The sequence below is a fragment of the Thermomonas fusca genome (assembly GCF_005862345.1).
Taxonomy (GTDB): domain Bacteria; phylum Pseudomonadota; class Gammaproteobacteria; order Xanthomonadales; family Xanthomonadaceae; genus Thermomonas; species Thermomonas fusca.
Map to the genome: position 1 here is coordinate 1 of NZ_SROY01000004.1, position 54,634 is coordinate 54,634.

The window sequence follows — 54,634 nt, forward strand, 5'->3', positions numbered from 1 at the left end:
ACTGCTTGTTGCTGCTCATAAACACCTCAGTCGTTGCCATGGATTATGGCGCCCGGATGTCTACGAAAGGCTGGTCGGTCCAGTCTTCTGCTCCATGTCGCAATGGCAGCAGTCTAGCCCAACGTGGACTCCGGCCCCACTTGTTCGGCGTAGGATTTTTTCCTGCCGGAGCATCGGAGAACATCCTGATCGCTGGTCCAGACTGGGGACTATGGCCTGCGGCCACCGTGTGCACAGGCCGGGGACAAGCCGCTGGACGGCTGGCGCCGCCCACACCTTGCCCGCCGCCTGCACACTTCGCCCCCAGAAAGGCCGACAGCACCACCGCCGGCAGGCGAGCTATCGAAGGCGCGTGCCCCTGAAGCCCGGTACTTAGCGTTTCATCGTGGTCTGTACAACTGGCGCGGACCTATCTGCGATCCGCCGGGATGAAGTTCAAAAGGGCAGCCAGACGCTCCTGCACATCCTCCAGCTCGGTGCGCATCGGATCGTCGTAGGGCGACAGCTGGTCCTCGGCCATGACAGCATCTGGCCGCGTCGATCTTGCTTGGATTTGGGGAAGCCGGCGCCGGTGAGCGCTCCCGCCAGCACGTCCAGTGCTGACCACAGCCTGTCACGTCGCGTGGCCGGATACCGGCTTCGAGGGCCCGGCAGGCATTTGCAAGGGAGATGACAGCATCGTGGAGGTAGGCGGCGGCCATGACGTACTGGCGCTGCTCGGCCTCGTTGGCGCGATTCTCGTCACGTTCGCTCCACCATGCTTGAACTCCGCACTGAACTTCCTTCGCTTCGCCATGAACACTCCGCATGGCCTCGATTGGCCTTGTCCTAAGTGTCCGTGAAAACGGGGGTGAACCCATGCGGAGTCCGGAACAGGAAAAGGCCCTGAAGGCACGCATTTCTGCGGCTTTCAGAGCCTTTCGCTGTTCTATCAATTGGTCGGGGAGACAGGATTCGAACCTGCGACCTCTACGTCCCGAACGTAGCGCTCTACCAGACTGAGCTACACCCCGACAGCTGAGCCGCGCATTTTAGGGACATGTCCTCGCCTCGGCAAGTCCCTTTGACGCATTCCGTGCCGTTATGCCGTTTCCGACCTTCGGCGCGGCGGCCGCGCCCGCTAAACTAGCGGTTTTCCGCGCCATCGGAGCCCCACCGTGATCAAGCCACGCACCCCCACCGGGGTCATGGAACTGCTGCCGCGCGACCAGATCGCGTTCCAGCGGATGCTCGACACCATCCGCCAGACCTTCGAGCGCTTCGGCTTCCTGCCGGTGGAAACGCCGGTGATGGAGCTGTCCGAGGTGCTGCTGACCAAGTCCGGCGGCGAAACCGAGCGGCAGGTGTATTTCGTGCAGTCCACAGGCGCGCTGGAGAAGCAGGCGGACGGGCTGCCGGAACTGGCGCTGCGCTTCGACCTCACCGTGCCGCTGGCGCGCTACGTGGCCGAGCACGAGCACGACCTCGCGTTCCCGTTCCGGCGCTACCAGATGCAGCGGGTGTACCGCGGCGAGCGCGCCCAGCGCGGTCGCTTCCGCGAGTTCTACCAGTGCGACATCGACGTGATCGGCAAGGATGCGCTGTCGCCGCGCTTCGACGCCGAGATCCCGGCGGTGATCGCAGCGGTGTTCGAGCGCCTGGCGATCGGCGAGTTCACCATCCAGTTCAACCACCGCAAGCTTCTGCGCGGTTACTTCGAAGGCCTCGGCATCGAGGGCGAGGCGCAGCTGCTGGTGCTGCGCGAGCTGGACAAGCTGGACAAGCGCGGCGCGGACGCCGTGCGCGAAACGCTGGCGGGCGAGGGCTTCGGCCTCGGCGCGGAGGTCATCGACAGGTTGATGGCGTTCTCGCAGGTGCGCTCGCACGGCCACGCCGACGCGCTGGCCAAGCTCGACGCGCTCGGCGCGGGCACGCCGCTGTTCGACGAAGGCCGCGAGGAGCTGCGCACCATCCTCGACCAGCTCAAGGCGCTGGGCGTGGCGGAGTCGCGCTACGCGCTGAACCTGTCGATCGCGCGCGGGCTGGATTACTACACCGGCATCGTCTACGAGACCACGCTCGATGCCTATCCGCAGATCGGTTCGATCTGCTCCGGTGGCCGCTACGAAAACCTGGCTGGCCACTACACCAAGTCGAAGCTGCCGGGGGTGGGCATCTCCATCGGCCTGACCCGGCTGTTCTACCAGCTGCAGGACGCCGGCCTGGTCGGCACGGCCGACAGTTCGGTGGACGTGCTGCTGGCGCTGCTGGATGACGCCGGGCTCGCGCACGCGCTGGCGCTGTCGCAGCGGCTGCGCGCGGCCGGCCTCAACGTGGAGACCCAGCTGGAGCCGCGCAAGCTGGCCAAGCAATTCCAGTACGCCGACAAGGCCGGGATCCGCTTCGTGGTGATGCGCGGCGAGGACGAGGCGGCGCGCGGCGTGGTCACGGTCAAGGACCTGCGCCGCGGCGAACAATTCGAGGTGGCGGAGGCCGAGCTGGCCGCGGCCCTGCTGGTGGAACGCGAGCAGCTGCGCAGCGCGGCGGGGAACGCGTGATGGATGATGTGGCGAAGGCTGCGGTGAAGTTGGATGGCGTGTCGCTGACCCGCGCGCAGCTGGTGCAGGTGGCCCGCGGCGCGCAGGTAGCGCTGGATGCGCAGGCCTTGGAGCGGGTGGCGCACGCCGCCGAGTTCCTGCTGCAGCAGGTGGCGAAGCAGGAGCCGATCTACGGCATTTCCACCGGCTTCGGCAGCAACGCCGACAAGCTGCTCGGCAGCCACCGCCTGCGCGATGAACTGCCGGGCGCGGCCCGGTCCGGCCAGCCGCCGCATATCGAACTGCAACGCAACCTGATCGTCACCCACGCGGTCTGCGTGGGCGAACCGTTTGCGCCGGAAGTGGTGCGGGCGATGCTGTGCATCCGCATCAATACCCTGCTGCGCGGCCATTCGGGCATCCGCGTGCAGACGCTGCAGGCGCTGGCGGCCATGCTCAATGCCGGTATCGTGCCGGTGGTGCCGCAGCTGGGTTCGGTGGGCGCATCGGGTGATCTTGCGCCGCTGTCGCACCTGGCCATCGTGCTGCTGGGCGGCGGCGAAGCCTTCGTCGACGGCCAGCGCATGCCCGGCGCCGATGCGCTGGCGCGCAAGGGCCTGCAGCCGGTCGAGCTGTCCTACAAGGAAGGCCTGGCGCTGAACAACGGCACCGCGCAGATGCTGGCCACCGGCGTGCTGGCGGTCCAGCTGCTGGAAGACCTGCTGGACACCGCCGATCTGGCCGCGGCGATGACCATCGACGCCTTCGCCGGCCGCCTCGGTGCGTTCGCGCCGGAAGTGCACGCGCTGCGCCCGCATCCGGGCCAGGTGCAGACCGCCGCCAACCTGCTGCGCCTGCTCGACGGTTCCACCCTGTCCGACATCGCCTATCACCTGGTGCCGAAGTTCCGCCAATGGCAGCCGGGCAGCTGGGACAGCCCGTCGCTGCAGGCGCTCGGCTTCGACATCGGCTGGGACTGGGTGGATTTCGCCCAGCGCCACGGCCGCGAGAAGTTCTACCAGCGCTTCCTGCCGTTCCGTGGAGGCAAGAAGCACCAGCCGCAGGACAGCTATTCGCTGCGCTGCATCCCGCAGGTGCACGGCGCGGTGCGCGATGCGCTCGAACAGGCCAAGCGGGTGCTGGAAGTCGAACTCAATTCGGTGACCGACAACCCGCTGGTGTTCCCGGACAAGACCGGCGCGGCGTTCGTGGAAGAGCAGGTGATCTCCGCCGGCCACTTCCACGGCATGCCGCTGGCGCTGGCGATGAGCTACCTGAAGGCGGCGATCCCGGTGCTGGCCTCGATCAGCGAGCGCCGCCTCAACAAACTGGTCGATCCCGCCACCAATGACGGTTTGCCGCCGTTCCTGATCGGCAACGAAGACGGCACCGAGTCCGGCCACATGATCGTGCAGTACACCGCCGCGGCCATCGTCAACGACCTCGCCAGCCGCGCGATGCCGGCCTCGGTGTATTCCATCCCGACCTCTGCCAACGCGGAAGACCACGTATCGATGGGTGCCAACGAAGCCCGCCACGTGCTGGCGATGGCGCAGGACCTCGGCAAGGTGCTGGGGCTGGAGCTGTTCACCGCCGCTCAGGCGCTGGACCTGCGCCGCGACATGATCAACGCCGCCCGCGAACTGGCCCGCCGCGCCGATGCTGCCGGTTTCGCCGCCAAGGTCGGCGGCGGCCCGCTGCCCGATGCTCCTGAGCGTACGGGCTTCCTCGATGAAGTCGATGCGCTGCGCGAACAACTCGCGCGTTCCGGCGAATACCAGCCGGGCAGGGCGGTCGCCATCGCCCACGCCGCGATCCGCGCTCGTATTCCCTACTTGGACCGCGACCGCGCGCTGGATGGCGAAGTGGCCACTGCCGTGGCGATGGTGGCGGACGGGAGCATCCTGGCGGCGGTGCGCGAGGGCTGAGGTTGCGCGCCGCATGTGCACGACATGGGCACCTTCGGGTGCCCATTTTTGTTGCGTGCCGGCTGAGCTGCTGTCCTGAGCCGGTGCATTCATTGACATTGCCAGATTATCGAATTAATGTATTAGCACGCTAATACATTGATGCGTTGCTTGCTGTGCATTCAGTCCGCTACGCACCCCCGAGGTCCGATGAAACAACGCCCAGAACCCCTGCCCAAATACGACGCCGCGGTCGCCATCGATGCGTTGGCTGCGGTGCTAGCCAAGCTGGACAGCGCGGAGGAAGTCCGTGCCTTTCTGGATGACCTGTGCACGCCGGCGGAGCTGGAGGCGATGGGCGATCGCTGGCGGGTGGTGCCGCAGCTGCTGCAGGGCGTGCCTTACCGCGAAATCCATGAGCGCACCAAGGTCAGCGTGACCACCATCGGCCGCGTGGCGCGCTGTCTCGAGCGCGGTGCCGGCGGCTACCAGGTCGCAGCCAAACGGCTGGGCCTGGCCAACACTTCTTCCTGAGTCCACACGATGACTACTGCAACGACAACCACCGGGCGCGACCGCCTGCGCATCGCCATCCAGAAAAACGGCCGTCTCAGCGAACCTGCGCGCGCACTGCTGGCGTCCGCCGGCCTGAGTTGGCGCGAAAGCCGCGACAAGCTGTTCTGCTACGGCGAGTCACTGCCGGTAGACCTGCTGCTGGTGCGTGACGACGACATTCCCGGCCTGATTGCCGACGGTGTTTGCGACTTGGGCGTCGTCGGCCGCAACGTGCTGCTGGAGCAGGCCGGTGAACGCGCCGAGGCCGGCAAGCCGGCGGTGTTCCGCGAGTGGCGTGCGTTGGGTTTCGGCGGCTGCCGCCTGTCGATTGCGGTGCCGGAAGGCTGGGACTGGCAGGGCCCGGCGCAGCTTGCCGGCAAGCGCATCGCCACGACCTATCCCAACCAGCTGCGCGCGTGGCTGCGCGCGCAACAGGTCGACGCCGACATCGTAGTGCTCAACGGCTCGGTGGAAATCGCGCCGCGCCTGGGCCAGGCCGACCTGATCTGCGATCTGGTCTCCAGCGGCGCCACCCTGGCCGCCAACCAGCTCAAGCCGGTGCTCGACATCCTGCGCAGCGAGGCGGTGCTGGCCGGTCCAGTGGCGCCGTTCGGTGATGTGCGCGCGGAGCTGGCCGACCTGCTGTTGCGGCGCATGGACGGCGTGCTGCGCATCCGCGACAGCAAGCTGCTGCTGTTCCAGACCCCGCGCGAAGCGCTGCCGCAGGTATTGCAGCTGCTGCCCGATGCCGAGCCGCCGACCATGTGCGCTGTGGATGGCAGCGAGACGCTGGCGCTGCAGGCGCTCTGCCACGGTGCGATGACCTGGCAGCGGCTGGAAGACCTCAAGCGTGCCGGCGCGCGCGGGCTGATGGTGCTGCCGGTGGAGCGGATGCTGGCATGAGGCGGATCGACTGGAACGCGCTGGGCGCGGACGAGCGCGCCGCGGTGCTGCGGCGCCCGGCGCAGGCGGTATCGGACACGCTGCGCGCGGGCGTGCGGGCGATCTTCGAAGCGGTGGTCGCGCGCGGCGATGAGGCGCTGCGCGACTACACCGCGCAGTTCGACGGCGTCTCTCTCGATGATTTCGAAGTCGGCGCGGAGGAGTTGGAAGCCGCCGCCGCGCAGGTGCCGGCCAACGTGCAGGCCGCGATCCTGGAGGCGGCAGCGCGGATCGAAGCTTTCCACCGCGCCGGCATCACGCAGCCTTATGAAGTGGAAACCGCGCCCGGCCTGCTATGCCAGCGCGTGCAGCGCCCGATCAATCGCGTCGGCCTGTACGTGCCCGCGGGCAGCGCGCCGCTGCCATCGACCGCGCTGATGCTGTGCATCCCGGCGCGGTTGGCGGGCTGTGCCGAGATCATCCTGTGCACGCCGCCGCGTGCGGACGGCAGCGCCGATCCCGCCGTGCTGCTGGCGGCGCGGCAGGCGCCCGGCGTGCGCGTGTTCAAGCTCGGCGGCGCGCAGGCGATCGCGGCAATGGCCCTGGGCACGGCCAGCGTGCCGCGCTGCGACAAGCTGTTCGGTCCCGGCAATGCATGGGTGGACGAGGCCAAGCGGCAGGCCGCGCAGCGCCCCGGCGGTATCGCCATCGACATGCCGGCCGGGCCGTCCGAAGTGCTGGTGATCGCAGATGCGGGCGCGAACGCCGCTTTTGTTGCCGCCGACCTGCTGTCGCAGGCCGAGCATGGCCCGGATTCGCAGGTGCTGCTGCTGACCGACAGCGCGGCGCTGCTGGACAAGGTGGCGGCGGAGGTCGATGTGCAACTGGCGCGGCTGCCGCGCGCCGACATCGCCCGGCGCGCGCTGGAGGCTTCGCGCCTGGTGCTGGTGCGCGATATCGGGCAGGCCATCGCCATCAGCGATGCCTACGCGCCGGAACACCTAATCCTTGCGCTGCGCGAACCGCGTGCATGGCTTGCGCGCATCCACAACGCCGGCAGCATCTTCCTTGGCGACTGGACGCCCGAAGCGTTGGGCGATTACTGCAGCGGCAGCAATCACGTGCTGCCCACCGGCGGCGCGGCGCGGGCGTGGAGCGGGCTGTCGGTGGCCGGTTTCCAGAAGGCCATCACCGTGCAGGAAGCCAGCCGCATCGGGATTGCCAGTGCCGGTCCCTGCGCGGCCACGCTGGCGCATGCGGAAGGCCTGCAGGCGCATGCGCGGGCGGTGGAGTTGCGGCTGGAGCAGGCCGCATGAGCGCGACCGTGAATGCACTGCTGCGCGAGGACCTGCGCGATTTCGCCGGCTACAAGTCCGCGCGCAGCGAAGCGCTGGCCGGCTCGGTCTGGCTCAATGCCAACGAATCCGCCTGGGCCAACGGCAGCGATGCCGACGGCCGCCTGCGCCGTTATCCGCAGCCACAGCCGGAAGCGCTGTGCGCGCGGCTGGCGACGTTGTACGACGTGGCGCCGGCGCAGCTGCTGGTCGGGCGCGGCAGCGACGAGGGCATCGACCTGCTGCTGCGTGCTTTCTGCATGCCGGGCCGCGGTGCAATTGTCACCGCGCCGCCGGTGTTCGGGATGTACGCGGTATGCGCGCGCCTGCACGGGGCGAAGATCGTCGAAGTGCCGCTGCGCGAGGCTGAAGCCGGCCTGTGCGCGGACCTGCCGGCGATAGGCGATGCCGCGCTGGCCAGCGCCGCCTCGCTGTTGTTCCTGTGCTCGCCGGGCAACCCTTCCGGCGAGCTGCTGGAACTGGACGCCATCGCGGCGCTTGCGCAGCGCCTGCGCGGACGCTGCCTGGTGATCGTGGACGAGGCCTACATCGAGTATGCCGATTCACCCTCTGCGACGCGCCTGCTGGAGCAGCACGACAATATCGCCGTGCTGCGCACGCTGTCGAAAGCGCATGCACTGGCCGCCGCGCGGGTGGGCTGCGTGCTCGGCAACCCGCAGCTGATCGCGGCGCTGCGTCGCGTGCAGGCGCCGTATCCGCTGCCGCAGCCCGTCGTCGATGCGGCGCTGGCGGCGTTGGCGCCGTCGGCGCTGGCGCTGACCCGCAGCCGCATGGCAGCGGTGCGCGAGGCGCGCATGCGGCTTGCCGACGGCCTGCGCATGCTGCCGCAGGTGCGCCGCGTCTATCCTTCCGCCGGCAATTTCCTGCTGGTGCGCTTCGCCGACGCGGACGCCGCGTTCGCCGCGCTGCTTTCGGCCGGCGTGGTGGTGCGCGACATGCGTGCGATGGCGCAGCTGGGCGACGCTTTGCGCATCACCGTCGGCAGCATGGAGGAATGCCGACGCGTGCTGGCCGCGCTGGAAACTTTGCGCATGGAGGCGGCGGCATGAGCCTGCAGCCGATCCTGTTCGTGGACCGCGACGGCACCCTGATCGAGGAGCCCACCGACTTCCAGATCGATGCGTTCGAGAAGCTGCGCTTCGTCAGGGGCGTGATCCCCGCGCTGTTGAAGCTGCGCGATGCCGGCTACCAGTTCGTCATCGTCAGCAACCAGGACGGGCTGGGCAGCGAGGCGTATCCGCGCGCTTCGTTCGACGGCCCGCACGCGCTGATGCGCCAGGTGTTCGAAAGCCAGGGCATCGTGTTCCGCGATGAACTGATCGACTGCAGCCTGCCCGCCGACAACAGCCCGAACCGCAAGCCCGGCCTCGGCATGATGACGGCCCTGCTGCAGGACCGGAGCATCGACTGGGCGCGCAGCGCGATGGTCGGCGACCGCCAGACGGACCTCCAGTTCGCTGACAACCTGAAGATCCGCGGCTTCCAGCTCGCCACCGCACAGTTCGGTGGCGACTGGGACTGGGCCGGGATTGCGCATGCGCTTGCCGATGCGCCGCGCCAGTCGACGGTCGTGCGCAACACCAAGGAGACCAAGGTCCGCGTCGAAGTGGATCTGGACCGCGTGGCCGAGCCACGGATCGCCACCGGGCTGGCGTTCTTCGACCACATGCTGGAACAGATCGGCAAGCACGGCGGCTTCGACCTGCGCATCCGTTGCGAAGGCGACCTGCACATCGACGAGCATCACACGGTCGAGGACACCGCGCTGGCGCTGGGGCAGGCGCTGCGCGAAGCGCTGGGCGACAAGCGCGGGATCGGCCGTTACGGCTTCACGCTGCCGATGGACGAATGCCTGGCCAGCGCCGCGCTGGACTTTTCCGGGCGGCCATACCTGGTGTTCGAGGGTGCGCTGCGCCGCGAGCGCGTGGGCGACCTGCCCACCGAACTGGTGCCGCATTTCTTCCGTTCGCTCTGCGATGCCGCGGGCTTGAACCTGCACCTGAAGGTGCAAGGCGAGAATGATCACCACCAGATCGAGGCCTGCTTCAAGGCGCTGGCGCGGGCACTGCGACAAGCCATCAGGCGTGAAGGCGCCGAGCTGCCCTCGACCAAGGGCATGCTGTGATGGACATCGCGGTGATCGACGCCGGCGGGGCCAATTTCGGCTCGGTCTGCTACGCGCTGGAACGGCTCGGCGCGCGCCCGCGCATCGTGCGCGATGCCGATGGTCTTGCGGATGCGCCGCGGGTGCTGCTGCCCGGCGTGGGTGCGGCCGGGCCGGCGATGGCGCTGCTGCACGAGCGCGGTTTCGCCGAGGTGCTGCCGGCGTTGCAGGTGCCGCTGCTGGGCATCTGCCTGGGCATGCAGCTGCTGTTCGAGTCTTCCGAGGAAGGCGGCGCGGACTGCCTTGGCCTGCTGCCCGGGCGGGTGCGAAAACTCGCCGGTGGGCCGGGCCTGCGGGTGCCGCACATGGGCTGGAACACGCTCGAACAGGTCGCCGCATCGCCGCTCCTCGACGGCATCGGCAGCGATGCGCGCGCCTATTTCGTGCACGGCTATGCCGCGCCCGTCACCGGCGATTGCATCGCCGCCTGCCGCCACGGCGAACGTTTCGCGGCGGTGGTTGTGCGTGGACGCGTGGCCGGCGCGCAGTTCCACCCCGAGCGATCTTCCGCCACCGGCGCGCGGCTGCTGGCCAATTTCCTGCAATGGAACCCGACATGAGCTTCACCGTCTATCCCGCCATCGACGTGCGTGACGGCCGCGTGGTGCGGCTGCGCCAGGGCGACTACGCCGACGAGACGCGCTACGGCGACGACCCGCTGGCGTTCGCCGCGCGTTACGCGGAGGCCGGCGCAACGTGGCTGCACTTGGTCGATCTGGATGCGGCGAAAGCCGGTGGCTACACCCTGCTGCCGCTGCTGCGCGACATCGTTGCTCGCACCGGCTTGCGGGTGCAGACCGGAGGCGGCGTGCGCTCGCGTGAAGACGTGGCGACCCTGCTCGATGCGGGCGCCGCGCGGGTGGTGATCGGCTCGCTGGCGGTGCGCGAGCCCGGCACCGTGGCGGAATGGTTGGCGGATTTCGGTGGCGACCGCATCACCGTCGCGCTGGATGCGCGGCAGGACGAGGCGGGGGCGTGGCGTCTGCCGGTGCACGGCTGGACCCAGGTCGCGGAGGAGACGCTCGACGAGGTGCTGGCGCGCCATCTCGACGCCGGCCTGGTGCATCTGCTCTGCACCGACATCGCCCGCGACGGCATGCTGGCCGGGCCGAATATCGACCTCTATCGCCGCCTGTGCGAACGCCACCCGGACCTGCACGTGCAGGCCAGTGGTGGTATCCGCGACGTGGCTGATGTTCGCGCCGCGCGCGCGGCCGGATGCAGCGGCGCGGTGCTGGGCAAGGCACTGCTGGAAGGCCGCCTCGACCTGCGCGGGGCGCTGGCATGCTGAGCCGCCGCATCATCCCGTGCCTGGACGTGCGCGATGGCCGTGTGGTCAAGGGCGTGCGCTTCCGCGACCATGTCGACATGGGCGACATCGTCGATCTGGCGCTGCGCTACCGCGATGCCGGCGCCGACGAGCTGGTGTTCTACGACATCGCCGCCAGCCCCGAAGGGCGCAGCGTGGCGCGCGACTGGGTGGAGCGGGTGGCCCGCCTCATCGACATCCCGTTCTGCGTGGCCGGCGGGATCCGCAGCGTCGAGGATGCGCGCGCGGTGCTGCGCGCCGGCGCCGACAAGATTTCCATCAACACGCCGGCGCTGGAGCGGCCTGCGCTGATTGCCGAGCTGGCCGATGCCTTCGGCGTGCAGTGCGTGGTGGTGGGCATCGATTCGGTGCGCGAGGACGACGGGCAGTGGCGGGTGCGCAGCCATACCGGCAGCCCGGATGCGATGCGCGCCCCCGGCCGCCTGACGCTGGACTGGATCATCGATGCGCAGCGGCTGGGCGCCGGCGAGATCGTCCTGAACTGCATGGGCAGCGACGGCGTGCGCGCCGGCTACGACATCGAGCAACTGCGGGCAGCACGCGCCGTGTGCCACGTGCCGCTGGTGGCGTCGGGCGGCGCCGGCGCGATGCCGCACTTCGCCGAGGCCTTCGTCGAGGCGGACGTGGACGCCGCGCTGGCGGCCAGCGTGTTCCATTCCGGCGCGATTGCGATCCCGGAACTCAAGCAATTCCTGCGCGGGCAGGGCATCGAGGTGCGGCTGTGAACCTTGCAATGATCGACATCGATACGCTGGCCTGGGACAAGCAGGGCGGCCTGCTGCCGGCCATCGTGCAGGACGCCGCCACGCTGCGCGTGCTGATGCTGGGCTACATGAACCGGGAGGCGCTCGGCGTCACGCTGGCGAGCGGCAGAGTGACTTTCTACAGCCGCAGCAAGGGCCGGCTGTGGACCAAGGGCGAGTCGTCCGGCCATGTGCTGGAACTTGTATCCATCGAGGCCGACTGCGATGCCGACACCCTGCTGGTGCAGGCGCATCCGCACGGCCCGACCTGCCACCTGCAGCGCCCCAGCTGCTTCCCGGCCGCACCCGCGGACGGATTGGCCGAACTCGATGCGCTGATCGCCCAGCGCGAGCGCGAGCGCCCGCAGGGCAGCTACACCACCAAGCTGTTCGAGGATGGCGTCCGCCGCATTGCCCAGAAGGTGGGCGAGGAAGGCGTGGAAACCGCGCTGGCGGCGGTGGCGCAGGACGAGGCCGCGCTGCTGGGTGAAGCCGCCGACTTGCTGTACCACCTCACGGTGCTGCTGCGCGCGCGCGGGCTGTCACTGCAGGATGCCCGGCAGGTGCTGCAGGCAAGACGCGGCTGACCGGCGCGCCGCGCCGTTGGCTCAGGCGGTGGTGAGCGAATGCCGCACGCAGTTGCGGCCGTCGTCCTTGGCGCGGTACAGCGCCTCGTCGGCGATGCGGATGATCTCTTCCGCGCTGCTGCCGCGCTCGGTGTCCACGGTATGGATGCCGATGCTCACGCTCAGGCGGATGGCCAGCGCTTCATGGCGCACGGGATCCTGCTGGATGCGCAGGCGGATCGCCTCGGCCACCTGCAGCGCGTCCTGGGCATCGCGGCAGCTAAGCGCCACCACGAATTCCTCGCCGCCGAAGCGGGCCACCAGCCCGCCGCGCTGGGCCGCGACCTCCTCGATACGGCGCGCCGCCTCGACCAGGCAGCTGTCGCCCGCCGGATGGCCGTGGCTGTCGTTGATCCGCTTGAAGAGGTCCAGATCCAGCAACAGCAGGGCAATCTGGCGGCCGCTGCCCTTGCGCGATTCCAGCATCTGCGCGAATTCTTCGCGGAAATGGCGGCGGTTATAGGTACCGGTCAGCGGATCGCGGCGGCTGTATTCCTGCAGCTTGACGTTGGCCTCGCCGAGCTTGGCCATGGTCGTGCGCAGCTCGCGGGTGCGGTCGATCAGGCCGCGCTCCAGCTTTTCGTTGGTTTCCTGCACGATGCGGATGTTCTCCTCGCGCAGGCTGGCGTAGCGCTTGCCCAGCGCCAGCGACAGCAGCAGCAGTTCCAGCGCGGAACCGATCTGGACGCCGTTCTGGGTCCAGAAGTTCTGCGGCAGCACGCCGAAGGCGAGCAGGGTGAACGCCGCCGTGCCGCTGAGGAACAGCGACCAGGCCAGCAGGAACAGCCGCGCCGGCTGGTAGCCGCGGCGCAGCATTACCACGGTGGCGATGATGATCCAGGCCACGCCCAGCAGGACCGCACGCGAGGCGATCGGGGTGGCGATGCTGTACGGCAGCCAGGTCGCCGCCACCCCCAGCATGGCGAAGAACGCCACCACGCCCAGGCAGACCTTGTCGCCGACCGGCCAGCGCGTGCGCAGATCCAGGAAGCTGCGCGCGAACAGCTGCATGCCGATCAGGGCCAGGCAGATCGACAGCGGGATCGAGGCGTCGGCCAGCCAGGCGGAAGTGGGCCACAGGTATTCGAAGCCGTAGCCGTTGAGGGTGAACAGGACCAACCCGAACGCGCCGGTATGCAACAGGTACCAGAAATAACTGGCATCGCGCAGCATCAGCCACAGCACCAGGTTGTAGCAGAGCAGCGCCAGCACGATGCCGTAGTACAGGCCGTTGGAGAACTGCGCGTCGCGCAGCACCTCGGCGAATGCTTTCGGCGTGTACAGCGCCAGCGGCACCTGCATCGAACTTTCGCTCTGCACCCGTAGCAGCAATTCCATCCGCTGGCCGGCCGGCAGGTCGAGGCGGAAATTGGGGTGGCGATAGCGGATGAAGCGGTCGGCAAACGGTACGTGGTCGCCGCCGGCGCTGTGCTCGACGTGGCCGTCGGGGTTGCGCAGGTACAGGTCGAGCTTGTCGCTCAGCGCGTATTCCTGCACCAGGATCCACAGCGGCTCGTCGCGCTGCAGGTTTTCCACCGGCAGGTGGAACCAGTAGGCGCCGGTCTGGAAGCCGAAGGCCGGGTTGCCGCCGGGCAGTGGCGCAAACCCGTCCGCATGCGCGCGGGCGAACGCCTGTTCCGGCGTGGCAGTGGCGGAGGTGTCGTGCCAGTAACGCACCGTGCCAGCCAGCGGAAAGCTGGATTCGCCGGCGCCCAGGCGCAGGGTCGGTTCGGTTGCCGCCGCCGGCAGCACGCACAGGCAGGCAGCCAGCATCAACAGCCAGCTGGCCAGCCGACGTGCTCCATGCATGCGCAGCGCATATCCCGTCCCCATGGCGGGGATTCTAGTGCAGGCCGGGCTCGCCGCGCATAATCCGCGGATGCACAAGCGTCTTCTCCTCATCCTGCTGTTTCCGCTGCTGTTTCCCTATGCCGCGCTGGCGTCCACCGACCCGGCGGCCTGCGTGCCGGTCAGCGTGGAGGCACCGCTGCCGCTGCCCCGTGCCGACCGCGCCGGTGTGCCCGGCTGCGTCGCCTATCGGCGCGCGCCGCGCAGCCTGACCGGCGAATCCGCGCAGGTGCTGGTATTCGGCGATCCGCAGGTGAAGTTCGATGACGACGTGGACTACTTCCGGCGCGACATCGTGCAGCCGCTGCAGGGCCGCCACGTGGCGCGGCTGGGCGTGACCCTGGGCGATCTGGTCGACGATGTGCCGGCACTGCTGCCGGCGGTGAGGCAGGTCACCGAATCGCTGGGCGTGCCGTGGCTGTATGCCCCCGGCAACCATGACGTGGATCCGGGCGCGACCAGCGACGAGACGTCGCTGCGCCTGTTCCACCAGCGGATCGGCCCCGACACCTTTGCCCGCCAGACCGCGCTGGCCAATCTCGTCGTGTTGGACGACGTGATCTATCGGCCCGGCCAGAAGCCGGCCTATATCGGCGGCTTCCGCGAAGACCAGTTCGCCTTCCTCGAACGCTGGCTGCCGACCCTGCCGCGCGACCGCCTGCTGGTGCTGGCGATGCACATCCCGCTGTTCGAGGACGCGGCCAAGGACAGCTTCCGCGACGCCGACCGCCATCGCCTGTTCGCGCTGCTGGCGCCGTTCCCGCATGTGCTGGTGTTGAGCGCACACAACCACAGCCAGCGTCATTACTACCACGCCGCCGCGGACGGCTGGACGGGGGTGAAGCCGCTGCACGAATTCAACCTCGGCGCGGCCTGCGGTTCGTACTGGGCCGGGGCCAGGGATGCCGACGGCATTCCCGACGCCACCATGTCCGACGGCACGCCCAATGGCTATGCGCTGCTGACGGTGAACGCGGGCGGCGACTACGCGCTGGCCTGGCACGCGGCCCGCGATGCCGCGGACAGCCAGATCGGCCTGCACGCGCCCAAGGCGCTGCGGCGCGGCGCCTATCCGGCCTGGGGCGTGTTCGCCAACGTCTACATGGGCGATGACGACACCCGCGTCGAGTTCCGCGTCGATGGCGGCGAGTGGCTGCCGATGAAGAAAGTGCTGCAGCCGGATCCGCGGTTGATGGCTGAGAACCGGCGCGACGACGAAGCAATTGCGCTGCGAGGCTACGACCGCTCGCCGGAAGCCGAGGTATCCGCGCACCTGTGGCGCGCCGCGCTGCCGACCAGGCTCGCTGTGGGCGAACATCGCATCGACGTGCGCGCCTTCGACCGCTGGCGCGGCGAAGTGACCGCCAGCACCACCTATTCGCTGCTGGAGTACCAGCCCCCGCAGCCGCATCAGGTGCTTCAATCCCGACCCTGACTTGTCCTGCGCGCGGTCGCCGGTTCGCTGGCAGCAGGGTGTTGCGCTGGTCGCGCGGTTCGACCCGCGCAGCAGTCGCGGCTCGCGACGGCTTGCGTGCGTTGTCAGTGCGCGGGTTTGCGTACGCTCAGCCACGCGCCAAGCAGCAGCAGCGCGATGGCGATGGCCTGCGAGGCGTGCGGCTGCGCCTGCCCGGCGATGACCAGCAACAGGGTGGACAGCAGCGGCGCGAGGTAGGAGAGGCTGCCGAGCAGGGCGATGTCGCCGCGCTTGGTGCCGATGTCCCACAGCAGGAACGCCGCGCCCACCGGGCCGACGCCCATGCCCAACAGCGCCAGCCACTGGCCCGGCTCGGGCTGGACGGTGGTCTCGAATGCCGCGTGCGCCGCCGCGCCGAGCACGGCCACCAGCACGCAGGGCAGGGCGATGGCCGCGCTGGGGACATCGGCATGGCGGCGGTTGAGGACCGAATACGCCGCCCAGATGACCGCCGCACCCAGTGCCGCGGCGTAGCCGGGCAGGTAATCGGCGCGGATGCTGACGGCGCTGCCGCGGGTGACCAGCACCACCGCCGCCGCCAGCCCCAGCAGGGTGCCGAGCCACTGCCCGCCGCGCACGCGCACGCCGGGCAGGAAGCCGGCGAACAGCACGATCAGCAGCGGCCACAGGTAGTTCAGCAGGTTGGCTTCCAGCGCGGGCGCGCGCTTGAGCGCGATGAAATACAGCGCGTGGTAGCCGAACAGTGCGGTGGTGGTCAGCGCCAGCGCCGCCGGCGGCTGCCGCAGCGCGCGCCAGCCGGCCCTGCCGCGCGTGGCAGCGTGGGCAAGTCCCAGCAGGCCGGCAACGCCGAAGCCGGTGGCCAGCACCTGGAACGGCGGCAGCCCGGCGGTCAGCGTGGTCAGCAGCGCCAGCGATGCCCACAGCAGGATCGCCAGCAGGCCGCAGCCGGTGGCGCGGCGATCGGGCGCCTGCGGGTTCAAGCAGCGGCGTCGATGTCGGCGAACGATTCCGCGCGGGCGTGCCCGTTGGCGGCAGCGCCGGTGCGCGGCTGCGGGTAGTCTTCGCGGCGATCCAGCAGCAGGGTGCGCAGTCCGGCTTCGTGCGCGGCATCGAGCTCGGCGACCACGTCGGACAGGAACAGGATGTCGCCCGGCGCGTTTCCGAGCCGCCCGGCGATGACGCGGTAGCTTGCGGCTTCGCGCTTGCCGCCCACTTCGGTATCGAAGAAGCCGCAGAACAGCGTGGTCAGGTCGCCGGCATCGGTATGCGCGAACAGCAGCTTCTGCGCCGCCACCGAGCCGGACGAATACACCGCCAGGGAGTGCCCGGCCGCATGCCAGGCGCGCAGCGCCGGCGCGACGTCGGGGTACACCGGTGCGGTGAAATCGCCGTCCTTGTAGCCGGCCTCCCAGACCATGCCCTGCAGCGCCTTCAGCGCGGTGTGCTTGCGGTCCTCGTCGATCCAGCCCTGCAGGGTTTCCACGATCACCGCGTCCTGGCAGGCGCTGGCGGAAATTTCCACCGCCACCGCGTCCAGCCAGCATCGCACCTCCGGTTGCTGCCCGTGTTCGCGGACGAAGGCGGGCAGCCTGGCCCGTGCATAGGGGAACAGCACGTCCTTGACGAAGGAAATCGAGGACGTGGTGCCTTCGATGTCGGTGAGGATGGTGGTCAAAGCGCCGATCCCGCTTCAAGGCGCGGGAACCGCTGCGCGATGTCGCTGCCGGTGAAATGGCCCACCCAGCCGTCCGGCTCGGTGAAGAAGCGGATGGCGACGAAGCTGGGCTCCGGCCCCATGTCGAACCAGTGGGTGGCGCCGTCCGGCACCGAGATCAGGTCGCCGGCCTCGCACAGTACTTCGTACACCTTCTCGCCGACATGCAGCGAGAACAGCCCGCTGCCGGCGACGAAGAAACGCACTTCGTCCTCCTTGTGCGCGTGCTCGTCGAGGAACTTGGCACGCATCGCCTCGCGGTTGGGGTTGTCCGGCGCGATGCTGACCACGTCGACGCTGCGGAAGCCGCGCTCGGCCACCAGGCGGTCGATGTCGGCCCGGTACGCGGCCATGATCGTTTCCGGCGCGTCGCCCGGCTGCACCGGCTGCGTGGCCTGCCACTGTTCGAAGGCAACGCCGATCTTCGCCAATTCGGCGGCGATGTCGGCATGTCCATGGGTGGCCAGCAGCGGCGCCTGCGGGGCGTCGTGGTCGAAGATGCGCAAACGGCTCATGTCAGGCTCCCGCGCCGCGCAGGCGGCGCATTTCCAGCTCGCAGCCGAGCAGGAATTCGAATGCGTCCAGGTGGCGGCGTGCCTCGTTGATGTCGCGGCCCCAGGCGTACAGGCCGTGGCCGGCGATCAGGTAGCCCCAGGTGTTGGGCTGGGTCAGCACCGCATCGACGCTGGCGATCAGCTGGTCCATGTCCTGCGAGTTCGGCACCACCGGCAGGTCGAGCTCGGCTTCGTGGGTGGTGTGGCCGCGCAGGGCCTTGAACAGTTCGTAGCCGCGCAGGCGCACGCGGCCTTCGTCGGCGTGCAGCAGGCCGGCGATGGTCTGGGTGGGCGAGTGGGTGTGCAGCACCGCGCCTACGTCCGGGAAGCGGCGGTACAGGTGGGTGTGCAGGGCGGCTTCCGCGGACGGCCGGTGGTGGGTGGCCACCGGGTCGTTGGCCATGTTGACCACCATGATGTCGGCTTCGGTCAGGCGGCCCTTGTCCTTGCCGGAAATGGTGATGGCCGCGTGCTCGGCGTCCATGCGGATGGAGAAATTGCCGGCGGTGGCCGGGGTCCAGCCCTTGGCGGCCAGCTCGCGGGTATGGCTGATGATCTGGGCGGCGCAGCCGGCGTACAGGTTGTGGTCGAAGGCGGGGGCGTTCATCCGCGAAGTGTATTGCCTGGCGGCTGCCAGCGTCATCACGTTGCGCGCCGGATTTCAGGCGTGCATCACGCGGGCACCGCAGCCCGCAAGTCGCTCCCCGATACTCGCTTGGTTGCGGGCTGCGGTGCCCGCGTGATGCTGCGGATATTGCGCGCAGGTGGAAAACCGTGCGCCATATCGATGGTAATGGCGAATCCGCAGATCCTTATCGCTGCTGCCCATAGGTGCTGAACTTCTCCAGCACCCGCGCCATTTCCTCGGCCGGCAGGTCGCGGGTGTGGCCCAGCATGCGCGCCAGCAGGTATTGGCGGGCCAGGTTCTCCACTTCTTCCGCCAGGGCGTAGGCCTCCGACAGCGTCTTGCCGGTGGTGACCTGGCCGTGGTTAGCCATCAGGCAGGCGCGCAGGCCGCCTTCCAGCGCACGCAGGACGTTGGCGGACAGCTCGCCGGTGCCGAAGGTGGCGTATTCGGCGCATGGGATGCGGTCGCCGCCGGCAACCGCGACCATGTAATGGAACGCCGGAATCCCTTCGCCCAGACAGGCCAGCGCGGTGGCATGGGTGGAGTGCACGTGCACCACCGCGTTCATCTCCGGGAACGCATGCAGGATGTCGCAGTGGAAGCGCCATTCGCTGGACGGGAGCAGCTGCCCGGGCGGGCAGGTGCCGTCGGCTTGCAGATAGACGATGTCCTCCGGCAGCAGGCGGTCATAGGCGCGGCCGGTGGGGGTGATCAGCAGCCCTTCGCGCCAGCGGATGCTGGCATTGCCGGACTTGTTCAGCGACAGCCCGCTGGCGTTCATCGCGCGGCAGTGGTCGATCAGCGACTGCCGGGCGGCGCGCTCGTGGTCGTGCAGGATGTGCGAATTCGACATCCGCAAAGGATAACGGCAAGCCATAACGAAAAACCCGGCCGGAGCCGGGTTTTTCGCGGTGCATGGGCCTGCGATCAGGCCTGCGGACCCTCGTGGAACTTGGGCTCGGCGTCCATCGTGTTGCCACCTTCCGGGCCGGTGATGCCGCGGGCCAGGTCGCTATGACGGTAGCCGTACAGGGCGTACACGATCAGCCCGATCACCGCCCAGCCAAAGAACAGGCCGATGGTGTAGATCGACAGGTTCAGGAACAGCAGCAGGCAGCCGGCGATGGCCAGCGGGCAGACCACCCAGGCCATCGGGGTGCGGAACGGACGGTGCCGGTTCGGCTCGCGCTTGCGCAGGATCAGCACGCCCAGCGACACCGCCATGAAGGCGAACAGGGTGCCAGAGTTGGAGATGTCGGCCAGGATGCCAACCGGGAACATCGCCGCGAACAGCGCCACGAACACGCCGGTGACCATGGTCACCACGTGCGGGGTGCGGAACTTCGGATGCACCCGCGACAGCACTTCCGGCAGCAGGCCGTCGCGCGACATGGTGAAGAAGATGCGGGTCTGGCCGTAGATCATCATCAGCACCACCGACGGCAGCGCCAGCGCGGCGGCCAGGCCGATCGCGTTGCCCCAGCCGGCGAAGCCCATCACCTTCAGCACGTGGGCCAGCGGTTCCTTGCTGCACACCAGCGCGTCGGAGCCGGCGCAGGCGGCGGCCATCTGCGGGGTGCCCGGGTGGAAGGCCACGCCGGCGGCGTCCAGCATCGGCTGCGAACCGATCGCGCCGACCGCGCCGTAGCCCACCAGCATGTAGAAGACGGTGCAGACCAGCAGCGAGCCGATCAGGCCGATCGGGATGTTGCGGTTCGGGTTCTTGGTTTCCTCGGCCGCGGTCGAGACCGCATCGAAGCCGACGTAGGCGAAGAAGATCGACGCCGCCGCGCCCAGCACGCCGATGCCGCCCAGCGGGCTGCCCCAACCGGTGGGGAAGAACGGCTGGAAGTTGCTGTCCTTGGCCGCCGGCACCGCGATGATGACGAATGCGGTCAGCGCGACCACCTTGATCAGCACCAGCACCGCATTGACCTTGGCGGACTTGGAGGTGCCCAGCACCAGCAGGCCGGTGATCACCAGCGAGATGGTGAAGGCCAGCAGGTTGAACGCGCCGCCATCCATCGGGCCGGTCTTGAGTGCCATCGGCAACTCTATCCCGGCGCTGGACAGCAGGCCGTTCATGTAGCCGGACCAGCCCACCGCCACCGCGCCTGCGGCCACCGCGTATTCCAGCACCAGCGCCCAGCCCACGGTCCAGGCGATCGCCTCGCCCATTACCGCGTAGGTGTAGGTGTAGGCGGAGCCGGCCACCGGCACCATCGAGGCCAGTTCGGAATAGGCCAGCGCGGCCAGCGCGCACACCACCGCCGCGATCACGAACGCCAGCATCATCGCCGGGCCGGCCTTCTGCCCCGCTTCCGCAGTCAGCACGAAAATGCCGGTGCCGATGATGGCGCCGATGCCGAGCAGAGTGAGCTGGAAGGCGCCAAGCTGGCGCGTGAGTGCTTTCTTTTCCGCCGTCTCGAGGATCTTGTCGAGCGGCTTGACTCGCTGGAACAGCATCAGGTGACTCCCCCGGTTCTTGTTGTGGTCGGCCGCCTGCAGGCATGCCGCAAGGCGCCGACCTTAAACGTTCATGGGCGTCGCGCACAAGCGCCGGCGGTCACGACGCGGGATAATGCGGCGCATTCAGATTCCAAGGAGCAAAACCGCGATGGACGCAGCCCTGCAAGCCGCGCTGGATGACTATGCCGCACGCTGGCCGGACGAAGCTGCCACCGTTGCGCTGTTCCGCGACCTGCTGGCCGATGCCGAGAACCCGTTCCGGCGCGAGCGCCTGGCCGGTCACTTCACCGCCTCGTGCTGGCTGGTGGATCGCAGCGGCACGCGCGTGCTGCTGACCCATCACCGCAAGCTGCGCCTGTGGCTGCAGCTGGGTGGGCACGCCGATGGCCAGCGCGAACTTCCGCTGGCGGCGCTGCGCGAGGCGGAAGAGGAATCCGGGCTGGCCTGCCTGCGCGTCAGCGATGCGATCTTCGATCTCGATCGCCACTGGATTCCCGAACACAAGTCGGTGCCCGCGCACTGGCATTACGACGTGCGCTACGTGGTCCATGCCGGCGACGACGAGGCCTACACCATCAGCGAGGAATCGCTGGACCTGGCCTGGCGCCGCATCGACGAACTGGCGGCCGATCCGGCGACCGACGCATCGGTGCGGCGGATGGCGGGGAAGTGGCTGGCGCGCGGCTGATCAGTACAGCACGCGCGTCCGCAGGGTGCCTTCGATGGCCGACAGTTCGTCGCGGATGGCCGCCGCCTGCGCCTCGTCGGCACTGACATCGATCACCACGTAGCCCACGTTCGCGTCGGTGCGCAGGAACTGGCCGTCGATGTTGACCGCGTGGCGGCTGAAGATCTCGTTGACCCGCGACAGCACGCCAGGCACGTTGCGGTGGATGTGCAGCAGGCGCAGGCTGCCCTCGTGCTCGGGCAGCGTCACCTCGGGGAAGTTGACCGCCGACAGGGTGCTGCCGTTGTCGCTGTAGCGCACCAGCTTGGCCGCCACCTCCACGCCGATGTTGTCCTGCGCTTCCAGCGTGCTGCCGCCGATGTGCGGGGTGAGGATGACGTTGTCGCGGCCCCGCAATGGCGATTCGAAGACATCGCCGTTGGCCTTGGGTTCGACCGGGAACACGTCCACCGCGGCGCCGCCGAGATGACCGGATTCCAGCGCCGCGGCCAGCGCTTCGATCACCACCACGGTGCCGCGCGCGGCGTTGATGAGGTGCGCGCCGGGCTTCATCCTGGCCAGCTGCTGCGCGCCGATCATCCACTGCGTGGAAGGGGTTTCCGGCACGTGCAGGGTCACCACGTCGGCGCGCGACAGCAGGTCGTCCAGCCCGGCCGCGGCGCGCGCGTTGCCCAGTGACAGCTTGGTTTCGATGTCGTGGAAGATCACCTGCATCCCCAGCCCCTCGGCCAGCACGCCCACCTGGGTGCCGATGTGGCCATAGCCGACGATGCCTAGCGTCTTGCCGCGCACTTCGTGGCTGCCGGTGGCGGCCTTCGACCAGCCGCCGCGGTGGCACTGCGCGCTCTTCTGCGGGATGCCGCGCATCAGCATCACCGTCTGCGCCAGCACCAGTTCGGCCACGCTGCGGGTATTGGAATAGGGCGCGTTGAATACCGGGATGCCGGCCAGTTCGGCGGCGTCCAGGTCCACCTGGTTGGTGCCGATGCAGAAGCAGCCAATGGCGATCAGGCGCTTGGCCTCGGCCAGCACTTCGGCGGTGAGCTGGGTGCGCGAGCGCAGCCCGACGATATGCGCCTCGGCGATCCGCGCCTTCAGCTCGTCTTCGGGCAGCGCCTTGGCGTGGTATTCGATCTGGCTGTAGCCGGCGGCGCGCAGCGCGTCCACCGCGGTCTGGCTGACGCCTTCCAGCAGCAGCACGCGGATGTCCTGTTTCGGGAAGGAGGTCTTCTTCAGGGACATGCGTGCGGCATCCGATAGGGTACGGACGCCGACTATAGCCAGAAGTACGGCGTTTTTGTTGCGCTGCGGCATGCTATTTTCCGGGCACAACATGCCGCAGTGGATGTTGCAAATGAAACCGTGCCGGCACTGCCGTCGCGGCCATGTTTTCCATCGGATCCCCGCCGCCATGTCCGACGCCCGCCTCGAATCCCTGCGTGCCCTGCTGCCCGAGCTGCGGCTGCTGGTCGAACCCGCCGACCTGGAACACTACGGCCGCGACTGGACCCGGCGCTGGACGCCCGCGCCGATGGCCGTCGCGCTGCCAGCCAGCGTGGAGGACGTGCAGGCCATCGTGTGCTGGGCCAATGCAAAGGGCGTGGGGATCGTGCCCTCGGGCGGCCGCACCGGCCTGTCCGGCGGCGCGGTGGCCGCCAACGGCGAGCTGGTGCTCAGCCTGGAACGCATGCACAAGGTGCTGGCGTTCGATGCGGTGGATCGCACGCTGACCGTGCAGGCCGGCATCCCGCTGCAGAGGGTGCAGGAGACGGCGCGCGAACACGGCCTGCAGTACCCGGTGGATTTCGCCTCACGCGGCTCCTGCAGCATCGGCGGCAACATCGCCACCAATGCCGGCGGCATCCGGGTGGTGCGCTATGGCAATACCCGCGAATGGGTGGCCGGTGTGAAGCTGGTGACCGGCAGCGGCGAGCTGATGGAACTGGGGCGCGGGCTGGTCAAGGATTCCAGCGGCTACGACCTGCGGCATCTGGCAATCGCCTCGGAAGGCACGCTGGGCATCATCGTCGAGGCCACGCTCAAGCTCACCGACCCGCCGTCGCCCAGCAACGTGATGCTGCTGGCGCTGCCGTCGTTCGAGGCGCTGATGCAGGTGTTCGCCGCGTTCCGCGCGCGGCTGCAGCTGCAGGCCTTCGAGTTCCTGACCGATGTGGCGTTGAAGCACGTGTTGGCGCACGGCGAACCGCCGCCGTTCGAGCAGGCCCACCCGTACTACGTGGTCACGGAATTCGCCAGCGACGAAGCCAGCGAGGCCGAGGTGCTGGCCGCGTTCGGGCAGTGCCTGGAACAGGGCCTGGTCAGCGACGGGGTGATTTCCGCCAGCGACGCGCAGGCCGCGCAGCTGTGGCGGCTGCGCGAGGCCATCACCGAAAGCCTGGCGCGCTACGTGCCCTACAAGAACGACGTGTCGGTGCGGATTTCGGCGATGCCGGCCTTCCTTGCCGAAACCCAGGCCCTGCTGGGGCGCGAGTATCCGCAGCTGGAAGTGGTGTGGTTCGGCCATATCGGCGACGGCAACCTGCACATCAACATCCTGAAGCCCGACGCCATGGCCCAGGACGCGTTCGTGGCCGACTGCGAGCGCGTCACCAAGCTGTTGGCGCAGGTGCTGGAAGCGCACGGCGGCAGCATTTCCGCCGAACACGGCATCGGACTGGTGAAGAAGCCCTATCTGTCCTGCACCCGCAGCGCGGCGGAAATCGCGGCCATGCGCGGCATCAAGGCGGCGCTGGATCCGAACGGGATCATGAATCCCGGCAAGCTGTTCGACGCCTGAGCGATGCCATGCGCGGCGATCGCGTTTAATCTTGCGCTCTGCTCGCATGCAATCGCCCGGAGAGTCTCCATGATGAAGTCCTTCCTGTTTGCCGCGCTGTTGCTTGTGACGGCTCCCGCATTGGCCGGCAGCTTCGCCTCCAGCGCCTCGTCGGCGGGCTCGGCGACCTCCGGCAGCACCTCCGGCGACGACAAGGTGGTGCTGCAGGCGCGCGCGGATGCCGCCGCTTTCGTCGCCAGCGATGGCGGGATCCGCGGCGCGCGTCTGCAGGCCGCGCTGCGGCTGCTGCGCGAGCGTCGCGCCGATGCGCGCGCCGCCAGCGACATGCAGCTGGCGCAGGCCATCCTGGCGCGGTGACCCTGCGCCGCCTTCGGTGGCGGCTGCTGGCGGCGGCAGCGCTGGCCGGCATCACGCTGCCGGCTGCCGCTTCCGGGTTGCAGGTGGAGCCGCGCGGACTGGATGCCGCGCAGCTGCAGGCCAGCCATGCGCTGGTAGCGGCGGTCGCAACGCGGCTGCCGCCGGTCTGGCGCGCTGCCATGCCTGCTGATCTGCACCTGCGCTGGCGCGATGACCTGCCGGCGCAGGTGCATGGCCGCAGCGTGGGCCTGCAGATCGGCCTGCGTCGCGAACTGCTGGACGGCTGGATGGCGCGCTCGCCGCAGGCAGGCGACACGGATCCCGCCGCACGTGCGGCGCAGGCCGCGCTGATCCACGAACTGGCGCATGTGCTGGATCGCGGGCCGGCAGGCGGGCTGTCGCGCGATCCGCGCCTGCTGGACCTGGCCGGCTGGCAGCTGCGCCCGCTGCGCTTCGGAATGCGCGGCCGGCACAACCCGTTCACCGACCGCAGCCCGGACCGCTACGAGCTGCAGGACCCCGGCGAGTTCGTCGCGGTCAACCTGGAATGGTTCCTGCTGGACCCCGAATACGCCTGTCGGCGCCCGGCATTGGCGCGGTATTTCGCCGCCCGTTTCGATTGGCGGCCGCCGGCCGCGGACTGCGCGCCGGGTCTGGTGTTCCTGCAGGCCGGGGCGGACGCGGCAACGACCGGCTTCGAGCAGATCGACCCGGCGCGCGTGTACGCGGTCGATTACCTGCTGGCCGAGGGCAACGAAGCGCCGATGAGCCGCTGGGGCCACAGCATGCTGCGGCTGGTGGTCTGCGCGCCCGGCCGCACGCCGGGGCCGGACTGCAGGCTGGACCTGCAATACCACCGCGTGCTCAGCTTCCGCGCCTTCGTCGACGACGTGCAGATCTCCAGCTGGCGCGGCCTGACCGGGCGCTACCCGTCGCGGCTGTTCCTGCTGCCGCTGGATCAGGTGATCGACGAATACACCCAGATCGAACTGCGCGGCCTGCGTTCGATCCCGCTGGCGCTGCAGCCGGGCGACATCGCCGGTCTGCTGGAACGCGCCGCCCGGCTGCACTGGAGCTACGACGGCCGCTATTACTTCATCGACAACAACTGCGCGGTGGAAACCTGGCGGCTGCTGCAGGACGGCGTGCCGCGGCTGGCCGCGCTGCCGCTGCGCAGCATCACCCCCACCGGCCTGCTGCGGAAGCTGCAGCGCAGCGGCGTGGCCGATGCCTCGGTGCTGGCAGACCGCGACGCCGCGCTGCGCGACGGCTATTACTTCGAATCGGCGCAGGCGCGCTACCGGCAGATGTACGCGCTGGCGCGGCAGCGGCTGGCGCTGCCGCAGCCGCGGCTGGAAGACTGGCTGGCGCTGCCGGCGCAGCAGCGCGGGCCGTGGCTGGGGCAGGGCGACCTGCAGGCCGCCGCGGCGCTGCTGCTGCTGGAACAGGCCGCGCAGCGGCGCGCCGAGCTGCGCGCGCGCGATCTGATCAAGCGCCGCCTGCTGGCGCGGGGCGAGGGCCGCGCCGCGCACGACCAGCTGCGCCTGCTGCTGGCGGATGCCGGATTGCTGCTGCGTCCCGGCGCGCTGGGCGGCGAGGGCTACGGCCTGCCGCAGGGCGAACGCGGGCCGCTGCAGGCGCGGGCGATGCGGCTGTCGACGCAGGTCAATGGCGAATGGGCGCGCCTGCGGCAGCTGGTGCAGGCCGCACTGCCGCAGGCGCAGCAGCACGAGCTGCAGGCCATCGACGACAACCTGGCCGTGCTGGGCGAACGCCTGCGCCGGCTCAACCGCGAACAGGGCGGGCTGGAGCTGCGCTGAGCGCGCTCAGCCGGCCGCCAGCCGCGCGTCCAGCCGTGCGCGGATCGCCGGCCATTCGCTTGCGATGATCGAATAGGTGTAGGTATCGCGCAGGCTGCCGTCCTTGTGGCGACGGTGCGCGCGCAGGATGCCGTCGCGCTGCGCGCCCAGACGCTGGATCGCCGCCTGCGAACGCAGGTTCTGGTGGCTGGTATGGAAATACACCGACTGCGCGCCCAGGGTATCGAAGGCGTGGCCCAGCATCAGCCGCTTGCCGGCGGTATTGACGTGGCTGCGCCAGACCGGGGCCGCGTGGAAGGTGTAGCCGATCGCCAGCGTGGGCACCGACAGGTCGATGTCGTAGAAGCGCGTGCTGCCCACCACGCGGCCGTCGGCAATGATCGCGAACGGCAGCTGCCGGCCGGCATCGCGCATCGCCAGTGCATCTTCCACCCAGCCCGGGATGCCCTCGCGGGCGGGCACGTTGACGTAGCTGATCGCGCCGATGTCGCCATCGTCCACCGCGTCCTGCAGCGCCGCGATATGGTCGCGCGCCAGTGGTTCCAGGCGCACGCGGTGGGTGGAAAGGATGGCGGGGGAGGATGCAGTCACGGGCGATGGTCGAGGGTGGGGTTGCGGCTGCCCGCTGTACGGCTGGAGACGCCGTTGCGGGCAGCTACTGGCCTTGTTCCGGCTTATTCCGCGCGGCCGCCGAATTCGCCAGTGGTGGTGTTCACCCACACTTTTTCGCCGTTGCCGATGTACTCCGGCACCATGATTTCAAGGCCGGTGGACAGCTTGGCCGGCTTCGGGCGCTTGGTGGCTGTGCCGCCCTTGAGTTCCGGCGGGGTTTCGATGACTTCCATCGCCACGCTCTGCGGCAGCTGCACGGCCACCGGCAGGTCGTCGATGATCTGGATATAGCAGCCGGTGAGGTCGTCGACGATGTAGCCGGCGGCATCGCCGACGACGTCGGCGTCGAGCGTGTACGGGGTGTAGTCCTCGTCGTCGAGGAACACGAACGCATCGCCGTCCCGGTACGAATAGGTCACCTGCCGGCGCGACAGCTCGACTTCCTTCAGCTCGTCGTCGCCGCCCACGCTGAGGTCGAGCTTGCTGCCGCCGGGCACGCTGTACATGGTGAAGCGGAACTTGACGTTGCCGCCGCGGCCCTGCGGGCTGCTGCGCTCGATGTCGCGGATCTGGTACACGCCGCCGTTGTGTTCGACGACGTTGCCCTTCTTGATGTCGTAAGCCTTCATGGGAGGTTTTTCTTTTGTTGTTGGAGCGCGAGGAAGATACGTTCGTTGAAGAACCAGGTAAGCAGGCCCCAGACCAGACCGCCGATGGCGCACAGCGGCACCGCGACCGCCAGTACCAGCGGCAGGCGCGGATGCGACGGCCCCAGCTGCAGGGTCATGGCGATGGCCATGAACGCCAGCATCAGCCCGCCCCAGAAGGCGACGCCCTTGAGCAGCACGAAACGCCACATGCCGCGCGCGCGGATCGCCGGCCAGCGCACGGCGACCCAGTGTGCGGCGCGCGAACCGAACTCGTTCACTTCGGCGCCAGGCGGGTGGCACCGTCCAGGCGGATGGTTTCGCCGTTGAGGTAGGTGTTGGTGAGGATGTAGGCGACCAGGTCGGCGTATTCCTGCGGCTGGCCCAGGCGCGAGGGGAACGGGATGGTGGCGGCCAGCGACTTCTGCACGTCCTCCGGCATGCCGTCGACCATCGGGGTCCAGAACACGCCCGGCGCTACGGTCATCACGCGGATGCCGAAGCGGGCCAGCTCGCGCGCCATCGGCAGGGTCATGCCGACCACGCCGCCCTTGGAGGCGGAGTAGGCGGCTTGGCCGATCTGGCCTTCATAGGCTGCCACCGAGGCGGTGTTGACGATCACGCCGCGCTCGCCGTCGGCGTTCGCTTCGTTGTGCTGCATCACATCGGCGCAGGCCTTGGCCACGTTGAAGCTGCCGACCAGGTTCACCATCACCGTGGTGGAGAAATGCGACAGCGTCATCGGCCCGGTCTTGCCCAGCACGCGGCCCGCGCCCAGGATGCCGGCGCAGTTGATGGCCGTGTTCAGGCCGCCGAGGAAGTCTTTGGCCGCGGCGACATTGGCGGCCACCTGGTCTTCGTTGCTGACGTCGGTCTTGAAGAAGCGGGCGTTGGCTTCGCCCAGTTCGGCCACGGCGGCGGCGCCCTTGTCCTCGTTGACGTCGAACAGGGCGACCTTGCCACCGTGGGCGACGAGGTGCTGGGCGACGGCGAAGCCGAGGCCGGAAACACCGCCGGTGACGACGGCGCGGGCGGATGCGAGCTGCATGGGAGTTCCTGCGGGCGGGGAAACGGCGATTTTAGCGGATGGCAATGGCGCGGCGGGCACGGCGGCGGCCGGCGCGGTACCGCTCGCGGCGCAATGCGAACGTCCTGTTCGATATCGCCGACGCGGCACCGCGCCGGCCGCCGCCGTGCCGTTTCCCGCAGGCGAGGGTCCCGCGCAGGAGGCGCTCAAAGATCGAGCAGGTAGAACCTGTTGCAGCCGCCGTGCCCGGTGGCGCCCATGGCGGTGTCGATGCGACGGAAACCGCTGCGCTCGTACAGGCGCATGGCCGCGTCCATGCCGGTGAGGGTTTCCAGATAGCAGCGCGTGAAACCGCTGGCGCGCGCGGCGTCCAGGCAGCGCGCCATCATCGCCGCGCCGGCGCCGCTGCCGCGGGCTTCCGGGAGGAAATACATCTTGCGCAGTTCGCAGACATCGGCATCGCCGCCGGCCAGCGGGGCCACGCCGGCGCCGCCCAGCACGCGGCCGTCGCGCTCCACCACGAAATAGGCGTGACGCGGCGCGGCGTAGGCGCGGCTCATCCAGTCCACTTCCGGGTCGCTGATGGCGAAGCCGCTGCCGGTGGCGCCGAACTCGGGCATCACCGTGCGGATGACGGCGGCCATCGCGGCATCGTCGTCGCTGCGGATGGGACGGATTTCGAAAGTGCTCATGCGGCGAGGCCCGGATTCAGGAGGTGATGTTCAGGCCGCGCCCAGCGCGCGCCCGACCTTGCTGCCGGTGTCGCGGCCCAGCAGGCCGGCCAGCCAGCGGCCGGTCTCGGCCAACAGTGGCAAATCAATCCCGGTGTGGATGCCGAGCCCGTGCAGCATGTAGACCACGTCCTCGCTGGCCACGTTGCCGCTGGCGCCCTTGGCGTAAGGGCAGCCACCGGCACCGGAGACCGCGCTGTCCACCACCGCCACGCCTTCCTCCAGGCAGGTCAGCACGTTGGCCAGCGCCTGCCCGTAGGTGTCGTGGAAGTGGATGGCCAGCGCGGCCATCGGCACCTCGGTGGCCACCGCCTGCAGCATCGCCCGCGCCTTGGCCGGCGTGCCGACGCCGATGGTGTCGCCCAGCGAGATTTCGTAGCAGCCCATCGCGTGCAGCGCCTTCGCCACCCGCACCACATCATTCAGCGGCACATCGCCCTGGTACGGGCAGCCGAGCACGGTGGAGACGTAGCCGCGCACGCGCACACCATCGATTTTCGCGCGCTCCAGCACCGGTGTGAAGCGCTGCAGCGATTCGTTGATGCCGGCATTGGTGTTCTTCAGGTTGAACGCTTCGGAGGCGGCGGTGAACACCGCAACTTCCTGCGCGCCGGCTGCGCGGGCGCGCTCATAGCCCTGTTCGTTCGGTACCAGCACCGGATAGCTGATGCCCGGCGCGCGGGTGATGCCGGCCAGCACCTGCGCGGCGTCGGCCATCTGCGGCACCCATTTCGGGCTGACGAAGGCGGTGGCCTCGATGCTGGCAAGGCCGGTCCTGGACAGCCGGTCGATCAGCTCGATCTTGGCGGCGGTGCCGATGTCGGTCTTCTCGTTCTGCAGGCCGTCGCGCGGGCCGACTTCGACGATGCGGACGTGGCTGGGCAGGCTCATGTCAGGGCTCCAGCGTGGCCAGCACCGCGTCGGCTTCGACGAACTCGCCGGCCTGCGCGCGGATTTCCGCAAGCACGCCGTCGCGCGGGGCCTTCAGCGCCAGCTCCATCTTCATCGCCTCCAGCACCAGCACCACGTCGCCGGCCTGCACGGCATCGCCGGCGGCGGCCTGCACCAGCACCACCCGGCCCGGCATCGGCGCGCGGATGCGGCTTTCGGCACTGGTATCGGCGCCGGCAAGGCTGCGGTACATCGGTTCCACACGCAGACGCAGGCGGGCATCGCCGTCGTGCACCAGCACATCGTCGCCGTCCGGCATGGCGCGGAAGCGGCGCATGCCGCCGTCCAGCCGCAGGGTCAGCGCGTCGCCGTCCAGCCGCGCGCCGGATGCCAGATACGAAACGCCATCGTGTTCGATGCGGTATTCGCCGCCGTGGCCATGTGCGGTCAGTTCGATGCGCTCGCCGTTGCCGAACGCCAGCCGGCGGGTGCCGGCATGGCCCAGCCGCCAGCCGTCGGCGCTGGCCCAGGGCGAAGTGGGATCGGTGGCGCGCGCGGCGGCGTCGCGGGCGGCGGCTTCCTGCAGCAGCAGCTGCAGGGTGGCGGCGGCCAGCAGCAGCGCGGCGTCTTCGCGCGGCGGGGCGAGGAACTCGTCCAGGTGCCGATCCAGGTAGCCGGTGTCGATGCGGGCTTCGACCACGGCCGGATGGCGGATCAGGCGCTCGAGGAAGCCGACGTTCGACTTCGGCCCGCGGATCACGCACTGCGCCAGCGCCTCGCGCAGCCGCGCCAGCGCGCGCGGGCGGTCGCGGTCGTGGACGATGAGTTTGGCGATCATCGGGTCGTAGAAGATGGTGACGTTGTCGCCTTCCACCACGCCGGAGTCGATGCGCACGTGCGCGGATGGCGCCGGCAGGTGCAGCGTCTGCAGGGTGCCGGAGCCGGGCAGGAAACCTGCGTCGGGGTCTTCCGCGTACAGCCGCACTTCGATGGCATGGCCGCGCTGGACGATGTCCTGCTGGCGCAGCGGCAGCGGCTCGCCGGCGGCGATGCGCAGCTGCCACTCGACCAGATCCAGCCCGGTGACTTCCTCGGTGACGGGATGTTCCACCTGCAGCCGGGTGTTGATTTCCATGAAGTAGAAACCGCCGTCCTGCGCCACGATGAACTCCACCGTGCCGGCATTGGCGTAGTCGATGGCGTGCGCGGCCTGCACCGCCGCCGCGCCCATCGCCGCGCGCAGTTCGGGGGTGAGGAAAGGCGAGGGCGATTCCTCCAGCACCTTCTGGTAGCGCCGCTGCGCCGAGCATTCGCGCTCGCCGAGATGGATGGCGCCGCCGTGGGCATCGCCGAAGATCTGGATTTCGATGTGGCGCGGATGCTCGATGTAGCGTTCCAGCAGTACGCGGTCCTTGCCGAAGGCGTTCTTCGCCTCGCGCTGGCAGCTTTCGAGGTTGGCGGCGAACTCGCCGGCCGCGCGCACGATGCGCATGCCCTTGCCGCCGCCGCCGTGCGCGGCCTTGATCATCAGCGGGTAGCCGATGCGGTCGGCCTCGCGCTGCAGCAGGTCGGGCGACTGGTCCTCGCCGGTATAGCCGGGCACCACCGGCACCCCGGCGGCGGCCATCAGGTCCTTGGCACCGGCCTTGCTGCCCATCTTGCGCATCGAGTTGCCCGACGGGCCGATGAAGGCGATGCCGGCGGCCGCCACCGCGTCCGCGAAGTCCGCGTTCTCGGAGAGGAAGCCGTAGCCGGGGTGGATCGCCTGCGCGCCGGTCCTCGATGCCACTTCGAGGATCGCATCGCCGCGCAGGTAGCTGTCGGCCGGGCTGGGCCCGCCGATGCAATGGGCCTCGTCCGCCAGCCGCACGTGTTGGGCATCGGCATCGGCTTCGGAAAACACCGCGACGGTGCGGATGCCGAGCTTGCGCGCGGTGCGGATCACGCGGCAGGCGATCTCGCCGCGGTTGGCGATCAGGATGGTGGAGAACATCAGGCTTGGATCCAGTTCGGCTTGCGCTTGTCGAGGAAGGCCGACAGGCCTTCCTGGCCCTCGGGGGACACCCGCAGGCGGGCGATCAGGGCGGCGTTGTCGGCGTCGTGTTTCGCACCGTCGGTGTGCGCGCAGACAGCGTGAATCAGCTGCTTGGCGGAGGCGGAGGCCACCGGGCCGGCCTTCAGCAGCAGGTCGATCTGGCGCTGCACGGCGGTATCGAGGGCGGTGGCGTTGACCACCTGATGCAGCAACCCGATGCGCAGCGCTTCGGCGGCGTCGAAGATCTCGGCGGTGGCGAAATACCGGCGCGCCTGGCGCGGGCCGATGGCGCTGATGACGTAGGGCGAGATCACCGCCGGCAGCAGGCCGAGCTTGCTTTCGGTCAGGCCGAATTTCGCCTCCGGTACGCCGATGGCGATGTCGCAGCAGGCCACCAGCCCCACGCCGCCGCCAAAGGCGGATCCCTGCACGGCGGCGATGGTCGGCTTCGGCAGTTCGTCCAGGGTGCGCATCAGGCGGGCGAGGGCGAGGCTGTCGTCGCGATTCTCGGCCTCGCTGGCGGCGGCCATGCCGCGCATCCAGTTGAGGTCGGCGCCGGCCGAGAACGAGGGGCCCTCGGCTTCCAGCACCACCACCCGCACCGCGGGATCGTCGGCCAGCCCGGCCAGCGCGGCGGTCAGCCCGGCGATCAGGCCGGCGTCGAAGGCGTTGTGCACCTGCGCGCGGGTCATCCGCAGGCGGGCGACGGCGCCGTCGCGGTCAAGTTGCAGGGCTTGGCTCATGGGCGGATCTATCGCTCCGGAATTTGATCCAACACATGATAGCGGGAGCGTGGGAATGCTAGAATTGAGAACAATTCCCATTTGTTCCTGTGGTGCGGTTTACATGCGATTGACCGAACTTCCCAAGCGCAGGCCGGCCGTCGTCGATGCCGTCGAGGAACAGGTGCCCAACGACCCGGTGGCGCGCCGCCTGCGCGAGCTGGGCTTCGTTGCCGGCGAAGACGTCGTGGTGGTCGCGGCCGGGCCGCTGGGTGCCGAGCCGCTGCTGGTGCAGGTGGGTTTCACCCGTTTCGCCCTGCGTCGCGCCGAGGCCGCGCGGGTGCGCCTGCGCGCCAGCGGCAGTGCGGCATGAGCGAGGCCGCCGCGCTGCCGCGCATTGCCCTGGTCGGCAATCCGAACTGCGGCAAGACCGCGCTGTTCAACCTGTTGACCGGCAGCCGCCAGAAGGTGGCGAACTACGCCGGCGTCACCGTCGAGCGCAAGGAAGGGCGATTGCTGTCGCCGTCGGGCCGCAGCTACGCAGTGCTGGATCTGCCCGGCGCCTACAGCCTCAATGCCGCTAGCCTGGACGAGGCGGTCACCCGCGATCTGATCCGCGGCTTCTATCCGGGCGAGGCCGCGCCCGACCTGCTGGTCTGCGTGGTCGATGCCACCAACCTGCGCCTGCACCTGCGTTTCGCGCTGGAACTGCGCGCGCTGGGACGGCCGGTGATCGTGGCGCTGAACATGATCGACGCCGCGCGCCGGCGCGGCATCGCCATCGACGTGGACGTGCTGCAGCGCGAACTGGGATTGCCGGTGGTGGAGACGGTGGCGGTGCGCCGCGACGGCGCGCGCGCGCTGCTGGACCGGCTGGAAGGCCCGCTGCCGTCGCTGCCTGAATTGCATGAGCCGGTGGCCGACGAGGCCCTGCACGAAGAAGTGCGCCGGCTGCTGGCGCTGGCGGTGGCGATGCCGCGCCGCACCGCCGCCATCGACGACGCGCTGGACCGCTGGCTGCTGCATCCGGTGTTCGGGCTGCTGGCGCTGGGCGTGGTGATGTTCCTGATCTTCCAGGCGGTGTACGCCTGGGCGACGCCGATGATGGACGCCATCGAGGCTGCCACCGGCTGGTTCGGCGGACTGGTGGCCGGCACCCTGCCGGACGGCCCGCTGCGCAGCCTGCTGGTGGATGGCGTGATCGCCGGGCTGGGCGGGGTGATCGTGTTCCTGCCGCAGATCATGGTGCTGTTCGCCTTCATCCTGGCGCTGGAGGAGTCCGGCTACCTGCCGCGCGCCGCCTTCCTGCTGGACCGGATGATGGCGGCAGCGGGGCTGTCCGGGCGCAGCTTCATCCCGCTGCTGTCCAGCTTCGCCTGCGCGGTGCCGGGGATCATGTCGACGCGCTCCATCCAGGACCCGCGCGACCGCATCGCCACCATCCTGGTCGCGCCGCTGATGACCTGTTCGGCGCGGCTGCCGGTGTATGCGCTGTTGATCGGTGCGTTCGTGCCGCAGAAGGACATCGGCTGGTTCAACCAGCAGGGGCTGGTGCTGTTCGGCCTGTACGCGGCCGGCATCCTCAGCGCGCTGGCGGTGGCGTGGACGATGAAGCTGTGGCGGCGCGACAAGAGCGAGCATCCGCTGTTGCTGGAGCTGCCGTCCTACCGCATCCCGCACCTGCGCGACCTGGCCATCGGGCTGTGGGAGCGGGCGATGATCTTCCTCAAGCGGGTGGGCGGGATCATCCTGGCGCTGACCATCCTGCTGTGGTTCCTGCTGTCCTTCCCCGGCGCACCGGCCGATGCCACCGCACCGGCGATCGACTACAGCTTCGCCGGGCGCATCGGCCACTGGATGACCGTGGTGTTCGCGCCGATCGGCTTCAACTGGCAGATCTGCATCGCGCTGATCCCGGGCATGGCCGCGCGCGAAGTGGTGGTGTCGTCGCTGGCCACGGTGTATGCGCTGTCGGCGACCAGCGAAGACGCGACGATCCAGGCGCTGACCCCCATCATCCAGAGCCAGTGGTCGCTGGCCACCGCGCTGTCGCTGCTGGTGTGGTTCATCTACGCACCGCAGTGCATTTCCACCCTCGCCACGATCAAGCGCGAAACCCATTCGTGGAAGCAGACCGCGTTCGCCGCGGGCTATCTGTTCGCGCTGGCCTATCTGGCGTCGTTCGCGACCTATCGGATCGCGCTGGCGTTTGGGGCGGGCGGATGACCGCGGGATTGCTCGCGCAATACCTCGTCATCGCGCTGGCGGTGCTGGCCAGTGCGGTGGTGGTGATGCGCAAGCAGTTCCCGAACGCCACGAGGCGCCTGCGCATCGCCATCGCCCTGCCGTTGCTGGGCGAGGCCCGTCCGGCCTGGCTGCGCGCGCTGGCGAGGAAGATCGCGCCGCCGGGGCAGGGCGGCGGCAAGGACTGCGGCGGCTGCAACGGCTGCGGCTAGCGGTCCTGGCGCCCGGATGAAACAAGGCCCGCATGTGCGGGCCTTGTGGTGATGCAGCAACCGCGCCGGCGGTTACTTCTTGGCTTCGTCGGCTGCGTTCTCGGCCTTCTGCGCCACTTCATCGGCGGCGTCCGCTGCCGACTGCGCGGCGTCCGCGGTGGCGTTCGCGGCAGTGGCTGCGGCTTCGGCACTGGCCTGCTTGGCCGCATCGGCGGCCTGCTCGACGTTGGCGCCGACCTCGCCGACCGCCTCGCCGGTCGCAGCCGCGGCGGCGTCGGTAGCCTGCGCCGCCGCGTTCGCGGTGGCATCCACGGCCTGCTCGGCGGCGGCGCTGGCTTCAGCGGCCTCGTTCTGGGCGGTGGCGGTTTCGTTCTTGCAGGCGGTCAGCGCCAGCGTGGCCGCCACCAGGGCAACAAAAATTTTGGCGTTCATCAAACAGACTCCTGGGTGTGGAAAGTGGCGATCCGGGCCGCGCCATCGACGCGTACCCGAACCGTGGAACCGCACGCAAGGGCGGCGACCCGGATCTTAGAACAGGGAATGTGAAGACGGAATGCAGGCTGGCAGGAACCGCTGCTGCGCGAACCGGTATGGCTAATGTTTCACCCGGCGCTTGCCCGGCGATGCCGGCACCGCTTCCACCGCCACGCTGAAACTGCGCGCCTCGCCCGGGAACACCGCGCCCACGCCGACCACCTGGCGGCCGACTTCCTCGCCGCGTTCGTTGCGGATCACCACCACCATCGTGTACTCGAACGCGCCGTCGTCCGGCGCGTTGAGGGTGCCTTCCACCTTCAGCGGCACGAACCGCTGCGCCGCGTCGGTGGCAGGGGCGTCGAAGCGCAGGTGGCCGCGGCAGGCCGGGCAGACCGCCGAGCTTTCCAGGATGGTCGCCTTGCAGTGCGGGCAGGTGCGGGTGGCGCCCGCCACGCCGGGGCGCGCCGCGCTCATGCGGCGCTGCCGCTCTCCGTCTTCGCCGCCGGCTTGTCGTCCTTGCCCCAGCCGCATTCGACATGGCCGCGGATGCGGCTGCCGGCGGCCACGGTCAGGCTGCCGGCCTTGAGGTCGCCGTTGATCGCGCCGCTGGGCAGCACGTCCACCTGCTGGGCGCTGGTGATGTTGCCGTCCAGCTCGCCGGCCAGGGTGACCTTGTTGGCCGACACGCCGCCGGACACCTTGGCGCCCTGGTCGATGGTCAGGTTGCCCTGCACCTTGATGTCGCCCTTGAACTTGCCGGCGATGCGGACGTGGCCGGCGCCTTCGATCTTGCCCTCGATGGTCAGGTCGGCGGCGATCACCGACTCCCGCGCCGCGGTTTCCACCGCGCGGATCGGAGCGGGCGCTGCCGGCGCCGGAATGTGCTCGGCGGGTGCCTGCGGCTCGGGTGTGCCCAGTTCGAAGCGGGCGGGCTCGCTGGCCTTGGCAGCCGGTGCGGGGTCTTTCCAGATGGCCATGCACGAATCTCCTCGGGAAGAGGATCCGAGGCTACCACCGATTTGCGACGACTTCTTTGCTGAACAGGACAGGTTGCTGCTGCAACCCATTGAATGCGATGGAAGTCACAGCGCCGGCTACATGCGGAACACGCCGAAGCGGGTGCGCTCCTCGATCGGCGCATTGAGCGAGGCCGACAGCCCCAGCCCCAGCACCCGGCGGGTGTCGGCGGGGTCGATGATGCCGTCGTCCCACAGTCGCGCGGTGGCGTAGTACGGGTTGCCCTGGTCCTCGTACTGCTGGCGGATCGGGGCCTTGAAGGCGTCTTCCTCGTCCGGCGTCCAGATCCCGCCTTTGGCCTCGATGCCGTCGCGCTTGACCGTTGCCAGCACCGACGCCGCCTGTTCCCCGCCCATCACCGAAATGCGCGCGTTCGGCCACATCCACAGGAAGCGCGCGCCGTAGGCACGGCCGCACATCGCGTAATTGCCGGCGCCGAAGCTGCCGCCGATCACCACGGTGAACTTGGGCACGTGGCTGCAGGCCACCGCGGTCACCATCTTGGCGCCGTCCTTCGCGATGCCGGCCTGCTCGTACTTCTTGCCGACCATGAAGCCGGTGATGTTCTGCAGGAACACCAGCGGGATGCCGCGCTGGTTGCACAGCTCGATGAAGTGCGCGCCCTTCAGCGCGCTCTCGGCGAACAGGATGCCGTTGTTGGCGACGATGCCGACCGGGTAACCGTGCAGGTGAGCGAAGCCCGTGACCAGTGTCTTGCCGTAGCGCGCCTTGAATTCCTGGAACTCGCTGCCGTCGACGATGCGGGCGATGACCTCGCGGATGTCGAACGGCCGCCGAGCGTCCTTCGGCACGATGCCGTACAGCTCTTCCGCCGCATACAGCGGCTCGCGCACGGGCTGCGCCGCCACCGGCAGGACTTTCTTGCGGTTGAGCGAAGCCACGATTCCGCGCGCGATCTCCAGCGCGTGGCGGTCGTCCTCGGCGAAATGGTCGGCCACGCCGGAGATGCTGGTGTGCACGTCGGCGCCGCCCAGCGTTTCGGCATCCACCACCTCGCCGGTGGCGGCCTTCACCAGCGGCGGGCCGCCGAGGAAGATCGTGCCCTGTTCCTTCACGATCACCGACTCGTCGCACATCGCCGGCACATAGGCGCCGCCGGCGGTGCAGCTGCCCATCACCACGGCGATCTGCGGGATGTTTTCCGCGCTCAGTCGCGCCTGGTTGTAGAAGATCCGCCCGAAATGCTCCTTGTCCGGGAACACCTCGTCCTGCAGCGGCAGGAAGGCGCCGCCGGAGTCGACCAGGTAAACGCAGGGCAGGCGGTTCTCGCGGGCCACTTCCTGCGCGCGCAGGTGCTTCTTCACTGTCATCGGGAAGTAGGTGCCGCCCTTGACGGTGGCGTCGTTGGCGACGATCACCACTTCCTGGCCTATCACCCGGCCGATGCCGCAAACCATCCCGGCGGCCGGCGCGGCGTCGTCGTACATGCCCTCGGCGGCCAGCGGCGCGATTTCCAGGAACGGCGAGCCCGGGTCGAGCAGGGCGTCGATGCGCTCGCGCGGCAGCAGCTTGCCGCGCGCCGTGTGCTTGGCGCGGGCCTTCTCGCCGCCGCCGTCGGCGGCGCGCGCCAGCCGGCGGTCGAGTTCGGCCACCAGTTCGCGGTGGAAGGCGACGTTGTCGAGGAAGTCCTGCGAGCGGGGATCGATCTGCGAGGTCAGCGCGGGCATGCGGTAGGTCCGGTGCGGCGGCAAAACGCCAAGGATACTGCCTGCGCTGGCCGCCCTCGCAGAGGCGCGCCGCTGCAGTCTGCGACAATGACCGGCTATCCACTGTCCTTACGCCCCGTGGCCCGCCTCGACCAGACCCCCAAGACCGTTGAAATTCAAAAGCTCGGCCACGACGGCCGCGGCGTCGCCCGCTGGCCCGAAGGCCATGCGCAGGCTGGCAAGGCCGTGTTCGTGGCCGGCGCGCTGCCGGGCGAAACCGTCAGCGTGCAGCAGACCGCGCGCTCCAAGCACTTCGACGAGGCGAAGACGCTGGAAGTGCTCATCGCCTCGCCGGACCGGGTCACCCCGCGCTGCCCGCATTTCGGCGTCTGCGCCGGCTGCGTGTTGCAGCACCTGTCCGAAGACCGGCAGATCGAAGCCAAACAGCAGGTGTTGCTGGACAACCTGCAGCGCATCGGCCACGTGGCGCCTGCGTCGGTGCTGCCGCCGTTGCGCGGCGCGGCCTGGGGCTATCGGCGCAAGGGCCGGCTGTCGGTGCGGCGGGTGGAAAAGAAGGACAAGACGCTGGTGGGTTTCCGCGAAACCGATCCGCGTTTCGTCGCCGACCTGCGCGAATGCCATACCGTCATCCCGCAGCTGGGCTTCAAGCTGGAAGCGCTGGCTGCGCTGGTGGACGGGATGGACGCGCGCCGCGACATCCCGCAGATCGAATTCATCGCCGGCGATGCCGCCATCGCGCTGGTGTTCCGCCACCTGCAGCCGCTGTCGGATGCGGACAAGGACAAGCTGGCCGCGTTCGGGCAGGCGCAGGGCTTCACCATCTTCCTGCAGCCCGGCGGCAACGATTCCGTGCATCCGCTCGGCGGCGAGGCGCCGCAGCTCTCGTTCCGGCTGCCGCAGTGGGACGTGGAACTGCTGTTCCGCCCGCTCGACTTCATCCAGGTCAATGCCAAGTTGAACGAGGCGATGATCGCCCGCGCGCTGGACCTGCTGGACGTGCAGCCGGGCGAGCGCGTGCTCGACCTGTTCTGCGGGCTGGGCAACTTCACCCTGCCGCTGGCGCGCGCGTCCGGCGACGGCGCGGTGATCGGGGTGGAGGGCGATGCCGGGCTGGTGGCGCGGGCGCGCCTGAATGCCGAGCACAACGGCATGGGCAACGTGCGGTTCTTCGCCGCCGACCTGGCCCAGGACCTGGCCGGGCAGCCGTGGCTGAAGCAGGGCTTCGACAAGCTGCTGCTGGACCCGGCCCGCGCCGGCGCGATCGAGGTGCTCAAGCAGCTGCCGCTGAAGGGCCTGAAAAAGATCGTCTACGTCAGCTGCCACCCCGGCTCGCTGGCGCGCGACGCCGGCTGGCTGGTCAACGAGGCCGGCTGGACGCTGCGCGAGGCGGGGGTGATGGACATGTTCCCGCACACCGCGCACGTCGAATCCATCGCGGTGTTCGACCCGCCGAAGAAGAACTGAGCATGGGCATCGAGATCGAGCGCAAGTTCCTGCCGCGCGGCGACGGCTGGCGCGCCGCTGCGCACAAGGTGGTGCCGATGGCGCAGGGCTACCTCAACGACCTGGCGCTGGTGGATTCCGGCGCGATGCGCGCCTCGGTGCGGGTGCGCATCGAAGGCGACGCCGCCTTCCTCAACATCAAGTCGCGCGAACTGGGCACCACCCGGCAGGAGTTCGAATATCCGGTGCCGGTGGTGGAAGCGCGCGCGCTGCTGAAGCTGTGCGTGGGTGGGCTGGTCGAGAAGAACCGCCACTACGTGGAGCATGCCGGGCACCTGTGGGAAGTCGACGAATTTCTCGGCGACAACGCCGGTCTGGTGGTGGCCGAGATCGAACTGGCGGGCGAGGACGAGACCTTCGCGCAGCCCGACTGGGTCGGCGCCGAAGCCACCCATGCCGCGCGCTACTACAATCTGGCGCTGGCCTCGCGTCCGTTCTCGCAGTGGCGCGACGACGAGCGGCAGGCGCATGACCTCATGGAAGGACGCTGAATGCTGCTGATCGGTATCACCGGGCACGAACTCACCGCGCGCGAGCGTGACTGGCTGCAGCACGACGCCTGCGCCGGCTTGACCCTGTTCGCGCGCAATTTCGCCTCGCGCGCCCAAGTGGCGGAGCTGGCGCAGTCGATCCGCGAAGCCGCGCCGCGCCCGCAGCTGATCTGCGTGGACCAGGAAGGCGGGCGCGTGCAGCGCTTCCGCGACGGCTACACCAGGCTGCCGGCGCTGCATGGCTTCGAGGCCCTGTACATGCGCGATGCGCAGGCCGCGCTGGCGCTGGCGCGCGAGCACGCCTGGCTGATGGCCAGCGAGATGCGCGCAAGCGGCGTCGATCTCAGCTTCGCCCCGGTGCTGGACCTGGCGCGCGGCAACCGCGCCATCGGCGACCGCGCGTTCGCGGCCGACCCCGAAGTGGTGGCTGCGTTCGCCCGCGTCTACGTGCAAGGCATGCACGAGGCCGGCATGGCCGCCACGCTCAAGCATTTTCCCGGCCACGGCTCGGTGCTGGAAGACACCCACCACGATGCGGCCATCGACCCGCGCACGCTGGACGAGATCCGCGCGCACGACCTGGTGCCGTTCGCCGCCGGCATCGCTGCCGGCGCCGACGCGGTGATGACGGCGCACGTCACCTATCCGCAGGTGGCCTCAGAGCCTGCCGGCTGTTCGCGGCGCTGGATCGAGGAGATCCTGCGCGGTGACGTGGCCAACGGCGGCCTGGGCTTCCGCGGGGTGGTGTTTTCCGACGACATCGGCATGGCCGCCGCCGGCGCGGTGGGCGGGATCAAGGCGCGCATCGACGCGCATCTGGACGCCGGCTGCGACGTGGTGCTGGTCAGCCACACCCAGCAGGTGGACGAGGCGCTGGCGGCGATCGAAGGCCGCCGGCTCAACACGATGGCGCTGGTCGGGTTGTTGGGCCGCGGCGCGCTGGGCTGGGACGGGCTGCTGGCCGACGCGCGCCGTGCCGGCGTGCAGGCCCGGCTGGAAGACGTGCGCGCGCCGTCGCTGGCAACCGATGTGCTGTCGGGCGCAACCAACATGGGAGACGTGGCATGAGTGCACCGAAACTGGGCGATGCGTTGGCATCGGCGCAGATCCTGTTCGACCGCCCGGCGCTGGAGCAGGCCATCGTGCGGATGGCCGGCGAGATCCGCGCGGCCTACGCCGAGGGCGATGTGCCGCTGTACATCACGGTCATGAACGGCGGCCTGCCGTTCGCCGCGCAGCTGGCGTTCGCGCTGGGCGAGCGCGGCCTGGACCTGGAATTCGACTACCTGCACGCTACCCGCTACCGCGGCCAGACCAGCGGCTCGGGCCTGGCCTGGCTGCACCGCCCGGCCACGCCGATGCACGGGCGCCAGGTGCTGCTGGCGGACGACATCCTCGACGAAGGCCACACCCTGTTGGCGGTGAAGCAGTGGTGCGAGGACCAGGGCGCGGCCGACGTGCGCATCGCGGTGCTGGCGGAAAAGGTCCACGACCGCTGCGTCGAGGGCATCGCCGCCGACCATGTCGGCGTGCAGGTGCCGGATGCCTACGTGTTCGGCTACGGCATGGATTACCACGAGCAGGGCCGCAACCTGCCGGCGATCTATGCGCTGGGCGACTAGCGATATTGCATCGTGCTCGCGTGCGTGCCGGCAGCGTTTCAGCGGACTCTCGGCGGCATGGATGCCGCCGAGAAGCCTACATGGACGTATTCACGGCGTGTCCGATGAAACGCTGCCGGTGCGCAGGCGAGCCTGCGATACAGATCGAATGAGTTGGAGGAAGCAAGGATGACCATCGAACTCGCCGTCATCGGCGGCACCGGCGTTTATGCGCTGGGCGAACTGGCCGACGTCGAAACCCACCAGCCGGTCACGCCCTACGGCGCGCCGTCCGGGCCGGTACGCGTCGGTACCTATGCGGGCCGGCGGGTGGCTTTCCTGGCCCGCCATGGCGAAGGCCATTCGCTGCCGCCGCACCGGATCAACTACCGCGCCAACCTGGCCGCGCTGAAAGCGCTGGGCGCCACCCGCGTGCTGGCGCTGAATACCGTCGGCGGCATCACCGAGCGCTTCGGCCCGCGCGTGCTGGCCTGCCCGGAGCAGCTGATCGACTACACCTGGGGCCGCATTTCCACCCTGTGCGAGGAGCCGGGCAGCGAGGTGTTGCACGTCGACTTCGGCGATCCCTATACCCCGTCGCTACGCCGGCAGGTGGTCGCGGCGGCGGCGCAGGCCAGCGTGGCGCTGGTCGATGGTGGCTGCTACGGCGCCACCCAGGGGCCGCGGCTGGAAACCCGCGCCGAGATCGCGCGCATGCGCCGCGACGGCTGCGACCTGGTCGGAATGACCGGCATGCCCGAGGCCGGCCTGGCGCGCGAGCTGGGGCTGGATTACGCCTGCCTGGCCATCGTCGCCAACTGGGCGGCGGGCGCGGGCCCGGAGGTGGACGAGGTCATCACCCTGCAGGACGTGCTGGACAACGTATCGGCGGCGATGGCGGGCGTGCCGGAACTGCTGCGGCGGGTGCTGGCGGGCTGACCGCCAAACGGGCCGAAGTGCGTTCTGGATGGTTGCGTGGGCGTGCCGCTGTTGCATACTCGCGCCGTGCCGCTGGTCGGCACGTTTCCATCCAGCCCATCACCACACGCTTTCGCAAGAGGTCTTCGCAACCATGCAGTACGGCACCGTGAAGTGGTTCAACGACGCCAAGGGCTTCGGTTTCATCGCCCCCGAGGACGGCAGCGCCGATGTGTTCGTGCATTTTTCCGCCATCGATTCCAATGGCTTCCGCAGCTTGCAGGAAGGTCAGCGGGTCAGCTATGAAGTGCAGCAGGGCGCGAAGGGTGCCCAGGCCGCCGGGGTCAAGCCCGCCTGAGGCCGGTACCCGCCAGCAAATTCCAGACCCCGCCAGGTGCGGGGTTTTTTGTGTCGGAATGAGCACGGGTTCCGCAAAAGAAAAAGGCCCGCCGGTGAGGGCGGGCCTTTCCTTTGCCGGCTGGGAGCCGGCAGGCGATTACTTCGCTTCGCCTTCGGCAGCCGGAGCAGCGGCAGCGTCGGCAGCCGGAGCGGCAGCGTCGGCAGCCGGGGCAGCGGCGTCGGCCGGAGCAGCGGCGGCGTCAACCGGAGCAGCAGCGGCGTCGACCGGAGCAGCAGCGTCGGCAGCCGGGGCTTCGGCGGCAGCGGCGTCGGCCGGGGCAGCGGCTTCGTCGGCCGGAGCAGCGGCGTCAGCGGCCGGAGCCTCGTCCTTCTTGCAGGCCGACAGAGCGAGGACGCCAGCGGCGAGGAGCGCGAAAAGCTTGGTGTTCATGAAAATCTCCTGGGTAGGGTTGACTGAAAAACAGCGGATTTGGGATCAGACAACGCCAGTGCGCTTAGCGATCCGGCATGCGCCGGCGGGTCGTTCACTGACTCGAAACAGCCCCGGGGCTCCGGGACACGAAAAAGCCGTCGGCGTACCGACGGCTTTCCCGATTTTTGGGTAACGAATCGGGCGAGATGTTCTCCGCCGACCCGATTACTTCTTGGCTTCTTCAGCCGTGGTCGCAGCCTGCTCGGCGGCGTCGGCGGCAGCCTGGGCTTCGGCCGGGGCAGCAGCGGCGTCAACCGGAGCGGCTTCCGCCGGAGCGGCGGCAGCGTCAGCCGGGGCGGCTTCGGCCGAAGCGTCGGCAGCCTGAGCAGCGGAGTCGGCGGCGGCCTGGGCGTCAGCGGCCGGGGTCTCGGCGCTGGCGGCGGCGTCAGCAGCCGGCTCGGACTTGCTGCACGCGGTCAGGGCCAGGCCCAGAGCCATCGCCAGCAGGATCTTGTTGATCGACATGATGCGGTTTCCTCGTCGTGAATAAAATCTGGAGCAACGCAGACAATGCGTGCTTCACCATGATGACAAGCCGTAGCCGCGTGTCAAGCGGTTGGCTGTATTTTTTTCATCCCGGTCGCCGAAAGGCTCACGCCAGCTCGACGGCCACCGCGGTCGCTTCGCCGCCGCCAATGCACAGCGAGGCCACGCCGCGCTTGCCGCCACGGGCCTGCAGGGCATGGATCAGGGTGACCAGCAGGCGGGCACCGCTGCAGCCGATCGGGTGGCCCAGCGCCAGCGCGCCGCCGTTGACATTGAGCTTGTCGTGCGCGATCCCGAGGTCGCTCATCGGCGCCATCGCCACGCAGGCGAACGCCTCGTTGACCTCGAACAGGTCCACGTCCGCCACGCTCCAGCCGGCCTTGGCCAGCACCGACTGCAGCGCCGCCACCGGGGCGGTGGTGAACCATTCCGGGGCCTGCGAATGGGTGGCATGGGCGACGATCCGCGCCAGCGGCTTGGCCCCGGCGGCGGCCGCGGCCTCGGCCGACATCACCACCAGCGCAGCGGCGCCGTCGGAAATCTTCGACGACGAAGCGGCGGTCAGCACGCCTTCCTTGCCGAACGCGGGGCGCAGCTCGGGGATCTTGTTGAGATCGATCTTGCCGGGCTCCTCGTCCTTGTCGACCACTGCCTCGCCCTTGCGGGTCTTGACCGTGACCGGGACGATTTCGGCGGCGAACGCGCCGGAGGCCTGCGCGGCCTGCGCACGGCGGGCGCTTTCGGCGGAGAACGCGTCGATGGCGGCGCGGTCATACCCGTACTTGGCGCAGGCGGCATCGCCGAAGATGCCCATCGCCTTGCCGTCGTAGGGGTTGGTCAGGCCATCAAAGGCCATGTGGTCAAGGAACTCGGCGCTGCCGTAGCGCACGCCGGTGCGCGAGCCGTTGAGCAGGTGCGGGGCGTTGGTCATCGACTCCATGCCGCCGGCCACAACCGCCTTGGCGGAACCGGCCTTGATGATGTCGTGGGCCAGCATCACCGCCTTCATGCCCGAACCGCAGACCTTGTTGATGGTGGTGGCGCCGGCGGCGTCGGGGATGCCGGCCGCACGCGAAGCCTGGCGCGCCGGGGCCTGGCCAAGGCCGGCCGGCAGCACGCAGCCCATGATGACCTCGTCCACCTGGTCGGCGGCCAGCCCGGACTGCGCCAGCGCGCCGGCAATGGCGGCGCTGCCCAGCGTGGGGGTGGGCGTGCCGGTGAACTGGCCGAGGAAGGAACCGATGGCGGTGCGCTTGGCACCGACGATGACGACGTCGCTCATGGAAAGCTCCGGTTGCGTTGGGCCGGACAGGCCGGCAAACCCCGATTATCACTCGAAACGGCGTCGATGTTGCGCTGCCGCATTCAGCTGGCCGGCGCGCGTCCGGCGTTGCGCGAACGGGCGAGTGGGCTTACAAAGTCGCTATCCAGAAAGCCGTGCCGGATGGCGCGGTGACGCATCGAGTCGGGGGAAAAATGGACAGCAATCTTGCATCGCGGCGGCAGCTCCGGCTGGCCGGAACCTTGTTGCCTGCCGCCATCGCGCTGGCGTTGTCGGCCTGCGGCGGGGGCGGGGGAGGCAGCAGTATTCGGCCCACGCCGCCGCCGATCACGCCGTCCGGCCCCGGCTTCACCCCGAACGTCGCCAACGATGCCTCGCTGGTGGTCAGTCCGCCTGCGGTCGCGACCCTCGCCGGCCCGATTTCCCTCGCCAACAACAGCCTCAACCGCCACCTGCTGCTGACCAACGCGGCGGGCGCGCTGGGCGCCGGGCTGAAGGGACAGGGCATCACCATCGGCCTGCTCGATTCCGGGGTGAATCGCAACCATCCCACCCTGGCCGGGCGGGTGACCCAGAACTTCATCAACATCTGCACCACCACCGCCTGCGGCAACGACCTAAGCGTCGACGACAAGGTCGGCCACGGCACCGTGGTGGCCTCGCTGGCGGCAGGCCGGCCGGCCGTCGGCAATTACCTCAACAGCGACGGCAGCAGCAGCGGGCAGACCGGCACCTGGGGCGGCGGCGTCGCCCAGAACGCCACTATCGTGTCCTCGCGCATCATCAGCGATGCACCGCCGAAGGATGACGGCTCCGGCGCAGGCAACGAGATCCACGCCGGTGAAGGCCTGGGCGAGGAGTTCGTCTACCTGCACAAGCAACTGGCCGACGCCGGCGCGAAGATCATCAACAATTCCTGGGGCGGGCTGTACTGGAGCGATCCGGCGCTGTCGCAGGAGCTGGCCACCGCGTACAGGGACTTCACCGTCAACCGCGGCGGCATCATCGTGTTCGCCAACGGCAACAGTGGCCGCGACGCGCGGTTCCGTTTGCAGCCTTCCGACAACGCGATGCTGCCGACGCTGGCGAACGACGCCATCCTCGAAAAGGGCTGGCTCACCGTTGGCGCGCTGGATCCGCTCAATCCGACCCAGCTGACGGATTACTCGCAGGAATGCGGGCCGGCGATGAACTACTGCCTGGTGGCGCCGGGCAACGTGGTGTTCATCGATCCGGATGCGACCTCGCAGGCCACCAGCGGCCTGTACCAAGGCGGCGGTACGTCCTATGCGGCACCGCAGGTGTCGGGTGCGGCGGCGGTGGTGTGGGCGGCGTTTCCGTACTTCAGCAACGACCAGGTGCGGCAGGCCATCCTCGGCGGTGCCAAGGACCTGGGCGCCGCCGGTGTTGACGCCGTGTTCGGCTGGGGCCTGCTGGACGTGACCAGGGCGGCGATGGGGCCGAGCAACTTCGCCTGGGGTGACTTCAGTGTCGCGTTCTCCGGCCACTCGGTGTGGCGCAACGAGATCGTCGGCAGCGGCGGGCTGGTCAAAGGCGGCAGCGGCACCCTGACCCTGACCGAAGCGGGCCGCTTCACCGGCGCAACCCAGGTCAATGCGGGCGGACTGGATCTGCGCAAGGGGCTGCGGTCGAACCTGTCCATCGCCAGCGGTGCCACGGTCTGGGGCAGCGGCGCGTTCGGCGGCAACGTCGCCAACAGCGGCGTGTTCCTGAGCGGCGCCACCACCCCGGCCAGCATCGCCGGCAATTTCAGCCAGTCGGGCAGCGGCAACCTGGGCGTGTGGCTGGGCAGTGCGCTGAAGGTCACCGGCTCGGCCAGCGTCAACGGCACCATGTCCATCCTCGGGGTGAAGAGCGGTTACACCACCACGTCGAAGGAAACCCTGATCAACGCCACCGGCGGCGTCAGCGGCACCTTCGTCTCGCTGCGCGCGGCCTCCAACGTGTTCCTTGACGCGGCGCTGGCCTACGACCCCAACAACGTCTTCCTCAACATCAACCGCATCGACGTGACCAAGGCGGTGGCGGGCATGGGCCTGACCGGTGCCAGCGTGGCTTCGGCGGCGCGGGTGGAGTCGGCGATGCAGGCGATCGACCTGCAGCTGGGCGGAGGGACGCCTATTGGCATCGGCACGGCGTTCATCGATGCCGCCGGCGCCCTGCAGCAGTCGGCCAGCGTGGCCAATGCGGATGCCTCGCTGCGCAGCCTGTCCGGCGAGCTGCATGCGGCGTCGGCGGCGATGACCTTCGATGCCATCGACGCCGGCCGGCGCGCGCTGGGCCAGCGCGTCGACACGCTTGCGCAGGCGCCCGCGCAGGCCGGCGGCTGGGCCCGCGATCTGGCCGCCAGCGGCGAGCTGGGCCGTGCCGGTTTCGGCCAGCTGGGCATGGATGCGACCGGCAGCATGATCGGCAACGACTGGCGGCTGGGCCGCACGGCGGTGCTGGGCATGGCGATGAACCGGCTGGAGCAGTCCGGCTGGCTGGACGGCAGTGGTGACCGCAGCCGCGGCCACCAGCGCGAGGTGCAGCTGTACGCGGCCGGCTGGCGCGGCGGCTGGCAGGCGCAGGCGCAGCTGGCTTCCGGCACCTTCCAGCGACAGATGCAGCGCGAGTTGCTGCTGGGCGGGCTGCGCGACACCGCGGCCACCCGGCTGTCCGGCGACTACCAGGCGGCGTTCGGCGAGGTCGGCCGGCGTCTGGATGTGGGCGGACTGGCGCTGACGCCGTACCTCGGCGCGCAATTCGTGCGGGTGGCCAACGACGGCTTCGTCGAAAGCGGCGACAGCGGCTTCGGCCTGCGCGCCAACGCTTGGGACAGCCGCCGCTGGCAGGGTTTTGCGGGCGTGCGCGGCGAGCGCGCCTGGCGCGTGGGTGGCGTGGATCTGCGCGCCGACGCGCGCGCCGAGTGGCAGCGCACGCTGTCGTCCAGCGGCCAGCTGTTCGAGGCCAGCTTCACCGGCGTGGAGCAGTGGGCGCCACTGCAGGGAATGGGCTTGGGCGAACGCAGCCAGCTGTTTGCGCTGGGCATGACCGCGGCGTTCGGGGGCAAGGCCACGTTCCGCTTCGACCTGAGCCGCCGCAGCGGGGAGCTCGGTGCCGACGGCATGGCCTCGCTGTGGGGGACGCACCGCTTCTGATGCGGGGCCACCCCGCGCCAGTGGTGGCGTGGGGTGGTGGCGCCTGCAGTGTCAGGCCGTGCGAGGCGCGGTGCAGGAGCGCCCTCAGGACATTCGCGCGTCGATCGCGGCGGCCATCGCGCGGCGCTGGAACACGAAGTCCCACAGGCTGCCGCCCATCTGCCGCCACAACACGGCGGAGCGCAGCGCGGCCAGCAACAGCGCGCGGATCTCGGACACCACGCCCGCCTGGCCGAGGTAGTGGGGATTACCTTGCACCATCACCCGCGGGCGCAGGTTGCTGATGGTGTCGGCGTAGAGCTTTGCCAGTTCGACGATGACATCCGGGTGCGCGCTGCCCTGCGCCTGCGCCTCGCCGGCCAGCTGGCGCAGCCCTCCCTGCACCTTCGAGGTGATGCCGCCGCTGCGCACGAAGCGGCGCTCCAGCTGCAGCACGGCCAGTGCCAGCCGGCCCAGCGCCTCGTCCTTGTTGCCCTTGGACAGGTAATCGCGCAGCAGGCGCAGGCCGCCGCGCAGGTTGCCGGCATCGCCGTAGACGGCTTCGGCGCTGCTGGCATCGATGCGGAACACGCTGTCCAGCGCGGCCTGCACCTGGCCGCTTTCCGATTGGCCGGTGTCGGCGATCCGGCGTACCTGTGCCAGTGCCTGTACCAGGCCGGCAAGGGCAAGCACGCGGTCGTCGATGGTATTGCTCATGCGGGAGTCGTCTCGCTGGAATCTGTGTCGGGGAAGGGCGCGTCGGTGGCGGCGATCACCGCGCCGCCCAGGCAATGGTCGCCATCGTAGAGCACCACCGATTGACCGGGGGTGACCGCGCGCTGCGGGCGGTCGAAGCGCACGGCAAGCGTGCCGTCGTCCAGGACTTCGACCTCGCAGGCCTCGTCCGGCTGCCGGTAGCGGGTCTGCGCGGTGCATGCAAAGCGCGCGGCCGGCGGGCTGCCGGCGATCCAGTGCGCGGTTTCGCTGCGCAATGCATGCGACTGCAGCCACGGGCTGTCATGGCCCTGGTCGACGTACAGGATGTTGCGCTCCACGTCCTTGGCCACCACGAACCACGGCGCCTGCGGGCGGCCGCGTACGCCGCCGATGTGCAGGCCTTCGCGCTGGCCGAGGGTGAAATAGAACACCCCCGGGTGGCTGCCGATGCGGCTGCCGTCCGGCGTGCGCATCTCGCCTTCGCGGGCCGGCAGGTACTGCGCCAGGAAGCTGCGGAAATCGCGCTCGCCGATGAAGCAGATGCCGGTGGAGTCCTTTTTCCCTGCCGTGCGCAGGCCGTGTTCGGCGGCGATCCGGCGGATCTCGCTCTTGTGCAGGCCACCCAGCGGGAAATGCGTGGCCGCCAGCTGGGCCTGGCCCAGCTGGTGCAGGAAGTAGCTCTGGTCCTTGCTGCGATCCACTGCGCGCAGCAGGCGGAAGCTGTGACCGTCGTGATCGACGCGGGCGTAGTGGCCGGTGGCGATGGCATCCGCCCCCAGCTCGCGGGCGGCATCGAGGAAATGCTTGAACTTGATTTCACGGTTGCACAGCACGTCCGGGTTGGGCGTGCGGCCGGCGGCGTATTCGTCGAGGAAATGGCGGAACACGCCGTCCCAGTATTCCTTCGAGAAGTCGCGGAAGCGGATCGGGATGCCGAGTGCGCCGCAGACCGCCACCGCGTCGCGGCGGTCGTCCTCGGCGCGGCATCCGCCGGAACCATCATCGGCCCAGTTCTGCATGAACAGGCCGGTGACCTCATAGCCGGCATCGCGCAGCAGCAGCGCGGCGACCGAGGAGTCGACGCCGCCGGAGATGCCGACGACGATGCGCCGCCCGCCGTCGTTCATGGCAGCTGCCGCACCAGCGACAGCGGATGCCGGCTGCCGCCCAGATAGTCGGCGACCGCGCGCCAGACCAGCGGGCTGCGGTGACGCGCGGTTTCCGCCTGCAGCTGCTGCGGCGTCAGCCACAGCGCCCGCACGATGCCCTCGTCCAGGGTGGCGCCCGGGATTTCCTCCAGCGGCTCGGCAGCGAAGGCGAAGCGCAGGTAGTGGCGCTGGGTTTCCGGCGCCTTCCACTGGTAGGTGCCCACCAGATGGGTGATGCGCACGTGCCAGCCGGTTTCCTCGCGGGTTTCGCGCAGCGCGGCGTCGACCAGGCTTTCGTCGGGCTCCAGGTGGCCGGCGGGCTGGTTCAGCACCAGCCGTCCGCCCGCCCGTTCCTCCACGCACAGCAGCTGGCCGTCGCGCGCCACCAGGGTGGCCACGGTCACATCCGGCTGCCAGAAACGGCCTTCGCGATAGCTCATGTCAGAGTTCATCCTTGGTGCCGGACAGTTCGATTTCCTTGTTGTCGGCGGTTTCCGCGGCGATGTCGATGGCGGCTTCCAGCTGGGTGGCGTCCGCGCTGTCGGGCAGCTTGATCACGTAATAGAGGACGTCGCCGGCGATTTCCCACGCCCCGATCTTCAGCGTGCGGCTTTCGTTGAGCAGCGCCAGCGCCTTGCCGGCGATGGCATCCGCGCCCACCTTGCCGGCGGGGGAGAATACCTCGCGCACCAGCAGGCCCTGGATCGACTCGCTGGCTCCGGAGACGAACACCAGCTGGGTGCGGTTTTCCGCCTTGTACGACACCACCACCTTGTAGTCGCCATCGCCATCGATCTCGTACTTGATGCCACGCGCATCCAGCCGCGATTCGACGGACGCATCGCCGGCATGGGCGGGGAGTATGGCGAGGGGGAGCAGGCAAGCCAGAACGAGCGAGGACAGGCGCATGTAGGTTCTCAGGTGGGTGGGTGGACAGGGTAAGGGTGGCGGGGGAGCGCCTGCGGCTCAGGAGCAGCGCAACGTATAATTTGCCCATGCCGAACCTGCCCGACAAGCCGCAGCGCGATCACGACCACGGCACCGTGGTGGCGCCGGCGCGCCCGGAAGTGGCGCGACCGCCGCAATACACCGTTCTATTGCTCAACGACGACTACACCCCGATGGACTTCGTGGTCGACGTGCTGATGCGGTTTTTCTCGATGGGCTTGGAGCGCGCCACCCAGGTCATGCTGCACGTGCATACCCGCGGCCGCGGCGTGTGCGGGGTGTTCACCCGCGAAATTGCAGAATCCAAGGTGGCGCAGGTCAACGAATACGCCAGGCTGAACCAGCACCCGCTGCTGTGCACGATGGAGCGGGTCTGAACCGGGATCGGCACTTGTCCCGGGGCCGAATGCGCCCTACATAGGAGCTGACGTACCCGAAGGCAGGTTTTCATGTTCAGCAAGGATCTCGAGCAATCCATCGGCCAGTGCTACAAGCGCACCCGCGAGGCGCGCTACGAGTTCATGACGGTCGAACATCTGTTGCTGGCGTTGCTGGACAACCCTTCCGCCGAGGCGGTGCTGCGCGCGGTGGGCGCTGACCTGCCGCGGCTGCGCGACGAGCTGGACAACGCCATCGAGGTGTCGGTCAGCCGCTTCGCCGACGACGACGGCCGCGACACCCAGCCCACCCTCGGCTTCCAGCGCGTGCTGCAGCGCGCGGTCTACCACGTGCAGTCCTCGGGCAAGAAGGAAGTGACCGGCGCCAACGTGCTGGTGGCGATCTTCGGTGAAAAAGACTCGCACGCGGTGTATTTCCTCAATCAACAGGACGTGCACCGGCTGGACGTGGTCAATTACCTGTCGCACGGCATCGCCCGCAATGAGGATGAGCCCAGCCAGTCCGCGCAGGACGGCGAAGGCAAGGGCGAGGCCGGCGAAGGCGAGGGCAAGGGCGATCCGCTCACCGAGTTCGCCAGCAACCTCAACGAAGCCGCGCGCGCCGGCCGCATCGATCCGCTGGTGGGCCGCGCCGAGGAAATCGAGCGCACCATCCAGGTGCTGTGCCGCCGGCGCAAGAACAATCCGCTGTACGTGGGCGAATCCGGCGTCGGCAAGACCGCGCTGGCGGAAGGGCTGGCCAAGCGGATCGTCGATGGCGAGGTGCCGGACGTGCTGGCCGGGGCGGTGATCTATTCGCTGGACCTCGGCGCGCTGGTGGCGGGCACCAAGTACCGCGGCGATTTCGAGAAGCGCCTGAAGGGCGTGCTGGCGGCGCTGAAGAAACAGCCGGAAGCGATCCTGTTCATCGACGAGATCCACACCATCATCGGCGCCGGCGCTTCCAGCGGCGGCACCATGGACGCCTCCAACCTGATCAAGCCGGTGCTGGCCAACGGCGAGCTGCGCTGCATCGGCTCCACCACCTTCCAGGAATACCGCGGCGTGTTCGAGAAGGACCGCGCGCTGGCGCGGCGCTTCCAGAAGATCGACATCGTCGAGCCCACCGTGGGCGAGGCCGTCGAGATCCTCAAGGGCCTGAAGCCGAAGTACGAAGCGCACCACGACGTGGCCTATGCCGACGAGGCGATCCGCGCCGCGGTGGACCTGTCGGTCAAGCACATCGGCGACCGCCTGCTACCGGACAAGGCCATCGACGTGATCGACGAGGCCGGTGCGCGCCAGCGCCTGCTGCCGGCGGACACCCGCAAGCAGCTGATCGACGTGGAGGAAATCGAAACCATCGTCGCCAAGATGGCGCGCATCCCGGCCAAGCAGGTCAGCGCGTCCGACAAGGACGTGCTGCAGCACCTGGAGCGCAACCTGAAGATGGTGATCTTCGGCCAGGACCCGGCCATCGAAACGCTGGCCAGCGCGATCAAGCTGGCGCGCTCGGGCCTGGGCAATCCCGACAAGCCGATCGGCAACTTCCTGTTCGCCGGCCCCACCGGCGTGGGCAAGACCGAGGTCACCCGCCAGCTGGCGATGCAGCTCGGCATCGAGCTGATCCGCTTCGACATGAGCGAATACATGGAGCCGCATTCGGTCAGCCGCCTGATCGGCGCGCCTCCCGGCTACGTGGGCTTCGACCAGGGCGGCCTGCTGACCGAGAAGATCGTCAAGACGCCGCACTGCGTGCTGCTGCTGGACGAAATCGAAAAGGCCCATCCGGACATCTTCAACATCCTGCTGCAGGTCATGGACCGCGGCACCCTGACCGATACCAATGGTCGCGAGGCCAACTTCCGCAATGTGATCGTGGTGATGACCACCAACGCCGGCGCCACCCAGGCGGCGCGGCGCAGTATTGGCTTTACGAAGCAGGACCACAGCCCGGATGCGATGGAGGCGATCCGTCGCGGCTTCACCCCCGAGTTCCGCAACCGGCTGGACGCGGTGGTGCAGTTCCAGGCGCTGGGCTTCGAGCACATCCTGCGGGTGGTGGACAAGTTCCTGATCGAGCTGGAAGCGCTGCTGCACGAGAAGCAGGTGACCCTGACCGCCACCGCGGCCGCGCGCGAATGGCTGGGCCAGCAGGGCTTCGATCCGCTGATGGGCGCGCGCCCGATGGCGCGGCTGATCCAAGACAAGATCAAGCGCCCACTGGCCGACGAACTGCTGTTCGGCAAGCTGGTCGAGGGCGGCCGCGTGGCGCTGGACGCGGTGGACGGCGAGCTGGTGCTGGACGTGCAGGCCGAACCCGAGAAGCTGCTGCCGGCGATGCTGGCGTAAGTCGCGATGGCCGCCGCGCGTCTGCATCTGCTGCCGGTTGCGGCGGCGGCCGCGGAGGCCGGCGCGCAGGGGCTGGACTGGCTGACCGCAGCCGAATGCCGGCGCCTGCAGGCGATCACCTCGGCTTCACGACGCGATACCTTCCTGG

At 69.2% G+C, this 54,634-nt stretch carries 56 protein-coding genes and 1 tRNA gene (1 of these 57 cut by a window edge); 29 read left to right on the forward strand and 28 right to left on the reverse strand.

The genetic code is table 11. The features are described from left to right. Positions 1 to 936: 936 nt before the first annotated feature. Positions 937 to 1,013, reverse strand: a tRNA-Pro gene (locus E5S66_RS09535). A 144-nt stretch (positions 1,014 to 1,157) separates the two neighbouring features. Here E5S66_RS09535 and hisS point away from each other — a divergent pair. The 11 genes from hisS to hisIE all read left to right on the forward strand — a co-directional run bounded on the left by hisS (position 1,158) and on the right by hisIE (position 12,039). Further along, entirely contained in the window at positions 1,158 to 2,537 is a 1,380-nt protein-coding gene (hisS, locus tag E5S66_RS09540; RefSeq protein WP_138349003.1) for a histidine--tRNA ligase, read from the forward strand. Next, positions 2,537 to 4,444: an HAL/PAL/TAL family ammonia-lyase gene (locus E5S66_RS09545; RefSeq protein ID WP_138349004.1), complete on the forward strand. Its 1,908-nt coding sequence runs from the start codon at positions 2,537 to 2,539 to the stop codon at positions 4,442 to 4,444. The genes hisS and E5S66_RS09545 overlap by 1 nt, the downstream gene beginning before the upstream one ends. Positions 4,445 to 4,633: 189 nt before the next feature. After that, positions 4,634 to 4,957: a YerC/YecD family TrpR-related protein gene (locus E5S66_RS09550; RefSeq protein WP_028838237.1), complete on the forward strand. Its 324-nt coding sequence runs from the start codon at positions 4,634 to 4,636 to the stop codon at positions 4,955 to 4,957. A gap of 9 nt (positions 4,958 to 4,966) precedes the next feature. Continuing rightward, complete coding sequence (gene hisG, locus E5S66_RS09555; protein WP_138349005.1) at positions 4,967 to 5,881, forward strand: ATP phosphoribosyltransferase; 915 nt, start codon at positions 4,967 to 4,969, stop codon at positions 5,879 to 5,881. Beyond that, positions 5,878 to 7,176: a histidinol dehydrogenase gene (gene hisD, locus E5S66_RS09560; RefSeq protein ID WP_138349006.1), complete on the forward strand. Its 1,299-nt coding sequence runs from the start codon at positions 5,878 to 5,880 to the stop codon at positions 7,174 to 7,176. Before hisG ends, hisD begins: the two co-directional genes overlap by 4 nt. Continuing rightward, the gene (hisC, locus tag E5S66_RS09565) at positions 7,173 to 8,264 is read left to right on the forward strand and encodes a histidinol-phosphate transaminase (RefSeq protein ID WP_138349007.1); all 1,092 of its coding nucleotides are present in this window, start codon (positions 7,173 to 7,175) and stop codon (positions 8,262 to 8,264) included. The genes hisD and hisC overlap by 4 nt, the downstream gene beginning before the upstream one ends. A gap of 2 nt (positions 8,265 to 8,266) precedes the next feature. Continuing rightward, positions 8,267 to 9,340 (forward strand): bifunctional histidinol-phosphatase/imidazoleglycerol-phosphate dehydratase HisB, encoded by a 1,074-nt coding sequence (gene hisB / locus E5S66_RS09570; protein WP_138349204.1) that lies wholly within the window; start codon positions 8,267 to 8,269, stop codon positions 9,338 to 9,340. After that, a complete protein-coding gene (gene hisH / locus E5S66_RS09575) occupies positions 9,337 to 9,939 on the forward strand; it encodes an imidazole glycerol phosphate synthase subunit HisH (RefSeq protein WP_138349008.1) in 603 nt (200 codons plus the stop codon). Before hisB ends, hisH begins: the two co-directional genes overlap by 4 nt. Continuing rightward, the gene (gene hisA, locus E5S66_RS09580) at positions 9,936 to 10,670 is read left to right on the forward strand and encodes a 1-(5-phosphoribosyl)-5-[(5-phosphoribosylamino)methylideneamino]imidazole-4-carboxamide isomerase (RefSeq protein ID WP_138349009.1); all 735 of its coding nucleotides are present in this window, start codon (positions 9,936 to 9,938) and stop codon (positions 10,668 to 10,670) included. The genes hisH and hisA overlap by 4 nt, the downstream gene beginning before the upstream one ends. Next, a complete protein-coding gene (gene hisF / locus E5S66_RS09585; protein ID WP_138349010.1) occupies positions 10,664 to 11,434 on the forward strand; it encodes an imidazole glycerol phosphate synthase subunit HisF in 771 nt (256 codons plus the stop codon). The genes hisA and hisF overlap by 7 nt, the downstream gene beginning before the upstream one ends. Before the next feature lie 8 nt (positions 11,435 to 11,442). Further along, on the forward strand, positions 11,443 to 12,039 hold the full coding sequence (gene hisIE, locus E5S66_RS09590; RefSeq protein WP_138349011.1) for a bifunctional phosphoribosyl-AMP cyclohydrolase/phosphoribosyl-ATP diphosphatase HisIE: 597 nt from the start codon (positions 11,443 to 11,445) through the stop codon (positions 12,037 to 12,039). Positions 12,040 to 12,060: 21 nt separating this feature from the next. Here hisIE and E5S66_RS09595 read toward each other — a convergent pair whose 3' ends face one another. After that, positions 12,061 to 13,911 carry a sensor domain-containing diguanylate cyclase gene (locus E5S66_RS09595; RefSeq protein WP_171033522.1) on the reverse strand — a complete coding sequence of 617 codons (1,851 nt, stop codon included), beginning with the start codon at positions 13,909 to 13,911 and terminating at the stop codon, positions 12,061 to 12,063. 46 nt (positions 13,912 to 13,957) lie between these two features. On the opposite strand from E5S66_RS09595, the gene E5S66_RS09600 reads away from it, so the two are divergent. Next, positions 13,958 to 15,361 carry a calcineurin-like phosphoesterase C-terminal domain-containing protein gene (locus E5S66_RS09600; protein ID WP_246037205.1) on the forward strand — a complete coding sequence of 468 codons (1,404 nt, stop codon included), beginning with the start codon at positions 13,958 to 13,960 and terminating at the stop codon, positions 15,359 to 15,361. Positions 15,362 to 15,465: 104 nt separating this feature from the next. On the opposite strand, the gene yddG is transcribed toward E5S66_RS09600, so the two are convergent. From yddG to E5S66_RS09630, 6 genes are all read right to left on the reverse strand, one after another. After that, entirely contained in the window at positions 15,466 to 16,341 is an 876-nt protein-coding gene (yddG, locus tag E5S66_RS09605; RefSeq protein ID WP_171033523.1) for an aromatic amino acid exporter YddG, read from the reverse strand. Then, complete coding sequence (mtnC, locus tag E5S66_RS09610) at positions 16,338 to 17,036, reverse strand: acireductone synthase (protein WP_171033524.1); 699 nt, start codon at positions 17,034 to 17,036, stop codon at positions 16,338 to 16,340. Before mtnC ends, yddG begins: the two co-directional genes overlap by 4 nt. Further along, positions 17,033 to 17,590, reverse strand: a complete 558-nt coding sequence (locus E5S66_RS09615) for a 1,2-dihydroxy-3-keto-5-methylthiopentene dioxygenase (protein WP_138349015.1) — start codon at positions 17,588 to 17,590, stop codon at positions 17,033 to 17,035. Before E5S66_RS09615 ends, mtnC begins: the two co-directional genes overlap by 4 nt. Position 17,591: 1 nt before the next feature. Next, positions 17,592 to 18,236, reverse strand: coding sequence for a methylthioribulose 1-phosphate dehydratase (locus tag E5S66_RS09620; protein ID WP_138349016.1), 645 nt, complete (start codon positions 18,234 to 18,236; stop codon positions 17,592 to 17,594). Between the two features lie 205 nt (positions 18,237 to 18,441). Further along, positions 18,442 to 19,110: a class II aldolase/adducin family protein gene (locus E5S66_RS09625; protein WP_138349017.1), complete on the reverse strand. Its 669-nt coding sequence runs from the start codon at positions 19,108 to 19,110 to the stop codon at positions 18,442 to 18,444. Positions 19,111 to 19,184: 74 nt separating this feature from the next. Continuing rightward, positions 19,185 to 20,723: an amino acid permease gene (locus E5S66_RS09630; protein WP_138349018.1), complete on the reverse strand. Its 1,539-nt coding sequence runs from the start codon at positions 20,721 to 20,723 to the stop codon at positions 19,185 to 19,187. A 151-nt stretch (positions 20,724 to 20,874) separates the two neighbouring features. Between E5S66_RS09630 and E5S66_RS09635 the strand changes: the two genes are divergently transcribed. After that, positions 20,875 to 21,414, forward strand: coding sequence for an NUDIX hydrolase (locus E5S66_RS09635; protein WP_425472202.1), 540 nt, complete (start codon positions 20,875 to 20,877; stop codon positions 21,412 to 21,414). Here E5S66_RS09635 and serA read toward each other — a convergent pair whose 3' ends face one another. Further along, positions 21,415 to 22,656 carry a phosphoglycerate dehydrogenase gene (gene serA, locus E5S66_RS09640; RefSeq protein ID WP_138349020.1) on the reverse strand — a complete coding sequence of 414 codons (1,242 nt, stop codon included), beginning with the start codon at positions 22,654 to 22,656 and terminating at the stop codon, positions 21,415 to 21,417. It abuts the gene before it with no gap. Between the two features lie 169 nt (positions 22,657 to 22,825). Between serA and E5S66_RS09645 the strand changes: the two genes are divergently transcribed. The 3 genes from E5S66_RS09645 (at position 22,826) to E5S66_RS09655 (ending at position 26,388) form a co-directional block, all read left to right on the forward strand. Next, on the forward strand, positions 22,826 to 24,211 hold the full coding sequence (locus E5S66_RS09645; protein WP_138349021.1) for an FAD-binding oxidoreductase: 1,386 nt from the start codon (positions 22,826 to 22,828) through the stop codon (positions 24,209 to 24,211). 69 nt (positions 24,212 to 24,280) lie between these two features. Next, positions 24,281 to 24,568, forward strand: a complete 288-nt coding sequence (locus E5S66_RS09650) for a DUF2388 domain-containing protein (RefSeq protein WP_138349022.1) — start codon at positions 24,281 to 24,283, stop codon at positions 24,566 to 24,568. Then, entirely contained in the window at positions 24,565 to 26,388 is a 1,824-nt protein-coding gene (locus tag E5S66_RS09655) for a DUF7844 domain-containing protein (protein ID WP_138349023.1), read from the forward strand. The genes E5S66_RS09650 and E5S66_RS09655 overlap by 4 nt, the downstream gene beginning before the upstream one ends. A 6-nt stretch (positions 26,389 to 26,394) precedes the next feature. Here the strand turns inward: E5S66_RS09655 and E5S66_RS09660 are convergent, their stop codons facing one another. The 8 genes from E5S66_RS09660 to E5S66_RS09695 all read right to left on the reverse strand — a co-directional run bounded on the left by E5S66_RS09660 (position 26,395) and on the right by E5S66_RS09695 (position 33,074). Beyond that, a complete protein-coding gene (locus tag E5S66_RS09660) occupies positions 26,395 to 26,979 on the reverse strand; it encodes a GNAT family N-acetyltransferase (protein WP_138349024.1) in 585 nt (194 codons plus the stop codon). An 83-nt stretch (positions 26,980 to 27,062) separates the two neighbouring features. After that, positions 27,063 to 27,629 carry an elongation factor P-like protein YeiP gene (yeiP, locus tag E5S66_RS09665; RefSeq protein ID WP_138349025.1) on the reverse strand — a complete coding sequence of 189 codons (567 nt, stop codon included), beginning with the start codon at positions 27,627 to 27,629 and terminating at the stop codon, positions 27,063 to 27,065. Continuing rightward, entirely contained in the window at positions 27,626 to 27,928 is a 303-nt protein-coding gene (locus E5S66_RS09670; protein ID WP_028838210.1) for a hypothetical protein, read from the reverse strand. The genes yeiP and E5S66_RS09670 overlap by 4 nt, the downstream gene beginning before the upstream one ends. Continuing rightward, positions 27,925 to 28,695: an SDR family NAD(P)-dependent oxidoreductase gene (locus tag E5S66_RS09675; protein WP_138349026.1), complete on the reverse strand. Its 771-nt coding sequence runs from the start codon at positions 28,693 to 28,695 to the stop codon at positions 27,925 to 27,927. Before E5S66_RS09675 ends, E5S66_RS09670 begins: the two co-directional genes overlap by 4 nt. 185 nt (positions 28,696 to 28,880) lie before the next feature. Next, entirely contained in the window at positions 28,881 to 29,366 is a 486-nt protein-coding gene (locus E5S66_RS09680) for a GNAT family N-acetyltransferase (protein WP_138349027.1), read from the reverse strand. Between the two features lie 30 nt (positions 29,367 to 29,396). Further along, positions 29,397 to 30,290, reverse strand: a complete 894-nt coding sequence (locus tag E5S66_RS09685; protein WP_138349205.1) for a hydroxymethylglutaryl-CoA lyase — start codon at positions 30,288 to 30,290, stop codon at positions 29,397 to 29,399. 7 nt (positions 30,291 to 30,297) lie between these two features. Continuing rightward, complete coding sequence (locus tag E5S66_RS09690; RefSeq protein WP_138349028.1) at positions 30,298 to 32,289, reverse strand: acetyl/propionyl/methylcrotonyl-CoA carboxylase subunit alpha; 1,992 nt, start codon at positions 32,287 to 32,289, stop codon at positions 30,298 to 30,300. Then, positions 32,289 to 33,074, reverse strand: a complete 786-nt coding sequence (locus tag E5S66_RS09695; RefSeq protein WP_138349029.1) for an enoyl-CoA hydratase-related protein — start codon at positions 33,072 to 33,074, stop codon at positions 32,289 to 32,291. Before E5S66_RS09695 ends, E5S66_RS09690 begins: the two co-directional genes overlap by 1 nt. 103 nt (positions 33,075 to 33,177) lie before the next feature. On the opposite strand from E5S66_RS09695, the gene E5S66_RS09700 reads away from it, so the two are divergent. The 3 genes from E5S66_RS09700 to E5S66_RS09710 are packed head-to-tail and all read left to right on the forward strand — an operon-like array spanning position 33,178 to position 35,509. Beyond that, on the forward strand, positions 33,178 to 33,426 hold the full coding sequence (locus tag E5S66_RS09700; RefSeq protein WP_138349030.1) for a FeoA family protein: 249 nt from the start codon (positions 33,178 to 33,180) through the stop codon (positions 33,424 to 33,426). After that, complete coding sequence (feoB, locus tag E5S66_RS09705) at positions 33,423 to 35,279, forward strand: ferrous iron transporter B (protein WP_138349031.1); 1,857 nt, start codon at positions 33,423 to 33,425, stop codon at positions 35,277 to 35,279. Before E5S66_RS09700 ends, feoB begins: the two co-directional genes overlap by 4 nt. After that, positions 35,276 to 35,509 (forward strand): DUF6587 family protein, encoded by a 234-nt coding sequence (locus tag E5S66_RS09710; protein ID WP_138349032.1) that lies wholly within the window; start codon positions 35,276 to 35,278, stop codon positions 35,507 to 35,509. Before feoB ends, E5S66_RS09710 begins: the two co-directional genes overlap by 4 nt. Before the next feature lie 72 nt (positions 35,510 to 35,581). Here E5S66_RS09710 and E5S66_RS09715 read toward each other — a convergent pair whose 3' ends face one another. From E5S66_RS09715 to E5S66_RS09730, 4 genes are all read right to left on the reverse strand, one after another. Then, entirely contained in the window at positions 35,582 to 35,941 is a 360-nt protein-coding gene (locus E5S66_RS09715) for a hypothetical protein (RefSeq protein ID WP_138349033.1), read from the reverse strand. 162 nt (positions 35,942 to 36,103) lie between these two features. Beyond that, complete coding sequence (locus tag E5S66_RS09720; protein ID WP_028838200.1) at positions 36,104 to 36,460, reverse strand: hypothetical protein; 357 nt, start codon at positions 36,458 to 36,460, stop codon at positions 36,104 to 36,106. After that, positions 36,457 to 36,963 (reverse strand): bactofilin family protein, encoded by a 507-nt coding sequence (locus E5S66_RS09725; protein ID WP_028838199.1) that lies wholly within the window; start codon positions 36,961 to 36,963, stop codon positions 36,457 to 36,459. The genes E5S66_RS09720 and E5S66_RS09725 overlap by 4 nt, the downstream gene beginning before the upstream one ends. Before the next feature lie 117 nt (positions 36,964 to 37,080). Continuing rightward, entirely contained in the window at positions 37,081 to 38,691 is a 1,611-nt protein-coding gene (locus E5S66_RS09730; RefSeq protein ID WP_138349034.1) for a carboxyl transferase domain-containing protein, read from the reverse strand. 87 nt (positions 38,692 to 38,778) lie between these two features. Here E5S66_RS09730 and rlmD point away from each other — a divergent pair, with 87 nt between their 5' ends. From rlmD to E5S66_RS09760, 6 genes are all read left to right on the forward strand, one after another. After that, positions 38,779 to 40,155, forward strand: a complete 1,377-nt coding sequence (gene rlmD / locus E5S66_RS09735) for a 23S rRNA (uracil(1939)-C(5))-methyltransferase RlmD (RefSeq protein ID WP_138349035.1) — start codon at positions 38,779 to 38,781, stop codon at positions 40,153 to 40,155. Between the two features lie 2 nt (positions 40,156 to 40,157). After that, positions 40,158 to 40,685, forward strand: a complete 528-nt coding sequence (locus E5S66_RS09740; protein ID WP_138349036.1) for a CYTH domain-containing protein — start codon at positions 40,158 to 40,160, stop codon at positions 40,683 to 40,685. Beyond that, the gene (nagZ, locus tag E5S66_RS09745) at positions 40,686 to 41,753 is read left to right on the forward strand and encodes a beta-N-acetylhexosaminidase (protein WP_138349037.1); all 1,068 of its coding nucleotides are present in this window, start codon (positions 40,686 to 40,688) and stop codon (positions 41,751 to 41,753) included. Beyond that, on the forward strand, positions 41,750 to 42,307 hold the full coding sequence (locus tag E5S66_RS09750) for a hypoxanthine-guanine phosphoribosyltransferase (RefSeq protein ID WP_138349038.1): 558 nt from the start codon (positions 41,750 to 41,752) through the stop codon (positions 42,305 to 42,307). The genes nagZ and E5S66_RS09750 overlap by 4 nt, the downstream gene beginning before the upstream one ends. Positions 42,308 to 42,475: 168 nt before the next feature. Next, a complete protein-coding gene (locus tag E5S66_RS09755) occupies positions 42,476 to 43,225 on the forward strand; it encodes an S-methyl-5'-thioinosine phosphorylase (RefSeq protein WP_138349039.1) in 750 nt (249 codons plus the stop codon). 133 nt (positions 43,226 to 43,358) lie between these two features. Then, positions 43,359 to 43,562 (forward strand): cold-shock protein, encoded by a 204-nt coding sequence (locus E5S66_RS09760; protein ID WP_028838193.1) that lies wholly within the window; start codon positions 43,359 to 43,361, stop codon positions 43,560 to 43,562. A 138-nt stretch (positions 43,563 to 43,700) separates the two neighbouring features. Here the strand turns inward: E5S66_RS09760 and E5S66_RS09765 are convergent, their stop codons facing one another. The 3 genes from E5S66_RS09765 to E5S66_RS09775 all read right to left on the reverse strand — a co-directional run bounded on the left by E5S66_RS09765 (position 43,701) and on the right by E5S66_RS09775 (position 45,804). Beyond that, positions 43,701 to 43,994: a hypothetical protein gene (locus E5S66_RS09765; protein ID WP_138349040.1), complete on the reverse strand. Its 294-nt coding sequence runs from the start codon at positions 43,992 to 43,994 to the stop codon at positions 43,701 to 43,703. Positions 43,995 to 44,201: 207 nt separating this feature from the next. Then, a complete protein-coding gene (locus tag E5S66_RS09770) occupies positions 44,202 to 44,501 on the reverse strand; it encodes a hypothetical protein (protein ID WP_138349041.1) in 300 nt (99 codons plus the stop codon). 127 nt (positions 44,502 to 44,628) lie between these two features. After that, the gene (locus tag E5S66_RS09775) at positions 44,629 to 45,804 is read right to left on the reverse strand and encodes a thiolase family protein (RefSeq protein WP_138349042.1); all 1,176 of its coding nucleotides are present in this window, start codon (positions 45,802 to 45,804) and stop codon (positions 44,629 to 44,631) included. Positions 45,805 to 46,049: 245 nt separating this feature from the next. Between E5S66_RS09775 and E5S66_RS09780 the strand changes: the two genes are divergently transcribed. Continuing rightward, positions 46,050 to 48,965: an autotransporter serine protease gene (locus E5S66_RS09780; RefSeq protein ID WP_171033525.1), complete on the forward strand. Its 2,916-nt coding sequence runs from the start codon at positions 46,050 to 46,052 to the stop codon at positions 48,963 to 48,965. An 84-nt stretch (positions 48,966 to 49,049) separates the two neighbouring features. Here E5S66_RS09780 and hflD read toward each other — a convergent pair whose 3' ends face one another. The 4 genes from hflD to E5S66_RS09800 are packed head-to-tail and all read right to left on the reverse strand — an operon-like array spanning position 49,050 to position 51,718. After that, positions 49,050 to 49,661 carry a high frequency lysogenization protein HflD gene (gene hflD / locus E5S66_RS09785; protein WP_138349044.1) on the reverse strand — a complete coding sequence of 204 codons (612 nt, stop codon included), beginning with the start codon at positions 49,659 to 49,661 and terminating at the stop codon, positions 49,050 to 49,052. Next, positions 49,658 to 50,788: a tRNA 2-thiouridine(34) synthase MnmA gene (gene mnmA, locus E5S66_RS09790; protein WP_138349045.1), complete on the reverse strand. Its 1,131-nt coding sequence runs from the start codon at positions 50,786 to 50,788 to the stop codon at positions 49,658 to 49,660. Before mnmA ends, hflD begins: the two co-directional genes overlap by 4 nt. Further along, the gene (locus tag E5S66_RS09795; protein WP_138349046.1) at positions 50,785 to 51,249 is read right to left on the reverse strand and encodes an NUDIX hydrolase; all 465 of its coding nucleotides are present in this window, start codon (positions 51,247 to 51,249) and stop codon (positions 50,785 to 50,787) included. The genes mnmA and E5S66_RS09795 overlap by 4 nt, the downstream gene beginning before the upstream one ends. A gap of 1 nt (position 51,250) precedes the next feature. Further along, positions 51,251 to 51,718: a YbjN domain-containing protein gene (locus E5S66_RS09800; protein WP_138349047.1), complete on the reverse strand. Its 468-nt coding sequence runs from the start codon at positions 51,716 to 51,718 to the stop codon at positions 51,251 to 51,253. 86 nt (positions 51,719 to 51,804) lie between these two features. Here E5S66_RS09800 and clpS point away from each other — a divergent pair, with 86 nt between their 5' ends. The 3 genes from clpS to E5S66_RS09815 all read left to right on the forward strand — a co-directional run. After that, positions 51,805 to 52,134 (forward strand): ATP-dependent Clp protease adapter ClpS, encoded by a 330-nt coding sequence (gene clpS / locus E5S66_RS09805; RefSeq protein ID WP_138349048.1) that lies wholly within the window; start codon positions 51,805 to 51,807, stop codon positions 52,132 to 52,134. A 72-nt stretch (positions 52,135 to 52,206) separates the two neighbouring features. Further along, positions 52,207 to 54,486, forward strand: coding sequence for an ATP-dependent Clp protease ATP-binding subunit ClpA (clpA, locus tag E5S66_RS09810; protein WP_138349049.1), 2,280 nt, complete (start codon positions 52,207 to 52,209; stop codon positions 54,484 to 54,486). 6 nt (positions 54,487 to 54,492) lie between these two features. Continuing rightward, positions 54,493 to 54,634: the start of a 4'-phosphopantetheinyl transferase family protein gene (locus tag E5S66_RS09815; RefSeq protein WP_138349050.1), read on the forward strand. The gene runs 563 nt beyond the window's last position; 142 of the gene's 705 nt are visible here — the first part of the coding sequence; its start codon is at positions 54,493 to 54,495; its stop codon lies off the right edge, out of view.

What these genes read in the sequence shown, in the direction of transcription:
- E5S66_RS09800 (WP_138349047.1), bottom strand. Translation starts at nt 51,718, where the DNA reads ATGCGCCTGTCCTCGCTCGTTCTGGCTTGCCTGCTCCCCCTCGCCATA.
- E5S66_RS09770 (WP_138349041.1), bottom strand. Translation starts at nt 44,501, where the DNA reads ATGTCGATCAACAAGATCCTGCTGGCGATGGCTCTGGGCCTGGCCCTG.
- E5S66_RS09775 (WP_138349042.1), bottom strand. Translation starts at nt 45,804, where the DNA reads ATGAGCGACGTCGTCATCGTCGGTGCCAAGCGCACCGCCATCGGTTCC.
- E5S66_RS09710 (WP_138349032.1), top strand. Translation starts at nt 35,276, where the DNA reads ATGACCGCGGGATTGCTCGCGCAATACCTCGTCATCGCGCTGGCGGTG.
- mnmA (WP_138349045.1), bottom strand. Translation starts at nt 50,788, where the DNA reads ATGAACGACGGCGGGCGGCGCATCGTCGTCGGCATCTCCGGCGGCGTC.
- E5S66_RS09675 (WP_138349026.1), bottom strand. Translation starts at nt 28,695, where the DNA reads ATGCAGCTCGCATCCGCCCGCGCCGTCGTCACCGGCGGTGTTTCCGGC.
- E5S66_RS09600 (WP_246037205.1), top strand. Translation starts at nt 13,958, where the DNA reads ATGCACAAGCGTCTTCTCCTCATCCTGCTGTTTCCGCTGCTGTTTCCC.
- rlmD (WP_138349035.1), top strand. Translation starts at nt 38,779, where the DNA reads ATGACCGGCTATCCACTGTCCTTACGCCCCGTGGCCCGCCTCGACCAG.
- E5S66_RS09625 (WP_138349017.1), bottom strand. Translation starts at nt 19,110, where the DNA reads ATGTCGAATTCGCACATCCTGCACGACCACGAGCGCGCCGCCCGGCAG.
- hisIE (WP_138349011.1), top strand. Translation starts at nt 11,443, where the DNA reads ATGATCGACATCGATACGCTGGCCTGGGACAAGCAGGGCGGCCTGCTG.
- E5S66_RS09680 (WP_138349027.1), bottom strand. Translation starts at nt 29,366, where the DNA reads ATGAGCACTTTCGAAATCCGTCCCATCCGCAGCGACGACGATGCCGCG.
- yeiP (WP_138349025.1), bottom strand. Translation starts at nt 27,629, where the DNA reads ATGAAGGCTTACGACATCAAGAAGGGCAACGTCGTCGAACACAACGGC.
- E5S66_RS09795 (WP_138349046.1), bottom strand. Translation starts at nt 51,249, where the DNA reads ATGAGCTATCGCGAAGGCCGTTTCTGGCAGCCGGATGTGACCGTGGCC.
- E5S66_RS09715 (WP_138349033.1), bottom strand. Translation starts at nt 35,941, where the DNA reads ATGAACGCCAAAATTTTTGTTGCCCTGGTGGCGGCCACGCTGGCGCTG.
- E5S66_RS09630 (WP_138349018.1), bottom strand. Translation starts at nt 20,723, where the DNA reads ATGCTGTTCCAGCGAGTCAAGCCGCTCGACAAGATCCTCGAGACGGCG.
- E5S66_RS09545 (WP_138349004.1), top strand. Translation starts at nt 2,537, where the DNA reads ATGGATGATGTGGCGAAGGCTGCGGTGAAGTTGGATGGCGTGTCGCTG.
- E5S66_RS09635 (WP_425472202.1), top strand. Translation starts at nt 20,875, where the DNA reads ATGGACGCAGCCCTGCAAGCCGCGCTGGATGACTATGCCGCACGCTGG.
- clpS (WP_138349048.1), top strand. Translation starts at nt 51,805, where the DNA reads ATGCCGAACCTGCCCGACAAGCCGCAGCGCGATCACGACCACGGCACC.
- E5S66_RS09695 (WP_138349029.1), bottom strand. Translation starts at nt 33,074, where the DNA reads ATGAGCCAAGCCCTGCAACTTGACCGCGACGGCGCCGTCGCCCGCCTG.
- E5S66_RS09650 (WP_138349022.1), top strand. Translation starts at nt 24,281, where the DNA reads ATGATGAAGTCCTTCCTGTTTGCCGCGCTGTTGCTTGTGACGGCTCCC.
- E5S66_RS09620 (WP_138349016.1), bottom strand. Translation starts at nt 18,236, where the DNA reads ATGAACGCCCCCGCCTTCGACCACAACCTGTACGCCGGCTGCGCCGCC.
- hflD (WP_138349044.1), bottom strand. Translation starts at nt 49,661, where the DNA reads ATGAGCAATACCATCGACGACCGCGTGCTTGCCCTTGCCGGCCTGGTA.
- hisF (WP_138349010.1), top strand. Translation starts at nt 10,664, where the DNA reads ATGCTGAGCCGCCGCATCATCCCGTGCCTGGACGTGCGCGATGGCCGT.
- hisG (WP_138349005.1), top strand. Translation starts at nt 4,967, where the DNA reads ATGACTACTGCAACGACAACCACCGGGCGCGACCGCCTGCGCATCGCC.
- E5S66_RS09725 (WP_028838199.1), bottom strand. Translation starts at nt 36,963, where the DNA reads ATGGCCATCTGGAAAGACCCCGCACCGGCTGCCAAGGCCAGCGAGCCC.
- clpA (WP_138349049.1), top strand. Translation starts at nt 52,207, where the DNA reads ATGTTCAGCAAGGATCTCGAGCAATCCATCGGCCAGTGCTACAAGCGC.
- E5S66_RS09700 (WP_138349030.1), top strand. Translation starts at nt 33,178, where the DNA reads ATGCGATTGACCGAACTTCCCAAGCGCAGGCCGGCCGTCGTCGATGCC.
- E5S66_RS09760 (WP_028838193.1), top strand. Translation starts at nt 43,359, where the DNA reads ATGCAGTACGGCACCGTGAAGTGGTTCAACGACGCCAAGGGCTTCGGT.
- E5S66_RS09730 (WP_138349034.1), bottom strand. Translation starts at nt 38,691, where the DNA reads ATGCCCGCGCTGACCTCGCAGATCGATCCCCGCTCGCAGGACTTCCTC.
- E5S66_RS09720 (WP_028838200.1), bottom strand. Translation starts at nt 36,460, where the DNA reads ATGAGCGCGGCGCGCCCCGGCGTGGCGGGCGCCACCCGCACCTGCCCG.
- hisC (WP_138349007.1), top strand. Translation starts at nt 7,173, where the DNA reads ATGAGCGCGACCGTGAATGCACTGCTGCGCGAGGACCTGCGCGATTTC.
- E5S66_RS09740 (WP_138349036.1), top strand. Translation starts at nt 40,158, where the DNA reads ATGGGCATCGAGATCGAGCGCAAGTTCCTGCCGCGCGGCGACGGCTGG.
- E5S66_RS09550 (WP_028838237.1), top strand. Translation starts at nt 4,634, where the DNA reads ATGAAACAACGCCCAGAACCCCTGCCCAAATACGACGCCGCGGTCGCC.
- hisA (WP_138349009.1), top strand. Translation starts at nt 9,936, where the DNA reads ATGAGCTTCACCGTCTATCCCGCCATCGACGTGCGTGACGGCCGCGTG.
- E5S66_RS09615 (WP_138349015.1), bottom strand. Translation starts at nt 17,590, where the DNA reads ATGAGCCGTTTGCGCATCTTCGACCACGACGCCCCGCAGGCGCCGCTG.
- E5S66_RS09645 (WP_138349021.1), top strand. Translation starts at nt 22,826, where the DNA reads ATGTCCGACGCCCGCCTCGAATCCCTGCGTGCCCTGCTGCCCGAGCTG.
- hisD (WP_138349006.1), top strand. Translation starts at nt 5,878, where the DNA reads ATGAGGCGGATCGACTGGAACGCGCTGGGCGCGGACGAGCGCGCCGCG.
- nagZ (WP_138349037.1), top strand. Translation starts at nt 40,686, where the DNA reads ATGCTGCTGATCGGTATCACCGGGCACGAACTCACCGCGCGCGAGCGT.
- E5S66_RS09750 (WP_138349038.1), top strand. Translation starts at nt 41,750, where the DNA reads ATGAGTGCACCGAAACTGGGCGATGCGTTGGCATCGGCGCAGATCCTG.
- E5S66_RS09595 (WP_171033522.1), bottom strand. Translation starts at nt 13,911, where the DNA reads ATGGGGACGGGATATGCGCTGCGCATGCATGGAGCACGTCGGCTGGCC.
- E5S66_RS09755 (WP_138349039.1), top strand. Translation starts at nt 42,476, where the DNA reads ATGACCATCGAACTCGCCGTCATCGGCGGCACCGGCGTTTATGCGCTG.
- E5S66_RS09765 (WP_138349040.1), bottom strand. Translation starts at nt 43,994, where the DNA reads ATGAACACCAAGCTTTTCGCGCTCCTCGCCGCTGGCGTCCTCGCTCTG.
- E5S66_RS09690 (WP_138349028.1), bottom strand. Translation starts at nt 32,289, where the DNA reads ATGTTCTCCACCATCCTGATCGCCAACCGCGGCGAGATCGCCTGCCGC.
- serA (WP_138349020.1), bottom strand. Translation starts at nt 22,656, where the DNA reads ATGTCCCTGAAGAAGACCTCCTTCCCGAAACAGGACATCCGCGTGCTG.
- feoB (WP_138349031.1), top strand. Translation starts at nt 33,423, where the DNA reads ATGAGCGAGGCCGCCGCGCTGCCGCGCATTGCCCTGGTCGGCAATCCG.